This is a genomic window from Prevotella corporis DSM 18810 = JCM 8529, assembly GCF_000430525.1.
Classification (GTDB): Bacteria; Bacteroidota; Bacteroidia; order Bacteroidales; family Bacteroidaceae; genus Prevotella; species Prevotella corporis.
The window spans coordinates 1-42624 of the sequence record NZ_AUME01000026.1 but is presented as its reverse complement, the minus strand read 5'-3'; the positions used below and the strand labels follow the sequence as shown (position 1 = coordinate 42624).

Genomic DNA, 42624 nt, shown 5'->3' with positions numbered 1-42624 from the left:
GAACAATATCCGGACATCCAAAAGGCATACGGACTGTGCCACTCACTGCGCATAATCTTCGCCAAGAACACCATCAAGGATGCAGCCAGGCTCTCCATGGCACGGTGGTACAATAAAGTTGAAGAGGCAGACTTCCATTCATTCAATGTGATTGCTGCCACATTCTACGAGCATTATGATGAGATATTGAACTTCTATAACAACAGATCTTCGAATGCCATGGCAGAATCGTTCAATGCCAAAATTAAACTTTTCCGAGCCAATCTAAGAGGAGTGGCAGACAAGAAGTTCTTTTTATTCAGAATTGCAAAACTATATGCCTATCCCCATTGATTTTCTACTGAGCCATATTATCGGAATAGAATAGACGACTCGTTACAGCCTCACCATAACCGCCAAGCGTAAACTTGCCTTTTTTGCGAGAGGCACACTTATCGCATTTACCTCTGACTGCGCTTTTATCTAACTTCGAACTGGTGAGAGAATCGCTCTGCGCCTTCATCTTACAAGGACAATTCGTCAAGAGGAAAGCTCCGATCGACACAATGATTAATAGACGTTTCATTTTGTTTTTGTTCTTGGTTTAATTACTTCTGATTTTGTTACAAAATTAGAGTTTTTGCGTTACTAGAACAATACCTAAATGTAGGTAAATTTATCAAATATAAAGAAATAAAAACATATTTTCAAGAGTTTGTATCCCTATTTATTATTAGTGCCCTCTCTAATACCACGTTATTTTATAAAGACTACAGGCGACCATATGTGAACAAAAAAAAGGACTTTGTTGTCAAAATCCTCTTTTTCTTAGGTTGTGATTCCGTTGGGGTTCGAACCCAAGACCCACAGCTTAGAAGGCTATCCGAGTAAAATAATGCTATGCGCTGAAAGATAGTGAATTACGGTGATTGTATTTTTGCCTTTTTATTCGTTTTATTGCGAGTGAGTTAAAAAAGTGAGCTTGAATTTGTATACATATCATCCTGTTCTTTCTTATTCTTATCATTACTTTTCTTTATTGATAAACCGATTGAATTTAGGAGTTTTCCAATAAGATATTTACTAATGGCTGGCTTGTCGATTTGGTCTAATGCACCAACGATAAACCCATTCTTTAGTGACATCACCATGTTATTAGATTTATTTTCCAAATCTATATAATAGCCTTCGCCCTTGTCAAAGTTATATAAGAAACGAAGACATTTTTCCATTTGCTCTTTCGTATTAAATTCGAGGCTTACCCTTTCGGTATTTGTCTTGATAAGTTTTATCCCAACACTCTTAAGGTCACTTGTTGATAAATAAACCGTGTAGTAACTTGTGCCGTTTGTTCGTTCTGTTAATTCTATACTACTATCTGCAAACTTTCCTATTGTTGTTGTATGTGATATGATTTTTTGAGCTTGCGCATTGATGCTAACTAATAGTGCAATGATTGTGAGTAACTGTTTCATATTTTTTGTTGTTTAATTTGTTATTGTTAATGTATCTCTCTTTTCTTAATTTGGATATCAGATGAAATTTTATGATTGCTCACGAGAGATTGCGCCAAAGACTTTGTAAGCCTGTTGTATGTCTTTTTTCTTTACTTCTTGCTCTGGGTATGATGAGTTAAGGGGTACGAGCCTGTAATTATCTTCATTCGTGGCTGGAAGTATGGCACGGATAAATCGTTCTGACTTTGTGAAGACGAAGTAAATTTGTCCGAGTGTGATGCTGTCTGCTTGATGTAGGAAGATAGTATCACCTACGTTGTATTTAGGTGCTGCGTCATGCCCGAAGTAATAGATACCTATGCATCCAGAGAAGTAAGGCACGGAGACGTACTCGATGACTGGGTAATTATCTTCGTTGAGGGTGGCGGTAGAATTAGCAGAGATGTTCAATACTGGCTGCTGGTCGGACTTGATACCGAAGATGTCTTTTCCGAGTATCTGGGTTATTTCCATAAGATAGCCAGGCTTGAATATCTGTGCGTTGAGCCTTGACGATAAAGCCTGTGGTGTTATGTCTAACTGCCTTGCCAGCCATGCGAGGTTGATGTGGTTAGCTTGCAGAGCTTTTCTAACTTCGTTCCCTGTCATATTCTATTTAGTCTGTTTTAATTAGGCTTATTTTGTATTTAATTCAATGAGCGTTCCTTGCTCTATGTTCACGCAACCGAGTACGATGTCTATACGTCTTATAGAGCTTTTCGGTATTCGCATGGGGGCGTAGATGAGCGATCCGTCGGGATGTGTTGCTGTATTTGTGGAGTATGCCATAAGGTATTCGCCATCGTCACGTATGAGCTTCGTCACACGGTATTCTGTTGTTTCTATGACGTATGCCTTGCCGTTTACCAGTAGGTTGATGTCGTCCACCCTGCGGACTGCCAAGATAGAGCCTGCTGGATATTCTACCATGCTATCGCCGATGTGTCTTATGGCTGCCGTTGCGGACTTAAACCAATCCCCTGTGTTGACCATTTCCACGCTGTAACCGTTATTATCTACTGATGCTCGAAACTCATTGTCGCCACCTACTGAGTAAATGTCATCGAAGAAGGGTATCATGTTCGCTTCTTTGACGGATGATACTTCGGAGTTGGTGTTGTTTAGCATACTGCCCTCACCTGTTAAGAGCCAAGATATATTGATATTAGGGTAAACAATAGATATTTTATCTAAAGTACTACGTCTTGTATTATCCCCCATTTTAGAAACAGCCCCATTGCTCAATCCGACATTCAATTCAAACTGCTGTACTGTTATTCCAAGAGCTTCTATAATTTGCAATATTCTTTCTTTCATACGACCGAAATGTTAATTAGATATAAAATCGAACAAAAATTAGATATCAAATTTGTTGTGTTAGATTTATTATCTATCTTTGCAATAGATTTCTGAAACAAAGATATAAAGAAATTCTGAAACATACAATACCCTGAATGGGGTAAAACTTAAAAAAGGACTGAAAAAATGAAAACAAAGAAGACATTAGAAGAGAGAGTAATTGCTTACGCAACGAAGAGAAACATGACAGAGGAGTGGGTTATAAGAGCAATAAAGGAAAATGTAAAGTATTTCGAGGGTTACTCACCTGCAAAAGCATACGAAGCATGTATAACCGTAGCGTAATAGAAAGGAAGCCAAAGATGAAGACACTAAAATATAGCACGAGAGAGATTAACCGAGACTTTAAGATTAAAGCCTACGGTTACACGGAAGAAGGGAAAAAGGTTGATAGACTGGTAGGTGTTTCGGGGCTCGTACTTCTCATTGGAGTAGAGCATGCGAACAAGCAGTTGGAAAGAGCGTACAGGTCGGGCGATGATAAATGCGTATGTAAGCTGCGCAGAGGTTTGAAGGTTACTTATTATGCTCACTAAAAAATAGGGTGTTATCTGAAAGGCAGACGGTAGGGTTCGAGTCCCTGACACTCACAGCGCAGTCGGTACAGAATTTCATTCCACTTTGAGCCATCCGACAAAAATAAAAATGACTGAAACGATGGATGTTTAGAATTGCACAAAAGCAATCGGGCTGTAGTGAGCCTTAATCACTACGGGTAAAGAGTTAAAGGCTCTCAGGTGGTTCAAGTCCACCATTACCACGAAGGCTACACATACGTAGCGGTTCCCCTGCCTGATGGGGCTGTAAGTTGCAAGGGCGCAGGTATCCATCCCTAAAGCGAGCGATAAATAGCAACGATGCAGAGGCCAACCGTAGAAGCAAGCAGCCTATCCTTTTTGAGGGCAGGTCGAGGCAAGCAGCGGGGAAGAAAGTAACAAGGAGCTAAGAAAAAACAGGCTGGCATCGTTGAACTCGATAGCATAGTGCGAAGTACAGTAACACAAACAGACCGTTGTAGGTCAGCCAGCCACACAAAGTATTAACTATAAACATAAGAAAGCATATGGAAGAAAAAGAGAAAAAAGGCTTTGATATTCAAAGCTGTGATGCAGAAGAGTTACGGGGAAAGGTAAGAGAACTCCTCAAGGAAGTAGCGGATAAGGACCTTTTGGTAAGTGCTTATCGTAAAGAAGCCGAGCAATACAAGGGCTGGTGGCTTAATAAGACAGAGAAAATCAAGAAGATGAAAGAAGACATCGAAGATATTAAGAAGTTGACGAACAAAATAACGGAAAGATGGTAAAAAGAAAAAAAGCAGTTATGCCTACACTCAAGGCAATGGAAGTAGGCGATACGGAGAGATGGCCGATTGAGCGTTTAGAGGTGGTAAGAGTTACCACCGGACGCCTTTCTGCTATGAAGCGCCGTGATGGTTGGAAGTTTCAGATGAAGACAGCGGGGCTGGTGGTGGAAGTCACCAGAAAGGCCTAAGGCTGTACTATCTAAAGCGGAACATCGTCTGATGCTCGAGTATTGCAAGGGTTACTCTGATAAGGAGGTAGCTGATAAGCTGTGCAAGAGCTATTGGACGGTAAAGACGCAGAAAAAGACTATTTACAGAAAACTTGGTATATCGAAAGATACGGAGTTATTGTGGTGGATGGTGTGCGAGAGGTTAAAAATAGATTTTGACCTCGGAGAGATAAGAAAGCACGGTATCGAAATACTCTTTAGCATTCTCTTTATCGTTATGCAGGTAACGAATAACGGAGGGGATTTGCGGAGATGTAGGATAGCGAGACGTGCAAGAACTGAAGTAAGGTCAGGAAATGGAAAATCGAATTACGGATAGCGAAAAGCTCCTGACCATTATGCGAGTAATGAATAACAAAACATTTGGGCTACGGTTTAGCGAGAAGATAGTGGGCGGTCGCTCGCGTCTGGAAAGGCTTATCATTGCAGGGAAGATACGGGCGGAGAAAGGAAATGACGAAGCCCAGAACGGTAAATGGCTGGTTAACGCTGCCGATGTCCTACGATATGCAAGAGCAAGATGAAAACAAAAGTACAAAGACCTACTGCCTTTCAGGTATGGGTTGAAAAGAATAGAAACAAGGTTATTAGTTGGCTTGACGAGCAAAGCGACTTCTATACAAAAATCATGGAAGAGCCTGTAAAGAGACGAATGGTCCTATTGGTTAATCTTATTGCAGTCTGTCTGATGGTGGCTGCTATTGCTGCCGAGGGGTCTATGGTAGTGTCTTTAGTTGCTGCGATTTGTGCAGGCTATCTGGTAAAGAGGTTGAACGGCACGGATAACAAGGAATAACGACAACATGGCTTTCACATGTAGTGGAGGTCCTTTTTTAAGTTTTTTGTGGTTGTTCAGTCTGTGAAGATAGAACAACTTTTTTGGGTGGCTACGCTCTGAATGGTAGCGGAGCATTAAAACTTGGCCGGCGACGGGGTTCGATTCCCCTACCACCCACACGATTTAGTAACTATAAACAAATGATTATGGAAATGGAAAGTAAAAAATTGAATTTTCGGACGCTGAATGCTGACGAGATTGAGTGCAGAGTCGGATCTGTGTCAGAGGGTAAAGGATGTTCGCTTTTGATGTACAAAAACGCACGAGTTGATATGACGCTGCTCGACGAGGTAGTAGGACCGGAGAACTGGCAGAGAAGTCACGAGGTTATCAATGGAAACTTGTTTTGCAAGGTCTCTGTACGTTCAGAAAGTGGCGAGTGGATAAGCAAGCAGGATGTTGGCACGGAGAGCAACACGGAGAAAGAAAAGGGGCAAGCGTCTGATGCTTTCAAGCGTGCTTGTGTTAACTGGGGTATCGGTCGTGAACTTTACACGTGTCCGTTTGTCTGGGTTAATCTGAATGCGGACGAATGGCGAGCTGGCTATAATGGAAAGAAGCAGCCGAAGACAAGATTTGTCGTGTCGACTATAGAATATGATGACCAGCGTAGAGTATCTTTTATCGAAATCAAGGATGATAAAGGAGCAGTACGTTATACGTGGGGTAATTCGAGTGAGTTAGAAGATGTACGTGCAGAGGCTGTTGACAGAGTAAAGAGAGCTACTACACGGAAGGAGCTGGAAGACATTTACAATCTCTATCCGAGCTTAAAGAAAGACCCAGTATTTGTTGATGCGTGCACAAAGCAATCAAAGAAAATTGAAAAAGTGGCTTAACTATGAAAAAGAAGATAGAATTAAAGAAAAGCCCTGTCATCTTTGATGAAGGTAAGCATACGTACACTTTAGATGGTGTACGATTGAGTGGTGTAACAGCGATTGTCAAGTGGATGTTCCCAGATACCTATAAGGACATTCCGCAGTCTGTATTGGAGAAAGCAGCCGAGCATGGTTCACTAATTCATAAGAAGTGCGAGCAATACGATAATTGCGGCTTTGGTGATGATTTACCAGAGGTAAAGGAGTATTTAAAACTAAAGAAAGAAAACGGGCTTACAACGGCTGAAAACGAGTATCTCGTAGATGATGGAAAGAATATAGCTTCGAGTATTGATATTGTCTTCGATGAAGACGAGAAAGGCTGCTATCCGTTAGCAGATATTAAGACTACAAGCAAAATACACAAAAACAACGTATCGTTGCAGTTGTCTATTTACGCTTATCTGTTTGAGAAGTGTAATAAAGGCAAGAAGGCTGGACGATTGTTCGTTGTGTGGCTGCCAAAAGAACAGTACGGAAAGGCGGAACTGATGGAGCTTAACCGTATCAGTGCAACTGATTGCAAGAAGATTGTTAAGGCATATCTCGCAAAGGAAGATTCAGCACCATACAGGGAGAAGTATTTCGGAGCTAAAGAGACTTCTACAGAATTAGAGCCTATCGAGGAGGCTTTACCAGCCACGCTGAAGGATGCCGAGGATGAGATAATCAAAATCGAAACCCAGCTAAAGCAGATGGAAGAGAGAAAGAAAGAGCTGAAAGAAGGCTTATATAACCTCATGGTAGAGCACAACGTAAAGAAGTGGCAAAGCGAACGAATACAGATAGTTCGTAAGCTGGATAGCACACGAGAGAGTATAGATACGGCAAAAGTAAAAAAGAACTACCCAGAGATATATGAAGAGTGCAAGAAGATTTCGGCAATCAAAGGAAGTTTAACGATTAAAGTATTATAAAGATGAGAACGAAGAATGCTGTGAGCCTTATCGGTATGGTCGGTAAGGATGCGGAAGTGAAACAGACGAATGGTGTGTCGTATGCTCGGTTTTCACTTGCTACCTCGACAGGTGGTTATAAGAGGCAGAACGGCACGGAAGTACCCGAGAAAACGCAATGGCATAATATTGTGGCTTGGCGTAATCTGTCTGACTTTGCAGGAAAGTATATCAAGAAGGGCATGAAGGTAGCCGTAGATGGAATGATTACCTACGGAGAATATACTAACCAGCAAGGACAAAAGGTAAATACGGTTGAGATACTGGCTAACGATATCGTGTTGATGTCTATGCCACAGGCAACACCTGTACAGCCACAGGCAGCCCCTGTACAGCAGTCTTTTGCTACTGGTGGGTATCAACAAGCAGCGCAGCCTGTTCAGCAGCCACAGGCGCAGAATAACACCAAGCAGGGAGGATATCAAGAGCCGTTCCCTCCAACCGTGGGGTCTGACGGACTTCCGTTCTGATGAAACAGGTAACGATAAAGAAAGAAGATGGTCAGGTTCGTGTAGATACGAACTTGGACTATCTTTTTTCAACGTTGCGAAACGGTGTGTACACGCTGACTATAAAGAGGGCAAGCGAGAAAAGAACAGTCGCACAAAACGATTTAATGTGGATGTGGTTCGCTTGCATTGAAGGAGAAACAGGGACGGCAAAAGAAGATGTGTATAACCATTATTGCAAGAAGTTCTTATCGAAGCCAGACCCAATGGGTGAAGGCTTTATAAATGACACAAGTAGTAGATTAAACACAAAGCAAATGACTGACTTCATGATGAAGATACAAGCCGATGCAGCGAGTGAGTTGGGTATAACGCTACCAGTGCCGGATGATAGGTATTTCGAGGCTTTTTATCAGCAATATAATGTCTAATTAAAATTAAAGAAAATGGACTTTAAGAAAATTCAATTAACAAAGCAAAACACCCTGAATGTGGTGTATTCGAATTGTGATGGTGATACTATCACGATGGAAGGTGCTAACATTGTGCATCGTGACTTTAAGGAAGCGATTAAAAACCTTGTTCCTCATCTGGCTATGCTTACAGAGCAGAGAGAGGCATATAACAACACGTTGGAGGAACTGGAGGAGCAAAGAGACTGGGAGGAAAAGAGTATATTCACGAGAATGTCTGTTACATCTGTAACGTTCAATGCTGATGAGGTGGTCGTGTCCGGTACACGTGTGTTGGACCGAGGCGATGTTATCAACCTTAATGCGCCGAAAGTTTCCACGGTAGATGATGAGAACTACGAATATCTATCGGAGTTATCTCTGGCTGTTGACAACTTGAAGTATGAGGCAGAGCAGTATGTAACCGAGCGCAAATGGGGCTTGAAGCAAGGAGAGCTGAATTTCGATGAGGCTGGCGATCCGTTTGCAGGTGTTGAGGCTGGTGCTATTCCTTCTGTGTCCGTGGAAATGGAGACTAAGGAGGTAGCAAGCAGTGGGAAAAAGAAAGGTCGTAAGAAGAAAGTAGAAGCTGCGTAAAGAGTTATGATACGTCCAAATGTAATGACGTTTACCTTAACTCCTAACTGCTACAAGGTGGAATTTAATTACCACCCCCTACTTGTAGCCTGTGTGAAGAGAATACCATCAGCTCGTTATAGGGCTGATGGTAAATTTTGGGAGGTCTCGCCTTACGATGAGAACTACCTAAAGTTAATGGCTGATTGGGCGGTACAGAGGCATCTGTGTGGTTCTGTGCGGTGGCTATCTGATGAAGAGCCAGTAGAGAGCTACGAAGTGCTGGAAATGCCAAAACTGGAAGTGCCTCATAATATGATACTGGAGCCGTACGAGTACCAGAAGGATGGCATCGCCTACGCACTGGAGAAGAAGCGGTGTATAATGGGAGACGAGCCTGGACTGGGAAAGACGGCACAGGCTATTGGAACGATGACAGCCTCCGGGGCATGGCCAGCTTTGGTTATCTGCCCAGCGTCACTGAAAGTAAACTGGCAGCGAGAGTTTAAGAAGTTTGGAGGTGTTCAGGCTATTATACTAAGTGATGCCAACAGGAATACATGGCAACAGTTCTGGAAGGTGACAAACCAAAAAGGCGAGCCATTGGCAAAGGTATTCATAACGAATTATGAGAGCTTAAAGAAGTATTTTGTCAAGAGGATTAAAAGCCAGCAACGATTTACGCTGAAGAGTGTAGAATTTGACGAGCGTATCAATCTCTTTAGGTCTGTGATTATTGATGAGAGCCACAAATGCAAGTCGAGTAAGACACAGCAAAGCAAATTCGTGCAGGGTATTGCTAAAGGCAAAGAGTTCGTACTGGAGTTGACAGGTACACCTGTAGTGAACAACAATACCGATCTTATCCAGCAACTTAATATTATGGAGCGTTTGGAGGACTTCGGAGGATATACGAAGTATAAGGAAAGATATTGCGCTGGTGAAAATCAATCGAGCCACCTAAAGGAACTTAACTACTACTTAAATAAGTTCTGTTTCTTTAGGCGACAAAAGAAGGACGTTTTGAAGTGGCTACCCGATAAGACGCGTTCGTATCTGGTCGTTGATATAGAGAATAGGAAGGAATACAACGAGGCAAAAAGGGATGTTATCCAGTATCTGCGAGAGTTCAAGAAAGCTGATGATGATAAGATACAGAGAGCTATCCGAGGGGCTGTCATGGTGAAGATGGGTATATTAAAGCAAATATCTGCAAAGGGAAAGATTAAGGCTGCTATAGATATCATTCACAACACTATTGATGGAGGCGAGAAACTGATAGTATTTTGTTTTCTGAAGCAGGTCGTTGCAGAGCTCAAAGAAGAGTTCCCGAAGGCTGTAACAGTTACCGGCGATGATGATGATAGAGCTAAGCAGCGTAGTGTGGATGCCTTTCAACAAGCCCCAGCTACGAAACTAATTATCCTAAACTATAGGAGCGGTGGAACTGGTCTAACGCTTACGGCAGCCTCTAACGTGTTGTTTATCGAGTTTCCTTGGACTTATTCAGATTGTTGCCAAGCGGAGGACAGAGCGCACAGAAACGGGCAAAAGAACGCTGTAACGTGTACTTATCTGCTGGGCAAGGAAACGATAGATGAGTATATGTACCAGTTAATACAGACGAAGAAAGATATTGCTAACGGAGTGACTGGTACGATTGATAATGTCGAAGAAAAGAAGGTAAACACACAGCAAATGCTGCTGGATGCAGCCTTCGAGATGTTCAAAGGAGAATACTAATTATGAGATATATAGATGAAGAAGAGAAACTGGCTACCATTATAGTAGGTTTGGGCTGTGCTGTAATGTTAGGCATTATAACTGGTGTATTAATGTGTTTAATATGTGGTGTATTATGAAGCCATTAACGGAGAGCCAAATCCAAAAGCAGTGTGTAGAGTGGTTCAGAAAGACTTATCCGAGCATCGAACCACTATTCTTTGCCGTGCCGAATGGTGGAGCTCGTAACGCTTGGACTGCGAAGATAATGCGTGATGAGGGTGTGCGAGCTGGTGTGGCCGACCTCATCTTGCAAGTCCCGATAGGTGGTTATGCATCGCTTGCTATCGAAATGAAAACCCCAGTCGGTAAGCAGTCGCAAAGCCAGAAGGCTTATGAGAAGTTGGCAAAGATGATGAAAAACAAATATGTGGTTTGTCGTTCGCTGGAGGAGTTTAAGAAAGCAGTACGAGATTACATTAACAAGTAGTAAAGATGAATTATATTAGTTTGATAAATAATTTTTGGCTTCTTAGTGAAGAGCATGATTTCCGCCCCATAGACATTGCGCTCTACTTTTATTTGTTGAAAGTGGCGAACGGTCTATTGTGGAAGCCATCCTTCCGTAGAAACAACCGAGAAATTATGGAGAAATTTAATATTAGCAGCCGTCATACTTTTAATGATGCCAGAAATAGATTGAAAAATGCAGGTCTGATTGATTATAAAACCTACAATGGGAAGAGGTATTCGACCTACAAAATCATTAACACCTGTGCAAAAAATGCACAGGTTACTGCACAGGTTACTGCACAGGTTACTGCACAGGTTGATGCACAGGTTACTGCACAGCCTTATAATAATAAAACTAAAACAAAAACTAAAACAAAAGAATATATAAGAAACCCCCACCCCACGAAAACGGAATTGCCCCTAAAAGTGGAAACGCAAAAAAAGCAGAAGGCAGAGGTTTCATCTCCGAGCATGGAGGAAGTTATAGCAATTTGTGCTGGCAAGGGTATGAGTGTAGAAGATGCAAAAAACTTTTTCTACTACTACGACGCTCAAGGGTGGGTAACTACTGGAGGACAAAAGATACGGCGCATCGATAGCATGGTTAATCGGTGGCAGACAAATGGAAAGGGAAAAGAATATGATAGAGTCAATAACACAAATAGTTCAAAGAGAGAGGCACGAAATAGGGAGGTCATCGAGGATGTCATGTCTCGCTATAAGTAAGAGCAAAGAAGAGGCAAGGGAGCTGCTGGAAAGGTTTAACCCCTCTGTACAGCATAAGTGTTATGCGCACCCTGAAAGGTGCGTAAGTGGAAGCGCACCCACTCTGGCTGTTGTAGGCAGAGACTATGGCGAGCAGGTCGCTGTGGACTGGCTTACCATCGAACTGAACGACTATCAGAACTTTATCGGGGTGAAGGAAGAGAACAAGGCTACGCTGGATGTGGTCTGTGAGTTGTCAAGGATGATATTAGGTCGCTACTACTACTTGAAGTTGTCCGAGTTGATGTTATTCTTTCAGAAAATGAAATACGGTGACTACGGGGAAATGTACGGGTGTGTTGATGCTGTGCGCATACTAAGGGCACTACGTTCCTTCGTGTCAGATAGAAATGTTATCATTGATAGGCTGGAACAGGCAGAGCGTGAGAAGAAACTGGAAGAGGAAAGAAAGAACGCTATAAGCTATGAAGAATATATCAAGAGGAAGAAACGTAAAATATCTGGTCTATGATATACTTTGTTGTGGTCTATTACAAGATAAATGACCTTTCGATTATCAGGAAGATACAAGAGCGCTTTGGGTTTCCTAAGTGTATGACCGTAAACGGCGAGTGGCAGGTGATAGTTGAAGGTAAAGACTGGCCACTCCTTCAGGAGACCGAGGAACGAGGTTTTATAGAAATTCGTAACAAATCAATAAGAAGTATGAAAGCAACAGAATTATTTATTAAGCGCATCGAGGACTATCTGAAAAAGGAAGCCGATGCAGATCAGGAATTTGCCAAGAAGATGCAGGAGCAGCCAGAGAAAACGCCAGAGGCTGTTTGTAATTATATCCTTTCAGAGGTGAGCAAGGCAAAGCAAAGTGGCTGGGCTGATGAAGAGATTTACGGAATGGCAAAGCATTTCATAGATGAGGCAGAGCTGAAAGACCCGGGAAGCGGGGCAAATAGTGTCTCTCGTGTAGTTGTAGATACTCATGTGGACTTGACCGAAGAACAGAAGCAGGAAGCTATGGCGAAGGCACAGAAGAGCTTTGAGCGGAAACTGGAAGATGAACACAAGAGAAAGCAAGAGGAGCAGAGAGAACGAGACAGAAAGGCTAAAGAGAAGAGGCTGCAAGCTGCTAAAGAGAAGCACGAGAAGGAAGCATCTTTGATGGGAGATTTATTCGGAGGGCAATACTGATGGAAGATAAATACTGGGGGCTGTGTGAGAGCTGCAAGAACTCTGTAGATACCGGTCCGACAATCGAGTGTGGTCTTAATCTATTGTATTGTAATAATCATTACGAGCCTATGGAGGAGCTGGACGATGAAAGCAAGAACAAAGGAACAGAAGAAGATATTATCCCTTTCTAAGAAATTGAAGCCTATTAGTGAGAGTGCCAAGGAGTATGCATATAAGCACTGTTTTCCTAATGTAGGCTTGTACTGGAAGCGTGGTGAGGTATGGTGTCAATGCTGTGGGCATCGCTCGCACCTCAATGCGTCGGAGCTGGGCGTGGTTGTTGGTGTTTATGATAACTATGTATGCCCGGAGTGCGGAGGGAAGTTGAAATTAGAATACTACAGGGGCAAGCAGACAAATGTCTCTCGATACTTCACTCTATTTCAAACCTATAAGGAGTACCAAGTTATCCGCACCTTTGAGATAAACCGAGATAATGGAGGCTGTAAGCATACCCATTACGGATGTGTTGAGCTATGGCAAAACTGGATAAGTGAAGTAGGAAAGGAAACCATAATCGGCAGGGATTATATGAGAAGTATGTATCATTTCAGATGGGTTTATAATAGTGAAATGAACATCAAACAACATAACGGAGGTTGTTCTGGATATATCTCTTATGAAGATATTTTCGATATTACAGGTAATATGTTCTATTGTCGTGGTGGAGTAACCAAGCTATTAAAGAGAAATGGCTGGTCGATGGATATTCTGAAAGAGAAGGAAATAGAGGTTATTCCATTGATGAAGTCATTAATCAAGATGGACGATCCATTTGTAGAAGAGCTGGTAAAGCATAAGCAATATGGTATATTAGGCTTTTGGCAGCACGCTGGTGGTCCATTGAAAGACCGCACAAGGTGGCAGCACGCAGTCCGTATCTGTGAGAGAAATAAGTATATCGTAAATGATGGTAGCCTTTATATGGATTATCTGGAACTGCTACAGTATTTCCACCTTGACACACACAATGCAAAGTACGTATGTCCTGGCAATCTAAGGAAAGAACACGACAGGCTGTTGAATAGAAAGAATAAGATAGAAGCAAAAAAGAAGCTGGAGGAGGACATGAAAAAAGCAAGAGAGTTTGAAGAGCAGTATCGAGAACGCATGCAAGCCTTCTTTGGGTTGTCGTTTGGTTCTGAAGATATTCGGATCTCACCACTGAAGAGTGTTGAAGAGTTTGCCGAGGAGGGGCTGGCTATGCATCACTGTGTATATGCTATGGGCTACTATGATGGTGAGAGGCATCCAGATAGTCTGATTATGTCCGCAAGGGATAAGGAAGGTAATAGATTGGAGACGATAGAGGTAAACACAAAATCATGGAAGATAATACAGTCAAGAGGTGTGTGTAACCAGAATTCGCCCCGCCACGAGGACATCGTAAGGTTGATAACTTACTATATGCCTTTACTAAGGAAAACGGCTTATACGGCAAAATAAAAGAAAATAAGATGTAAGATGCCATTATTATTTTAACTTATAAAATATTGGCCAGAGGCTGTTTGTAATGATATCCTTTTGGAGGTTAGTAAGTCAAATCGTAGTGGCTGGGCTGACGAAGAGATTTACGGAATGGCAAAGCACTTGGCGATGCGGCGGTATATGGCAATGAGGAGGATTTGAGAACGAATAGTACCCGTTACCCCACAAGTGCAACTATTTTTCTGATTTTTTCAACTCCACAACTATTTTTTCCAGTTCATCCAACGAAGTAACCTCTCTCAACTCACCGTAGCATCTGACGATGGCGAGGAAGTCATTACGATTTACCATATCCTCCGAGGGAGGGAAAAAGAAATCATTAACCTTACATCCAACAGAATCTGCAATTTTGAGTAACGTCTTCATTGATATGCTTTCTGGTGAATTGATTTGCCTATAAAATGAAGGTAAAGATTTATATCCAATTCTTTCTGCAACTTGTTGTAATTGCAAGCCTTTAGCCTTTATGACCTCTTTAATATATATATCCATATTCTAATATGTTAGATTTATTGCAAAGATAACAAAGGTTTTATAATATATCATATATAAGATATATTTATTAACAACATTTAATTTAACTATCAAAAATTTGTCATATTCTTAAAATATCTAAATATTGATATGTTTTTGCGGTATTTACTTGTTTGTATCAAATTTATGATATATATTTGCATTGTGATTTAGAAACAAAGTTGAACAATTAAAAACATTGCAATCATGAAAGTTATAGATTTCAAAAACAGAAAATTAGACCTTGACGGTGCATTATTCATTCATGGTGAAAAAGACTATTCAGCATGCACAGCAACAGTAAGCAGCAGAAAATTTAAGACACTCAAAGGCACGATACAGTGGCTAAACAAGAGGGGTTATACAGAAGCATAAGTAAAACAATTAAACACATAAAATTATGAAAGCATTTAGGTTATTCGCAGAGGTTACGAGAAACGGTCTTGACAACACCATGATGACAGAGTACAGGCACAGCAGCGAGAGAACACTGCAAGACTACTTTGGCAAAGAATATTCAGTTACAGGCAAGTGCCTTGAAGACGGCGAAGAGTTGCTTGCTATATGGTCTGACAAAGACGGTAACGCACTTATCAAAGGCATAGCAGACGTGATTCTTAGTAATGGCAAAGACAAAATCTATCTGTACTGCATAGAGTAGTTGAATAATAGAAGTTGAACCTTAAAATTATACGATTATGACAACGACAGGAAAAAACACATTGAGAGACGTAATGAACCTTGCGTGGCACTTTGGTGTCTTAATAACGGTGAAGAGTTGCTCGCCGTATGGTCTGACGAAGACGGAATAACGAGGAGGGCAAATACAAAGTTGGGAACGCTGACATTTACAAACAATCAAAACTTCATGAACACAATAGATTTTACAGAGAAAGAAGAGAAGCAGCGCAGCAACATCGCCATGAGCGGCATCTGTCTGCTGCGGAGCATCCGACACATGGCACTGGCGATAGCCGACCTTGCCGTATGGTGTCACGAGAGAGTTATCAAACGTTATCCGCTGATTGTGGTAACGGTGGTAATCATTGCGTCCATACTCGTGAGCATGGTGCAGATTGGCAAGGCACGTGCCGAGAGAGACAGTCTGGCGGAGAAACTGTATGCCGCCAATCAGAGAATAGAGAAGATAGGGAGGTAATGACTATGGAAAAGAAAAAAATCAAGAACGAGACCGAATTGTTAGAAATGTTTACGGATGGTGACGGGGTTAGAGCATTTACGTATGTTCCATTCCTCCATCCAACCTACAATGAGGTTTGGGCAACAGAAGGCCATGTGATAATCAGAATCAGCCCCGACAGGCTTAACGGACACTACGAGTCTGTCAAGGGATGTGAAGAACTAAAACTACCCAAAGCATTAAAACCATGCCATTTATCTTGTACATATAAGGCTATCAGACAGGCGTTAGATGAGTGTCCGTTAGTAGATGAAGTAGTAACGGAAGAACACGAAGAAGAATGCAAGGAATGCGGTGGTTTTGGCGAGGTAGAATGGGAATATACAGATGATAACTTACATACGCATTACCACGATTTCGATTGCCCGAAGTGTGGTGGCGATGGCGTGACAATGAGTAAGAAAGAGATACACACTGGCAAGAAAGTTCACGACAAAAATGCTATCGTAAAAATTGGGAATTCATTTTTTAGATGGTATTATCTTGACATTGTGGCAAATGCTTTGGCGCATATCGGAGCTGACGTGATAAGCGTTACGGCTAACGACCCTATGGGTATGACAGAGTTTGAATTTGAAGGCATCAAGATTGGGCTGATGAGCTATTATTGTAAGGAGGGTGAAGGATACAACGCAGAAGTTGAATTAAAGGGAAATTGAGATAAAGTATGAACAATCAACTTAAACATATAACAAAAATGGGAAAGAAATACATTCAATTTGGACGATGCTCCATCCCATGGCACGAGGGCTTCACGCAAGCGGAAATGTTTAACTTAATAGATATAAATAAATGAAAATATTAGTACAATTCAGTGGTGGAAAGGATAGTCAGGCGTGTTTGATTAAAGCTGTCAAGGATTATGGAAAAGATAAAGTAACTGCTGTATTCTGTGACACTGGATGGGAAAATGCAGACACTTACAATCATATTAATGATGTTGTGATAAAACTCGGTGTTCCACTTGTTACATTAAAAAGCAAGAAATACAATAATTTCGTTGATATGAGTGTCAAAAGAGGGCGTTTCCCCTCAACAATGGCTCGGTTTTGCACTTCCGAACTGAAAGTTATACCAATGATAGATTATATACTTTCACAGGATGAAAGTTTCATCATCATTCAAGGTATTAGAGCAAAAGAGAGCAAGGCGCGTTCACGGTATAATGTTGAATGCTCATATTTTAAGGAATATTTTAATGATGAGGTAAAAGGTCTATACCATAAGAAAGCTGTTCTTGAGTGGTGCAAGAAACATGATGCGAGCGTATTGCGCCCTATATTTAGATGGTCGGCACAAGATGTTATAGACTACATACTTTCCAATGGTCAGCGTCCAAATCCTTTATACGAACGTGGGTTTTCGAGAGTAGGCTGTTTTCCGTGTATTATGTGCAGAAAGCGTGAAGTACAGCTCATATCCAAAGACGAGTGGGCAAGCAAACGCCTAATTGATGCGGAAGGTAGGATGAAAACCGAGACTACCAGAGGGTCTTCTTTCTTTTCGCCAGGCTATATCCCAAAGCGTTTTTGTGCCAACGGAAGTTACCCAACAGTAGAAGAAGTATTTAGATATGTGAATAGAAACGATGCACAGCTGGATTTATTTGAGCAAGAAGAAGAAGGATATTCGTGCATGAGTATTTATCACGGATTATGTGAATAATAATAATTAATTGACAGAATAATATAACAACAATGGAAAAGAAATACAGACTATTGGAGAATGACACTATCACGGTAGGTAATAGAACTTTGCACGGAATAGAAGCGTTGCGAGACTTCGCAGACGTGAGGAAAGGCGACAGGGGCGGTTATATAGAGAGAGAGGATAACCTATCTCATGACGGTAATTGTTGGGTATCTGGCAATGCTTGTGTATCTGGCAATGCTTGTGTATCTGGCAAAGCTCGTGTATTTGACAATGCTCGTGTATTTGACAATGCTCGTGTATTTGACAATGCTCGTGTATATGACGATGCTTGGGTAGCTGACAATGCTCGTGTATCTGGCAAAGCTCGTGTATATGGCTACGCAGAGGTGTATGGCGATGCAGAGGTACGCTCCACAAGAGATTACGCGGTTTTAAAAAATATATGGTCGAGCGGTCGTTACTTCACATACACACGCTCAAACAGAATGTGGAAGGTAGGCTGCCTCTACGGAACGGGCGAGGAACTGATTAAGAAAGCATATCAAGACAGCGAGGTGAGCGGAAGAGAGTACAAGCGAGTGGTGGAATATGTGGAAGCCATGTACGCTGACTTGGAGAAGGACAAGGAATAAGGACAAAAAAGCAAATATAATGAAAAAACGAGAGATACTGTTCCGTGGGTGGAACAAGAAGAACAAAAAGTGGCTGTACGGCTACTACTTAGTGAATCGTGGCGAGCATTTCATTGCGCCCGATGAGTTTGTGAACCCTTTGGCATCATACGAGGACTATGTGGTAGAAGCTGACAGCGTGGGTCAGTACACTGGGCTGAAAGATGCGAACGGGGTGAAGATATTTGAGGGGGACATCATAAAAAGCGATGCCTACCAACATGTTATACAATACAATGATAAGGAAACACGATTTGAAGCTGTAATGAAAGATATTCACTGCAGCGTATGGCAACAATGGATAGATGCGTTTGAAAAGGTTGTAGTAGGTAACGTGTTTAATTATCAATGACAATGACAAAAGAACAATACAACATCCTCGCAGCAGAACTGGAAAAGCGAGGCTACAAGAAGTACATTCAATCATCCTACCTTGGTGAGGATTGGGGATTTTTTAAGTCTCCCCAAAAAGACAAATCGGACAATTCTTTTTTTCAGATTGAGTTCGCAGTGCATGATTATGAGGACTTCGAGAAAATATTTTCCGATGGTGATGCCTTTTCCGTTAATGTCTATATTATAACCTCTCCTATTTCTGATGGAAAGAGAGATTTAATTTTGGGATATGATGGTCAGCCCATCGACGATATAGAGAGGATAGCGGCATCATTCTACGAGTGGTGCGAGAATAATTTTAAAAAATAATACTATGAAATTAAAAGATACTAAAGCATTTGTTGATTATATAGATAATCTTCCAAATTTGGAATGGTCAGAAAAGGACCGTTATATTGAAGATTTTGGAGAATTTGAACATATTTTTTGTGAAGAATCTTTCTCCAAAACATCATTTGGTGATTATTCTATTAGATATTTCTATTATGATAAATCTTATTCTCTTTGTTTTAATGACGAAAAGTTGTCCGATAATTTCAAAACAATAGATGAAGCTAAGAAAGAAGCCAACGATGATTATAAGAATAGAATTAAAATGGCATTAAAATTATGAAAGCAAAAATTAAAAGCACAGGGGAAATTATAACAATCGTTGCCATATCAACTGAAAATAAGAACATGCAATGTTATGGTAATGACGGAATTATGCGAACTGAACCTTTTTGTGTAGATGATTTGTTGATAATTCCAGAATATACCATTGACTGGGAGCAACGCAGATACGAGATTGCAAAAGGTATAATATCAAAAGCATTTAACCAATATGTAAAAAGTATGAGTGCTGAAGATTTCACAGACATTTGTTTACAGTGGGCAGACGCACTTATCGAAGAATTAAAAAAGACAGACAAATGAAGAAGATAATGTTTAACGACAAGTTCCTGCTCACCAAAGCGGTGCTAAATGGAACGAAGACAATGACAAGACGGTTACTGAAAGTGCCTAAAACTTGTAATGGTAAAGAAGTGTATAGTTTCAATATACTTACTAACAATGCAGGTACACAATGTGTGGATTTGGTTGATGAAGATGGAGGTGTATTAGGCAGCTGGAAACCACATTATGAAGTTGGTGAAGTTGTAGCAATCGCGCAAAGCTACAAAGAAGTTTACCCTAATGCTGACTTTGAAATGGTTGGTGATGGTTTTATGAAAGAAAGCTCAGGCTGGACGAATAAAATGTTCGTGAAAGCAGACTTAATGCCCCACCATATCATAATTACAGATGTAAAGGTCGAGCGCTTGCAGGACATAACAAAAGAAGACTGCTTGAAAGAGGGCGTGTGGCAATTTTGTTACGATACAGATTTGTTTTATGTTTCCAAGGACATAGGATATGCCGGCACCGTGGCCTTTCCAAGCTCACACGAAGCCTTTTGGTATCTTATCAACAAAATCTGCGGCAAAGACACTTGGGAGCGCAACCCATGGGTGGAGGCGTACACCTTTACAACGGTCGATTAAGTAGAAGAATTAAAAAAGACGAGTGACGAAAACTGCGTATTAAATAGACGTTCTTAACCGTAGAGATAACTTACGTTTCCTTGTTGCTTTCTTGTGGGGGTGTTATCGTGATGATAGCACCCCCATTTTTCTGTTGTCAAATCGTGAGAGTTATAAATAAATTCATTATCTTTGTAGCGTTAATACTTTGTTTTTATAAAGATTTTGTTTATATGGCTGAAAAGATAACGGAAACCAATATCGACTCCTTACAACAAGACGATAAGAATTTTAACAAGGGAACGAAGAAGGGTCGTAAGCTAATTGATAAATCGATTAGGAAATTTGGCGCAGGGCGTTCTATTTTGTTGGATAAGAATAATCGTATCATTGCTGGTAACAAGACGCAGGAGCTGGCACGAGAGGCGGGAATAAAGAAAGTTATCGTCATTGATGCCAAGCCCGACGAGCTGGTGGCTGTGCGCAGGGGCGATGTTGACTTGGACAGCGAGAAAGGTCGAGAAATGGCTTTGGCTGACAATGCCACGGGGGCGGCAAACTTAGACTGGGATGATGAGGCTTTGGCGAGGGCGCAAGAAGAGATAGGGCAATCCGTAGAGGAATGGGGAGTTGAGCTGCCTTTTTTTGGTGACGAAACAAAAGTAAGTCCTGATGATTATGGCGATAGTTTTTCGTTGCCAGATGGCGGAAAGGGAAATGTTGAAACAATGTCATTCACACTATCAAGCGAACAGGCGAAATTTATCAAGGAGCAAATAAAAGTTTCACAATATGACGATGCCGACACTTTTGGGAATACCAACAAGAACGGCAACGCCTTATATGCAATAGTAAAGCAATGGGCAGATGTAAGGAAATAATTATCAAGGTCATTCCTCCGAAGATAGCAAACGAGTTTGTAAGGAAGCATCATTATTCGGGCAAGGTCGTTCATAACTCGCAACTGCATTTCGGTGCTTTTCTTGATGGCAGACTTCACGGAGTACTTCAATATGGCCCATCAATGGACAAACGCAAGGTCATGGGGCTTGTTGAGGGTACGGAGTGGAATGGTTTTATCGAATTGAACCGAATGGCGTTTGATGATTACTTGCCACGAAATAGTGAAAGCTATTGCATTGGCAAGACTTTGCGAATGATGCGCAAACAAACACCGCAAATCAAGTGGGTTATTTCATTTGCGGACGGTTGTCAGTGTGGCGATGGTACTATTTACCGTGCAAGTAATTTCGTGCTTACAGGAATAACGAAAAATAAAACGATACTTGAGTTTCCGTCTGGCGATAGGATTGCCGCTCTGACTTTTGAAAACAACCCAAACTGCGACCAGATACGAAAGCAATGTGAATACCTGCACATTCCAGTTCAGTACCGCACACGTAACGAATGGATAAAACTCGGTGCAAAGTACGTTGAAGGCTATCAACTTCGGTACATCTACTTCTTAGACCCGAAATATAGGCAACGCCTTACCGTCTCAGAAATTCCGTTTAGCGAAATAGACGCCATCGGAGCTGGAATGTATAAGGGAAAGAACGTACTGCGGTCAGATCGCCATCAAATCAAGAATGAAGCACAGAAAGAGCGTGAAAGCAGCTCGGCACCGAAGATATTACAGGAGAAATGGAAGAAGAGATGAACAAGGAGTTTGAAAAACGCATGGGCCGCCTAACCACGGAGGAAGCACGTGAGATAGGAAAGAAAGGAGGAAAGGCATCAGTAAAGGCACGGAGAGAGAAAAAGAAGCTGCGAGAACTGGTGGAGACGTTCGGGGAATTGCCAGCACCAGAGAAGGTAAGAAGGGTTATGAAGGAGCTTGGTGTATCGGAAAATGATATGCGGACGAATAATATGGCTGTTGTTGTAGGATTGTTTCAAAAGGCAATCAAGGGCGATGTATTTGCCTTCAATGCTATTAGAGATATTAGGGGCGAGAAGCCTATAGATGAAACAAAACTAACTGGGAGTATGGACAACCGTATAGAGATAGGCTTTGTTGAAACAGACGCAGAGCCAGTGAGTGAAGAAAGCGAGGTCGATGTATGATAATGCCATTTAAGGTCATTGGTCCGTTATTCAGGGCTAATGTGGATAAGGCTGCAAGGGTGTATATAAATCAGGGGGGCACATCCTCTGGAAAAACATACACGATAATGCAGGTACTTATCTATGTGGCTCTTCAGGAGGCTGGGAGCATAACCACGGTAGTAGGTCAAGACTTGCCGAACTTGAAGGTAGGTGCGCTTCGTGATGCTAAGACGATATTAGCTGGTTCGGACTGGCTGGCTGGTTACTTTGATATGCACGAGAGCGAGCACTACCTTCGATGTAAGAATGGCTCTATTATAGAATTTAAGAGTTATAAGGATGAGCAGGACGCGAAAAACGGTAAGCGTGATTATTTATTTGTGAACGAAGCAAACGGAATACCATACGAGATATACTGGCAGCTGGCTATTCGTACTCGTAGGAAGATATGGATAGACTACAATCCTTCGGAGCGGTTCTGGGTGCACAATGAAGTAAAGGGGCGTAAAGGTGTGAAGCTGATTATATCAGACCACAGAGGCAATCCCTTCCTATCTAAGGAGGAACATGAACGCATCGAGGGTATAGAGGACGTGGAACTCTGGAAGGTGTACGCACGTGGTTTGACGGGTAAGCTATCTGGTGTTATCTTTCCCAACTTTCGTATTGTGGATAGTCTGCCAGAGCGTGCAAGCTGGAAGATACAAGGGTATGGGCTGGACTTCGGGTTTACGAACGACCCGACGGCTTTGGTACACTGTATTATTGCTCATGGGGAGTTGTGGACCGACCTCGCAATATATGAGACTGGGCTAACAAACCCAATGATAGCAGAGAATGCAAAAGAAGCTGGATTGACGAAGGCAGATCAGATAATAGCTGACAGTGCAGAGCCTAAGAGTATAGCGGAGCTTCGTAATGCTGGATTGTGGGTAATACCAACGGTCAAGGGAGGAGATAGCATCACGGTGGGTATTGACATACTGCATCGCTATAAATGGAACGTCACACGGCGTTCAATAGGCATGATTGAGGAATTACAAAGCTACAAGTGGAAAAAGGACAGAGACGGGAAGAAAACGAACACACCCGTTGATAAGTTCAATCACGCTATAGATGCCACGAGGTACTTTGCCCTGATGAGGCTTAACGTTAAAAGGGTTGGAGGACCAAAGGCACACGTTATAAATCTTGATTAGATATGGGAGAGGAAGAGACATTCAAACATTGGATAGTGGTAGCCACATTTAGTAAGGATATTGAAAGGCTGGAGCTGGAGAAATGCACCCGGCCTTTGAAGGTTGGAAAGATACACACCCCTTCCAATCTCGATGATATGACTATAGGGCAAATGGTGCAGATGAGCGACTGCAAGACTGGTGCGCAGCTCTTCTATGGCGTGTGCAAGGTGCTGTTGGAAATGGAAGCAAAGGAGGTTGACAAATGTTCCGCTGCGGAGGTAGTTCGCTTTGTTGGGTGGGTACTTGGCAAGGTTAAGATTATTAACGAGCTGTTCGATAAAGCAAAGAACAAACCGAGCGATGAAGAGATAAGGGCTGGTATCAATCAATTAAAGTTTGGCATCTTTGGTCTGATTGACTGGTATGCACTACGAATGGGTATTACAGACCACGAAGAGGTAACCAATGTGCCATGGGGTCGTGTATATAAGTGTCTGGATATGGACACGAGGACAAACGAATATAAAAAGAAACTTCAAAAGGTATATGAAGATGAGCATAGAAAGTAAGATACGAGAGATAGCGAAAGAGAAGTTCCCATCGTTTAGTTATGTGTTTGAGGACTGGAACGGAGCAGCGGAGCAGATAGATAGGGTTTCCCTTCCTGCTATTATGTGCATCCTTCCTGTAGGTGGTTACTTGAAGTTTAGCCGAGGGATGGTAAAGGACTGCGAGGACTGCATGCTCGCCTTTGTTGATAAGGTTTCCCGTGATGCTAACGGGGAGGATAACGAGCGGGTGTATAGCTCTATGAAGGAGACGGCAGCCAGCTTCATTAAGGCTTTGAATGAAAGCCACTATTTCGAGCCTATAGATGGGAATGTGAAGTACACTACGATACTGGAGAGCGCAAGCGCATATTTTACGGGTGTGTTTGTAGAGCTTACACTGAAAGAGTTGCAGGGGGCTTGCTTATGATGAAGGGTGCAGTAAGTGTTATCCTGACCGAGGAACTGGAGGCGCTGAAAAAGAAAATCATAACACAACACTTTGGTGCTGGACAAAAAGCCAGTGGAAGGACAGCTGCAAGTCTAAGGGTAGAAGCTACAGAGGACGAGGGGACGTTATATGGTCGTAGTCCATTTGGCACTCTGGAGACTGGTAGAAAGCCGGGGAAAACACCGCAAGGCTTTCAGAAGATTATTCGAAAGTGGATGGCTGATAAGGGTATCGAGGCAGCGCCTATCCCCTACAAGACTGATAGACAACATAAATACACGCCACAAGAGAGGGGCAATTTATCTCTTTCTTTTCTGATAGCAAGGAAGATTAAACGAGAAGGTACGAGTCTATTTCGTAAGGGTGGCAGGGCTGATATATACTCGAATGTAATACCAGCAGCTACAGAGAGGATAAAGAGCCGTGTCGTAGAACTCCTTAAACTGGATGTAGAGAATATCAAACTTAATAATGTCGAAGTATGAGAGAAGTAACGAAAAATGGGGTTACGCTGGTGTACCCTGATGAAATAGGTTTTGCCTTCAATCCATGTTTGCTGATTGCATCCGGTGATAAGCTGGCGAAGATGTCAATAGTCATAAGCTCTGGAAAGAGAAAGGAAACGATATGGCTGGAGGCTATGGCTGGCAGGTGCTATGCTGATGTAAGGGAGTATATACAGACTTTCTTTGACATAATGGTATTTAGCGTAGTGGACTACGAGCGAGAAGGTAAAACAGAAATGGGCAAAAGAGTATCGTTTACTATTATTGGGACAAAGGAAGATGATGCTAACACGGTGGTTTCGTTTTCATTTGAAGTGTTCTATATCTGGGGAGCGTTGAAGGTAGGAGGACAGGAAGTCTATAATAGTTATCGTACCCTTACTTGGTTTCGTGGATTCCCGTTTACAGTAGGTGTGTATGCTGCTGGGGGTGGTTCTATTATGTTCAGCAAGGATGGTGTGGCTGATAGGTTCGTTAATTTACCTGAGCAGGGGGTGTGGAATATCCCGATGAAGAGCACGGACGATGCAAAGAGATATTACTTGTTGAGCGATTGTACAGGTGCATTTGTCGAGGTTACATTTGATAGTACCTTCGATATGACCTTCCGGTATAGTAATGTAGGTTCTAAGACGGAAAAGATACGCATTAACATTGTGGACGATTACGATGAAGGGTACTATCTTCGTTGGATAAATCGGCATGGGTTCTACTGCTACTATCTTTTTAAGTCTGGTGATGAGGCTCGGAAGGTGACGAGTGATGGCGCATTTATGCGCAACAATCTTTTATCTTATGATATGAATTACGGATATCAAGGCTATACGGGTAGGCAGCAGAGAATGAACAGAGAAGACACGATACCAGTATGTGCACCATTGGTTGATAGTGATACGTGGGATATGCTCTTCGATATAGCTACCAGTCCTTGCGTAGATTTGTTTGCAGGCTATCAAGAAGGCGCAGCGAAGTGGTTGCCTGTTACTATCGTTTCAGGCTCTTACACAAAAGCAAAAGAGGTACTACAAGACTTTGTTTGCAGCATTGTGATGCCTGATGTACCCATACAAAAGTTATAGGATATGAATGACGAAAGGTTATATATAGATGGCGAGTTAGTGGATATTGACGATAAAACAAAAATCACGATGGATATTAAGAGTAATCTTTTTCGTGATGTGTCGCAAATAGCCTCTAATAGTACCTATACGGTGAAGCTGCCGAAGACGGTAAGAAACCAAATGATATTGAAGCATACGGACATGGTTCAGGCAAGGGATAATTACCCCTACTTGATGCACACGGCACGTTATTTTCGTAATGGTGTAGAGATAATCAAGAATGGAAGGTTAACGATACTACAGGTTACCGATACGGCTATAGAAGTGTGTATCGTCTGGGGGTTATTCTCACAATTTAGCAGCCTAATAAGTAAAGGGACGGCACTCAACGAATTGAAGAGTAATGATAAGATACTCTACAATCTTGCTAATGAGGTTAATCGGTTCGAGGATGTAAAAGAAAAGCCATACTTCTATGCAGGTTATAATGTATGGAGATATGAGAACGAGGAAGATTTAACGTGGCGGACTGGTTTATCTATGGTTTCGCCAGGAGGAAGACGAGACGGAGATAAAAAGACATGGTTTGAATACAGGATGTCATTTGGTGGTCAAAGAGACCCTAATAGGAAAGGTTTGCCACTCCTTCACCCTGTTGTACGTGTTCCTTTTGTGCTTTCACTCATCAAGTCACAGATGGGTGTAGATTTTCGTTTCCACGAAGAGGCGCAGGAATATATTAATACCCTTGTGTTACCTCTAATCAATCGTAAGGCAAACGAGTTAACATCTGAAGGGGCTTTTAATGGTACTTTTGACCCTATGAGCAGGCAGCAGGGGCGGATGACACTGAATGTAACAGGAACGAGTAGTGTAATTGGAGAGCAAAGTGGAAGCAGGGTAACTGCTATTACCGTAACTACTGATGCTACGTTGATATTCGATATATCTGCTGAATGGTCTTTCGAGCTTGGAGGAAGTATAAAGCCTGTCGGTACTGCTAACCACTGTGGAGGCGGAGAGAATGATAGGTACAATTTCAGAAGCGGATGTGTGTTAAGAATGACAATAACGAAAGGAGAGCAGCAGGAGGTTTACGATATGGGAGAGAAGCGAGATGTCTTTTCTGTTGTAGTTCCAAAGGGTTATAGGGGTGAATGTCGATTTAACAATACTGGTTATGGAAAGATAGAAGTAGTAAAAGGAAGTACCATTACATTTGACTGGGTGGATGCTACAAACTTTCCTAACATGAAAGTATTAGAAGGAACTATTAAGGCTACGATATCTAAGGGAGAGAACGTTCCAGACGGTGGTTTCTTTCCTATTGCTTATAACCTACCAAAGATAAAGGTTATCGACTTTGTGAAGTTTCTAACAGCTATTACAGGCTCTTTCCCATTACAGATAACAGAAGATGGTATCGTTAGGCTTGCACCGCTATCTAAGATATGGAAGCGTAGAGATGAGGCAGTAGATTGGACGAATAAGATTATTGCACCTACAAGCGAGAATAAGCCTTCTGAACTCAATTATAAGGTTGAGAACTATGGGCAGCATAACCGCTATAAGTGGAAAGCTGATGACACGGTAAAAGGTCATTATGATGGCGATCTGAAAATAAACAACGAAACCCTTGATGTCGAGAAAGTAATGTACGAATTCCCGTTTGCTGCTACTGATGGAAATTCAGTGCCTATGTACAAGGTAGAATTCGATATAAGCACAAAGGATGGTTCTGCGTTTGGAGATAAGAGAGGAGATGGAAAAAAAGACGAGATAGAAAAAACAAAAGAGCCTTCTTATACGGCATGTAAGGACAGAATATTAAGGCTGCGTGCGGATGGAGAAGGGTTAGCGGTAGCTTACTTCGATATCAACATGCAGGATATTCTGGATGATAAGTATAAGGATGTAGCACGTACCCTACAGCAACCAAAGGTAATTAAGGAGAAGGTATTAATGCGAGATATAGAGCTGCTTAATTTCGACGAAACAATACCTGTGTATCTTGCGCAGTACGGGGCTTACTTTGCGGTGACAGAAATAAGGTCTTCAAGTAATGGTATTGCAGAGGTAACGATGTTACAATTAGTGTTTGAGTAAATGATAAAGCTATGAGTACAGAAGAAGAGAAGATATTAAATATCAAAGTGAAGTATGAGGACGCTATATATGGTATTCTCAGATACAAAGAGAAGCTACAGGAGTTATCGGAGACGGAGAATAAGTTAAAAGATGACTTCAAGAATGGCAAGATTACCTATGATGAGTATGCTACAACCATTACTGCTATTGGTGAGCAGGTAAAGGACTATAAGGGTACCGTCAGGGAACTATCAAAGGAAGTACAGAATAATATCAAGACGGAGAAGGAGCAGGAAGGCTCTTTGAGGTCTTTGAGAGCGCAGCTAAGCAACGCTACAAAGGCGTATGACAGCCTTTCGGAAGCTGAACGTAAGGGAGCAAAGGGACAGGAGCTAAAGAGGCATATAAACGAAATTACGGATAAATTAAGGGGCGCAGAGGAAGAGACGCAGAGGTTTTATCGTAGTGTAGGTAGCTACGAGGAAAGCATCAAGTCTGCCCTTGGTGTAAACAACAACTTTGCCAATTCTATTATGCAGATGGCTTCAAATGGAAAGGGGTTATCTGGTGTATTCGATGGAGCGATAACAAGTGCAAAGGCTTTTGGTTCTACGCTTATGGGCTTTATGACGAATCCTGTGTTTCTGTCTCTGGCTGGCATTGCAGGGGCTGGTGTGGCTTTCAAATGGTTCTTTGACTATAACAAGGGAATAGAAGAAAGCACGAGGCTTACAAAGGAGTTTCTTGGGCTTACTGGTGAAAATCTAAAGGCTGTAAGAAGTGAGATACAGGCAACGGCTGACACATACGGTAAGGACTACAAGGAGACACTGGAGGCTGTCGATGTCCTGACTTCGCAATATGGATATGACACGCAGGAGGCTATCAAGATTATAAATGATGGTTTCCAAAGCGGTGCGGATCTTAACGGTGATATGATAGCTAAGATTAAGCAGTACGCCCCTGCTTTCCACGATGCTAATATATCAGGCAAGGAGTTGGTAGCTACTATCCAGCAGACACGAAGCGGTATCTTTAGCGATAGTGGCATGGCACTTATCCAGATGGGTAGCAAGAAGATTAGGGAAATGAGTACAGCCACGGCAGGGGCTTTGGATGCTATCGGTATAAGCTCTAAGAAGGTACAGGCCGACTTGGAGAGTGGAAGCAAATCAACCTATGATGTTATAAAGATGATTAGCACGCGGTTGAAGGAGTTGCCCCAGAACTCACAGGCTGTGGGTGCTGTCTTGAAAGATGTCTTTGGCAGACAGGGGGCTAATGCCGGCTTGAAGATGATTGAGCAGCTTGATACGATGAACACAGACCTCGAAAAGCTGAAGGACACCACAGGAGAGTATGGAGAGAAGATGAACGAGCAGAGAGAGGCCAATGAGGAACTTAATAGGGTTCTGGCTGCTATGTTCGATATGAGCGATAAGGGCTTTGGAGAAATGCTTATCTCGGTTAAGACTTTGACGATACAGGGTATTACTAAGCTACTGAAGGGGGTTATAAATGTTATCAACTACTTTATTGACTTATACAATGAGAGTAAGGTCGTAAGGGCTGGAGTGCAGGCTATTGTAGTGAACTTCAAACACCTATGGAGTACGGTTAAGTTGGTGTTTAATCTGATTATCGATGCTGTTAAGGGTGTCGGTAGGCAGTTAAAGGGATTGGCTGATATTGTAGAGGGTATCGTTACTTTCTCCTTTGATAAGATAAAGAGTGGTTTCAACCAGATAACGAGTAGCTATGCAAAGACAGTCAAGGAAGGCTGGAAGGATATTAAGAGCTTTGCAAAGGAGGGGGCTGCAAATACGATGGATGCTATTAACAGTGTTATCAAGAACAAGAAGATAGCGCATATCGAGATACCTATTGCGGTAGCCGGAGAAGCTGATAAGAGCGGCGAGAGCGTTCCAAATGGCAAAGGTGGGATAACTACAAAGAAGGGAAAGAAGAAAGGCAAGAACGGTAAAACTGGGAAAAATAACACTATCTCTGCCAAGGAAATGGCCAAGAAGGAGGAAGCGGAGATAAGGAAAGCCGAGGACTTGTTGGCTCAACTGGTGGAGCAGACTGCAGAGCAGAGAAGGAAGCAGATCGAGGTGCAGTATGATAGGCAGATAGAGGATTTACGGAAGAGGCTGGCGACCGAGAAAGGGCTATCTGTGAATGCAAAGAAGGCTATCACTGCACAAATGGTTGCTTTGGAGCAGATAAAGGAGAAGAAACTAACGGAGTTTGATTTGACCGTTAAGGATGAGGCTATCAAACGGGAACAGGTCTATATTCAGAATATGCTTGCATCTGTCGAGAAAGGCTCAAAAGAAGAATATCAGCTAAAGATTAAGAATATCAAAGCAGCTTATCAGTTGGAACTTGATGAGGCTACTAAGCAAGTGATGAGTGAGAAGGAGAAGAATGACCTACTCGCATCTATCAATGCCAAATACTATGAGCAGGAGCAGCAGGCGTATAGGGACTACCATAACAAGCTACAGGAAGAGCAGACGAAGGCTATAGAGAACCGTTTCAAGGCTAAGATTTTAGAGACACAAATCAACTCTAACGGTACGGATGAGCTGGGTGTGTTGCGGTTACAGATGGAAGAGAAGCAAGCCCTACTGGAAGCAGCACAGCAGAAAGAAGGAGAGACGATAGAAGCCTTTAATCTTCGTAAGTTGCAATTAGCAGAGGACTATCGGCAGGCGAAGAAAGCTGTTAACGATAAAGAGGTTGAAATAGAGAGAGGAAAATATGAAGCTATTGCGGGAATGATAGGAGCTACTCAACAGGTAGCAGAGGCTTTCGGCGAGCAGAGTAAGGGAATGGCCAAGGCTTCAAAGGTTCTTGCTTTGGCTGAAATAGCAATAAATACTGGTGTTGCTCTGGCGCAAGGCATAAAGCAAGCCCAAAGCGTACCTTTCCCTGCGAATATAGCAGCTATTGCAACGACAGTGACTACTATCCTTGCAAATGTGGTTTCGGCTATCAAGACTGTTAAATCAGCCAAATTTGCCTCTGGTGGTCTGGTTACTGGTCCGGGAAGTGAGACGAGCGATAGCATACCAGCGCATCTCTCTAATGGAGAGAGTGTACTAACAGCACCAGCGACACGAATGTTTGCCCCTGCCCTATCAGCGTTTAATCAGATAGGTGGTGGCGTGCCTATCATAGGACAAGGCGGAAACTCACAGCAGATTGGCGAGGAGTTCTTAGCACGAGCTGTAGCAAGGGGTATGGCGATGATGCCGAGGCCAGTGGTTAGTGTAGAGGAGATAAACAGCACTGCTGGAAGAGTGGAGACGATAGAAAGGGTTGCAACGATTAAATAATAAAATTATGACACAATATGATTTGTTGAGGACAGCGGAAAGCCTGCTAACAATCCTTACTGCAAATGATATAGATGCAAGGGATGTGAAGTATTTAGATTTATATAAAGACTTCGTTCGATTGAAGGAAGAAGGGCACAAGGTAGGCTATGTGGTCTATTATTTGAGCCAACAATACGAATGTAGCGAGGCTACCGTTTACAGAGTGGTTAAGAGAATGACGCAAGATATTCGATAGTTTTCATACGATTTGTTTTAGTTACGAGGTGTTCTGTCTGTGAAGATAGGACACTTTTTTATTTTTCGCAGGGAATGAGAGTAAAGAATAAGAAAAGTAAAGACTCTTTTTATAAATATAAAGTAAATTTGTGGATAAAATATATACTATGGCAGTACTAAAGATTTATAATGACATTCAAACCGAGAATGAAAAGAACATTTGCAAGTTCTGGGGTGATGTCGAGGGTGTGTGCTTTAAAGATGTTGATGAGTTCTGCGAGAGCATCCCCGATGATGATAATGCTATAGATGTACGATTACATTGCGATGGTGGCTCTGTCGTTGAGGGATGGGGTATTTATGACCGATTGCGTGCTACTGGCAAGGTGATAACTTGCACGGTGGAAGGTAATGCAGCATCTATGGCTACGGTAATTTTGATGTCAGCCCCTAAAGAGAGGAGAAGGGCATATAAGAGTGCGCTAATATGTGTGCATAACCCGTGGGTGCCAGCTTATGCCCTGGGTGATACTCTTACAGCAGCAGAGCTGGAGAAGGCTGCATCGGATCTGAAAGAGACACAAAATAAAATGCTCGACTTGTATGTGGAGCGTTGCGAGTGTAACAGAGAAGAGATGCAAGCTCTGATGGATGAAGATAAGTATATCGGAGTTGATAGGGCTATGGAACTCGGCTTGATAGGAGAAATAATTGCCCCAGCTTCAGCCAAGAAGCAAGGGTTAGTGTTTAATAACAAAAATAATAAGAAAATGGCAAAAGAAAAAGATGAGAAGGTAGAGGTGAAAGCCTCTTTACTGGACCGTGCGCTGGCGAAGCTGGGTTTGAAAAACATTGACGAGCTGGCAAAGGGTATGGATTTATCCACGAGTGATGGTCAGACACTGACCGTAGAGAGAGAAGAAGGCGAGCCGCAGGTTGGAGATAAGGCAAGCCCTGATGGAACGTTCGTTATGCCTGACGGTAAGACTATCGTCGTGAAAGGTGGTGCTATTACTGACATTCAGACCTCTTCCAATGGAGGTGATGAAGGAGGTGAAGGCTCGGAGCTGGAACAACGTGTTGCGGAGCTGGAAAGCGAAGTGAAGGAGTTACAGAAGAAGCTGGAGACCTCGGAGAATGCTCGTAAGCAGGCAGAAGCTATGGCTAAGACGCAGGAAGAATTACGCATCCTCAATGCTGTAAAGATTGCAGGGGGCGAGAAAGCGTTGGCGAATATCTCTTCAAGCTACAAGCCTGCACCACGTAAACCAGAGGGAACGAACGCCTCTAAGAAAGCAGAGGAACAGGAGGTTGAGTCGCCTATGCGAAAAGAGATTGAAGCCCGTAGGAATGGGACTTACAAGAAAAAGAAGTAAACTAAGAAGGAGAAAAGAAAATGACAAAGTTTTTTGAAAACATTTCGGTAAACCCGAAGGATGTTACGGACCTTAAAGAGGTTATCCCTTTGAGTATTGACCAAGATGAGGAATTTCAGCGTTTCACTCACCTGATGAAGGTGAAGAATGGAGACCCAGTAGCCTTCCTCGGAGATATGGATGATGTGGGCATCAAAGGAAGCGGTTGCGACCCGACATATCAGGAGGTGGGTATCGCCAACTCACAGAAGCGCTGGACGCTGGGTGATTGGCAAATCCCAATCAAGATTTGCTACGAGAGTTTAAAGGGCACGATAGCCGAGTACACATTGAAGACTGGTACACCAGTCGGAGATTTGACGAGTACAGAGTTCATGACTTATATCATCCGCCCAGCTCTGGAGCGTCAGATGAAGAGAATGATTTGGCGTTTTGGTTGGTTTGGAGACACTGGGGCAAAGGATGTTGCAGGCGGTGGTACTCTTACCACTGGTACAAAGACAGAGCTTTTCACAACGTGTGATGGTCTGTTTAAGCGCATCTTCACTCAGTGTGCAAGCAAGTCAAACCAGCTTACTGCTATTGAAGCAAACAGCAAGACCACATTTGCAGAGCAGAAGAAGGCTATCCTCGGTAAGGGTGTAGCTACTGGCATTCTTGATAATCTGCTGATGGATGCAGACAGCCGTGTATCTGCTGATAGTGGTGCGGTGGTACTGCTTACAAAGGGTTTGGCTGATGCTCTGACCTACGACATCAAGAAGTGCTATACACAGATTATGCCGTGGGAGACTATTTTCGATGGTCTTGATGTGGCTACCTACAACGGTGTAACGTTGGCACGTGTGTCTATCTGGGACCGTATGATTATGGCATACGAGAACACCGGTACAATGCTCAACAAGCCATATCGTGCAGTGTATGCAAATATCAACCAGTTGCAGGTTGGTACTGATGCAGACGGTCTGATTTCAGACCTCGATATTTGGTTCGATAAGAAGGAGCGTAGAAACTATATCTACTCTACTGGTCGTATCGGTACACAGATTTTGGAGGATGATATGTTCCAAGCAGCTTACTAAGGAGGATTAAATTATGGCAGGAATATGTGATAGTATTATCAATAAGGGCATTGAGCAGAATTGTGAAAGTCCTATCGTAAAGGGTCTGGAGGCCGATGCGATTATCTGCAATCGTGCAGATGTAGATTTCTCCCAGTGTGTGTTTGATGAGACCTTCAAGAATATGTTGAAAACGTTAATCTTGAAGAGTGGAAAGAAGGGCTATCCTGTGGTACAACAGGGTAGCAAGCCTTTCACCGGCACAAAGATTTCATTAGCTACTGGAACGTATCGGAATACGTTCACTAACGAGATTGCTATTGCCGTGCTTGATAATGGTCCAGATGTGGCACAAAACATCATTGACGGACTTGCAAACGGCTCTTTCGTGCTCATTACTAAGAATGTGCATAAGGGAGAAGGTGGAAAGGCAGAGTATCAGGTCTATGGTTATTATCAGGGCTTGCGTGCTACGGCTATCGAGAGTGATAAGTATAGCGAAGATACGGACGGAGGTTGGCTTGTAACCTTACAGGAGACGAGCGCACCAAAGTCTGCTTTGTTCTACTACAACAAAGACTCTAAGACTACGGAAACGCAGTTTAAGAGCTTGCTAACAGAAGCCGGATAAATGGAACTGGCCGAAGTAAAAAAGACTATCGAGGATTTGAAAGGGCGCTTTGATGCCCCTTTCGGATCTTCTGATAAGACTACGATAGAAAACCTTTATTATGAGGTTATCGGTAAGACTTTCGTACCCACTTCGTGCCAACAGTGTTACCATGATGGGCTTATAGAGATTTATCATTACATAAAAAATAACGGTAAAATGGCAGAAAAACTTAATTATAGATTGAAGGCTGGAGCTATTATCAACTGCCCGGCGTTTATGAGTGGTAAGGTGTTCTCGAATGACAATCTTACTGATGATGTCGCAGAGAAGTTTCTGAAGCAGTTCCCTGACAATGTAGAGTTATTCCAGAAAGTGCCCAAGGCTAGCGGCGCAGGAAAAGGAAAAGTACCCAAGAAGGATGCCACCGGCGCAGGAACTGGTGAGGATAAGTAAAGATTAGAAAGAAGGGCGAAAGATGAATGTAAAGACTGCAAAAAAACCACAGAAGCGTGTAGATGTAAACTACGAACAGCGTTTTAAGATGCAACGCTATGGTAGCGATAACCTCTATCCACAAAATATCGTGGATATTACCAATGCGTCAGGCACAGCTAAGTTATGCCTATCCCGTTACGAGAAATTTGTAGAAGGCTACGGCTTCAATAACGAAGCTTTCTCAGAATGGAAAGTAAACAGAGACGGGGTAACGATGGATGACCTTCTGAAAAGCGTAGCAGGAGACCTCACCCGCTTTGGTGGTTTCGCTCTTCAAATTAATTACAATGTTCTGGGGCAGGTAACGGAGGTTAATTACCAGCCTTTTGAACAATGTAGGTTGGAAGAGACGGACGATGCTGGGGTGGTGTCTCATATCCTGACACATATCGATTGGAAAGGCGAAAAGACAAAGAACGGTCAACGGCAGATGGTGGAAGATAAGAATATCACCAGATTTCCTGTATTCGATCCAAATCCAATGGTCGTAATGAGACAGATAGAAAACTGCGGAGGTATTGATAATTATAAAGGGCAGATATTGTGGCTATCTATGGATGGTAAGTATCAATATCCAACACCTATTTATGACGCTGTCATAACGGAAATTTCGACCGATGAAGGGTTGGGAAATATTAAGTATCGGAATGTTCGTAACAACTTCCTTGTAGCCTGTATGCTGGTCACCAAGAAGGGGCTGCCTCGTGTAGATGAGAACGGTAAGGAGGTCGAGCAAAAGATGATTTCCGATGAAGATATGAAGCAGTTTCAAGGAGATACACGAGGTTCAAAAATAATGATGGTTGAGCTGGAGAATGACGAGGACGAGCCGAAGGTGGTTCAGTTCCCGGCACGAAACTTTGATAAGGAGTTTACGGTAACTGATGAAAGTGTGGTCGAGCGTATTTATTCACAGTTCCATCAGGAATTATTCTACTCTATCCGTATCGGTAAGCTGGGGTTCTCTGGTAATGTTATGCGTGATGCCTACGAGTATTATGCTGGTGAGGTTACTAATGAGCAAAGATTTATCGAGAGAGCATTTACGATGCTGTTTGCTAATTGGTGTGATAAGATGATACCGCAAGATTTCTCTATCAAGCCATTAAAATATATCTCTGCTGATAAAAATGATAAATATAATGGCGAATGAGCATTTAATAACGGTAGAGAGGTTCAAGGAACTTGCTCGGCCTACATCAAAGCATATTGACGATGGAGAAGTACAGACATTTATTCGTGAGTGTGAAGATATATATATTATTCCGGCTATTGGTTTGGCGCGTTTCAAGGCTTTACAAGAAGATGAGCAAGAGCCTAAAAATATAACGTTGCTTGACGGTGGAGAGTTCACGGATAAGGGGGGAGGGTTAAAGAAGTGTTCAGGCTTACGGTTAGCCCTTTCTTATTTCGTGTATGCTAAGATGGTAATGTCAGATGGAGGATTGCTCACCCGTACTGGTTTAATGCAGCATAACGATAGCTATGCGTCCAGAGAGGACGATAAAAACAGGGTGAGGATGTATAACGATGCTATGGAAGTAGCAGAGACCTATCTGGGCTCGTGCCTGGCATACTTGAAAAGTGTAAAAGGCTCGAGTGTAAAGCCAGTAAGAGGAACGAGATTAAGAATTCATGCTATAGGAGATTAAAAGATGACAAAAGTAGAAGACTTGCGCATACTTGCACAAACAATCAAGAATGAAACTAAAGTAGGTGGTAACACCGCTGAACGTGTAGGCAATGCCTTTGAAGGCATTGCAGATGCTCTGGAGGGCAATGAACAAAAAATTAATGATATTTCAAAAAATACCATTAACAAAAAATCTATAGAACAAACCGCAGGTGACAGCGAGACGAGTGTGATGTCACAGAAGGCAGTGACAGAGGCACTGAAAAAGGTGAATATAAAGACAAAAGACGGCAAGACGCTGCAGGATGTGTATGATAATATAATACATATCAAATCTGAAAAGAAGGAAGAAGCCCCATTAGTCTATGAGCTGATAAAAGATGTTATTTGGGATTATCAGTACAATCAGAGTTCTTTAAAGGGCTATACATCTGCTGTAATTGATATTCCTAATGATGCAGAAGTTATTTTATTAATGGCTGATTCTTATAACTGTTATACTGCATTTACTGATGACAACAGAAATGTTATAGGAAATAACATAAGAATATCTGCAACAGACGGATTAGTAAGATATGAAGTTCCCAAAGGAGCGACAAAGCTATATGTATCAAACATCATATATGCATCATATATCAAGAAGGTAGGTATTGCATTTACAGATGAAAAGTCTACATCAGACGGAAGCATGATTCCTACCAGTATAGTAACATCTGAAATTTCCAATATGCACAAAGGCTACCCGTTTGAATGGGCAGACATGGATAATTATTCTAATATCGGTTATTATACAGGGACAAATATATGGCACGAATCTACGCACGGTCATGCTATTAAAGTAATTTCTGGAGCCTATTATGAATTAAAGGCAAAGAAAGAATACGATTTTAAATTCATGGTTACGAGAAATCTTGCCAAAGGTGAATATGTACAGATGTGCAAAGGGCTGACCTTGCAAACCGTCCCCAAAGGAACAACCATAACAATTCATATTCCATCTGACGGAAAGTATTTATTTGTTGATAATGGAGCGTCCTATACCGATAGAAAAACAGAGAATCTTCCATCTATAAGATTGGTTGAATATACATCTTGTGAAGAATATAATATTCTTGACGTAACTGATAAAATGCCTGTTATTAAGTCCCAAAGTATTATAATCAATAATAATAATTGGGTGTGGAATTATGGAGGGGTTGCCATCAAGGTAAAGTCAGGGCGCAAGTATTTGATAAGGACAGATAGAACTTGTAGTTACAAATATGTGAAAAGCATTTTTGTAACTCAGTTTGAAAATAAAATACTATATGCAGATGTGGTAATCGCTTCTCCTAAATACGATGGCTCATTTGAGAAGAACGCTCCTCAGTATATAACAGTTCCTGAAAATGCAGAATACATCGTTTTTGATAACCCGAAAATAGAAAATATAAAGATTAGGCTTACAAGTTATGTGGATTATTTGGATTTTATGAAAGATATTGGCAGAGACTATTCTTCAGATAAGAAAATTCAATTACCATTCCCGTCTGTAATGCCGAAGGTGAACATAAATATTCAAGACACATCGAAAGAAAAAACAAAAAAAATAAACACTACAATAGAGTATCTCGATGCCAATGGAAACTATTTCATCAAGCCATGTACGGTCAAACTTCAAGGTAATACAACAGCTGCCTATGTGAAAAAAAGCCAAGCCGTAGAAATCACGGACGGGAGTAAGATCAGATTTGGTAATTGGATATTCCTTGATGAATTTCATTTGAAAGCATATTATAATGATGCACTCAAATGTTATAACAATGTAGGTTATGACATTGCAGAAGATGTGATAAGATATGTAGATTCAAGACCATGTCGGCTCAAAATGAAGAATACTACTATTAATAGTGGTGAGGCCGATGTGTCACTTGGATATAATAATGCCTTGTGTCACCCATCGTGTTTTCCCGTTATGTTGTACTTAGGTCAGGAATTTTATGGCATCTATTCTATTGCTATCAAGAAAGACAGAAATAACTACCTGATGAAGAAGAATAATAATCGTGAAATTCATTTAGATGGTACTGTGTTGTTTGGGGATACTCCTAATTGGACAAGCTTTGAAATAAGGAATCCAAAAAGCAGAAAGGGTGGTAAGGGATTATATCTTACTGATGGTACAACTCTTTATAACGGTGATGCTCCACAGGAAATAATTAGCAGTGATTCTGACGCATATGATGCGGTTAATGAAGACCATATATATACTGATAATGTAAAAAAGGCTATTGTCGATTTTATTCAATCTCCTTTAACATTGCAGAAAGTCGTATCAAAAAATACAGATATAGCTGCCATTAAAAAAGAGATAGAAAAACATTATGATGTAAATGCAATCATCACCCACCTTGTCACAAGTGACTTTATAGACAATTACGACGGTTATACAAAGAACGCAGAATGGCTTACGTACGATTCAAAGATATGGTCTCCATCATTCTACGACATGGATTCCCTGTTTGGCAGACACTATACAGGTTGGCAAGTGTTTCATAACCCTGATTATCATGCTTTCACATACGGTTCTGCCGTTACATGGAAGAAAGGAGATTTCAGAACACCGTATGGTATAGTGATGAAGTATTTTTTTGAAGAAATCAAAAGCACTTATAGAAGGCTCCGTAATGCCGGTATTCTTTCTGTAGATAATGTCATGAATAAAATCTATTATTATGTTGGAATGATAGGTGAAGAAGGGTATAAGGAAGAGTTAAAAAGATGGGCATTGTGCCCTGCATTCAGACCTGACAAGAATACCGCTGTAGAGGGAGATAAGTTCCCTGATGGCACAGTGTATCCTGATAAGACCACTTATCAAGATGGTACAATGACTAACAAGGGTATGTATGACACACCAGAGCGTATAAGGCTTTGGATGCAGGACCATGTTAGCTGGCTTGATATAGAATATCAATATACAGAGTAACTATAAAAAAAATGACAAATGGATAAAGGAATACGAAACACGCTTTTGGGTGTTTTGGGTACGGTTATAATTGCATTCGTTGGAGCGTGGGTGCAGTTAAACTCTCGTATCTCCATTTTGGAGGTGCAAGTGAATAACGACCACCTGCTCTATAATGAGAACAACAGAAAGGCTCAAGAAAATATGAAAGAGATTAAGGATAAGCTCGATGAGATAAACGTTAAGGTAACGCACCTTAACGATGTCAAAATGGACCGTCCAGATATACCGAAAGGAGGTGGTATTTGAAACGTTTAAAGACTTTATCAGGGAGGTGGAGGGCTACTACACCCCACTTCTTTAAGCGAATAATTTATATAGGTTCCATAGTTAGTGGTGTCGCCCTTGCTATACATGTAGCTCTGGTTGCTGGTGGTGCTGTCGAGCCTCAATGGTGGCAGGATGTATATCCTTATTTAATTGGAGTTCCAGCAGGTATGGCTGCGGTGGCGAAACTGACTAAGGAGGATAACGAACAAAAATAATAGAGTATGGCAAAATTAGATGTTTTAGCACCTTTCATATTTAGCTTTGAAGGTGTTTACGGTAATGACCCCATAGACCGAGGAGGGGCAACGAAGTATGGTGTAACGATAGCCACTTGGAAGAGGCAGGGCTATGACAAAGACCGAGACGGAGATATAGATGTCGAGGACTTGAAGCTCATAACCCTTGACGATGCCAAGATGATTATGCGCAAAAACTTCTGGAACAAGTGGCAGGCTGATGCTATTAAAGACCAGTCTATCGCTAATTGTTTGGTCGATTGGGTTTGGGCTTCAGGTGTGTATGGAATTAAGATACCACAGGCAAGGTTGGGTGTACTTGCTGATGGCATGGTAGGACCGAAGACTATTGCAGCCTTGAACAAGCAAGACCCGAAAGAGTTCTTTGCGTGGCTGAAAGAGAGGAGAAAGGTCTATTTAATGAAATTTGTGCAAAACCAACCAGCACAAAGAAAATTCCTGAAGGGATGGCTCAGGCGACTGGATGGCATTAAGTATGGTTTACTTGTTTATAACAATGGAAAGGAGGTGCGTTTCTGATGAAGAAGTTATTAGGAGTATTCTGTGTGACGCTGGCTGTGTGCCTATTGGCTGGCTGTAGGTCTACAAAAGTTGCACAGACGCAAATCGTACATGACAGCGTTTTTCAGACGCGAGATAGTATAGTTGTTAGGCTCATAAAGGATAGCGTCTCTGAACGAGAAAAAACGACTATACAGACGAAGCACGACACTATCAATGGGACAGACACTGTTTTCGTTATTCGCGAGAGAGTCATAGACCGATGGAGAGTGCGGGCAGACACTGTGCAAAAGGTGGTCTATATTAAGGCAGCACGAGATAGCATATATATCAAGCAGCCTGTGCAGAAGACAAAAGAGGAGAAGGAAAAATCACTATCAAAAAAAATCTTTATTGCCTCGTTAATAATCTGGATAATAGGTTTCGTGTACTTACGATTGAGAAAATAATATAGATGGTGTGGTACTGGCAAGGTATCGCACCATCTTATTTTAATCAGTTTTGGAGAATACGGCGTTCAATTCTTTTCTGTAGTAACTTGTATGCCTACGAGATTATCGAGTATTTGACGGAAAGCAACGTCGGCATGCTTTCTCATAATTTTTAAGTAGTTAAAAATCGGTCGGTTGTTCTTTACAGATTGACCGATACAATACTCTAATACTTCGAGGCTAATACCGAGGTCGAAACCATGCTGAACAAATGATTTTCGTGCTGTATAATAGCATACCTTTCGGTAATCTTGTATATCGATATCCTTTGCTAGGCTCTTTATTGAGCGAGTGACATAGGCGAGAAAATTCTTATAAGAGAATTTATAACCGAAATCAAGCCTGCCAGTATTACGATTCATCCATTTGCTTATTAGTTCCTTTGCCTCTGGCTGGAGAGTGAAAGAGATGCGTTTATCGGATAGTTTCATGTTACGGGACTTATGTCGAGTATATTCAAGAACAGATACACCCCGAAAATCTATCTCGAGAAGGTCTATAAGGTTGATGCCTCCGAGATAATAGGAGAGCATAAAGATGTCACGAGCGATCCTCTGTTTCTTTAATCGTGGTTGTGCGTCTCTGATAGCTCGCACATCTTCTACTGATATATCAAGCTCACGTTCTGGGTCTGCTGGTCGTTTCCAATACGTAAAGGGGTGTACGCTATAGGTAACGAGTTGCATTCTTATGGCACGATTAATGATTGTACGGGTCATTGAAAGGGTCATACTGATGTATGTTTGTGATACCCCTTTTCGTTTTAGCCAACGTTCGAACTCTGATATAGTAATAGTACTTATTTCGGAGAGAAATACATCACCGCCCGTAAATTCAAAGAAGAGTCTCAACGAGTTTTTAAGCATGCCAGCATAAGAGCCACGTCCATCCTCGATGAGTTCCTTCTGATATTGCTCTGATACCTGCTTAAATGTAACCGTTGAGGAATGAGTACGCATCGACTTGAGGAGGTCTCGAAGTTCCTTGCAGGTATAATCTTGGCTCAGTAGAAAATCAATGGGGATAGGCATATAGTTTTGCAATTCTGAATAAAAAGAACTTCTTGTCTGCCACTCCTCTTAGATTGGCTCGGGAAAGTTTAATTTTTGCATTGAACGATTCTGCCATGGCATTCGAAGATCTGTTGTTATAGAAGTTCAATATCTCATCATAATGCTCGTAGAATGTGGCAGCAATCACATTGAATGAATGGAAGTCTGCCTCTTCAACTTTATTGTACCACCGTGCCATGGAGAGCCTGGCTGCATCCTTGATGGTGTTCTTGGCGAAGATTATGCGCAGTGAGTGGCACAGTCCGTATGCCTTTTGGATGTCCGGA

Annotated in this window: 58 protein-coding genes and 1 pseudogene; 52 read left to right on the top strand and 7 right to left on the bottom strand. The window is 42.0% G+C overall.

Annotated features, from left to right (window positions below; translation table 11 throughout):
• Nucleotides 1-333 (top strand): transposase (locus tag H515_RS0106015; RefSeq protein ID WP_028901710.1); only part of this gene is annotated, 333 nt, incomplete at its 5' end.
• 4 nt (nucleotides 334-337) lie between these two features.
• Here H515_RS0106015 and H515_RS14510 read toward each other — a convergent pair.
• The 4 genes from H515_RS14510 to H515_RS13105 all read right to left on the bottom strand — a co-directional run bounded on the left by H515_RS14510 (nucleotide 338) and on the right by H515_RS13105 (nucleotide 2792).
• Nucleotides 338-565 (bottom strand): hypothetical protein, encoded by a 228-nt coding sequence (locus H515_RS14510; RefSeq protein ID WP_154653661.1) that lies wholly within the window; start codon nucleotides 563-565, stop codon nucleotides 338-340.
• A 382-nt stretch (nucleotides 566-947) separates the two neighbouring features.
• Entirely contained in the window at nucleotides 948-1454 is a 507-nt protein-coding gene (locus tag H515_RS0106005; RefSeq protein ID WP_025876366.1) for a hypothetical protein, read from the bottom strand.
• Nucleotides 1455-1523: 69 nt separating this feature from the next.
• The gene (locus H515_RS0106000) at nucleotides 1524-2084 is read right to left on the bottom strand and encodes a S24 family peptidase (RefSeq protein WP_025876368.1); all 561 of its coding nucleotides are present in this window, start codon (nucleotides 2082-2084) and stop codon (nucleotides 1524-1526) included.
• Between the two features lie 27 nt (nucleotides 2085-2111).
• A complete protein-coding gene (locus H515_RS13105) occupies nucleotides 2112-2792 on the bottom strand; it encodes a hypothetical protein (RefSeq protein WP_051274690.1) in 681 nt (226 codons plus the stop codon).
• A gap of 168 nt (nucleotides 2793-2960) precedes the next feature.
• Here H515_RS13105 and H515_RS14505 point away from each other — a divergent pair, with 168 nt between their 5' ends.
• The 19 genes and pseudogenes from H515_RS14505 (at nucleotide 2961) to H515_RS0105905 (ending at nucleotide 14156) form a co-directional block, all read left to right on the top strand.
• Entirely contained in the window at nucleotides 2961-3119 is a 159-nt protein-coding gene (locus H515_RS14505; RefSeq protein WP_154653660.1) for a hypothetical protein, read from the top strand.
• Between the two features lie 17 nt (nucleotides 3120-3136).
• Entirely contained in the window at nucleotides 3137-3370 is a 234-nt protein-coding gene (locus H515_RS0105985; RefSeq protein WP_025876370.1) for a hypothetical protein, read from the top strand.
• A gap of 527 nt (nucleotides 3371-3897) precedes the next feature.
• Nucleotides 3898-4137, top strand: coding sequence for a hypothetical protein (locus tag H515_RS0105980; protein ID WP_025876372.1), 240 nt, complete (start codon nucleotides 3898-3900; stop codon nucleotides 4135-4137).
• 17 nt (nucleotides 4138-4154) lie between these two features.
• Nucleotides 4155-4325 carry a hypothetical protein gene (locus H515_RS0105975; RefSeq protein WP_154653659.1) on the top strand — a complete coding sequence of 57 codons (171 nt, stop codon included), beginning with the start codon at nucleotides 4155-4157 and terminating at the stop codon, nucleotides 4323-4325.
• A 16-nt stretch (nucleotides 4326-4341) separates the two neighbouring features.
• Nucleotides 4342-4686 (top strand): annotated as a pseudogene (locus tag H515_RS0105970) (helix-turn-helix transcriptional regulator); the annotation flags it as partial.
• On the top strand, nucleotides 4664-4891 hold the full coding sequence (locus tag H515_RS0105965; RefSeq protein WP_025876378.1) for a hypothetical protein: 228 nt from the start codon (nucleotides 4664-4666) through the stop codon (nucleotides 4889-4891). The pseudogene H515_RS0105970 and the gene H515_RS0105965, both read left to right, overlap by 23 nt.
• A complete protein-coding gene (locus H515_RS0105960; RefSeq protein ID WP_036890766.1) occupies nucleotides 4888-5163 on the top strand; it encodes a hypothetical protein in 276 nt (91 codons plus the stop codon). Before H515_RS0105965 ends, H515_RS0105960 begins: the two co-directional genes overlap by 4 nt.
• Nucleotides 5164-5357: 194 nt before the next feature.
• On the top strand, nucleotides 5358-6044 hold the full coding sequence (locus tag H515_RS13100; RefSeq protein WP_154653658.1) for a Rad52/Rad22 family DNA repair protein: 687 nt from the start codon (nucleotides 5358-5360) through the stop codon (nucleotides 6042-6044).
• 2 nt (nucleotides 6045-6046) lie between these two features.
• Nucleotides 6047-7003 carry a hypothetical protein gene (locus H515_RS0105950; RefSeq protein WP_025876382.1) on the top strand — a complete coding sequence of 319 codons (957 nt, stop codon included), beginning with the start codon at nucleotides 6047-6049 and terminating at the stop codon, nucleotides 7001-7003.
• Nucleotides 7004-7005: 2 nt separating this feature from the next.
• The gene (locus H515_RS13095; RefSeq protein ID WP_025876384.1) at nucleotides 7006-7512 is read left to right on the top strand and encodes a single-stranded DNA-binding protein; all 507 of its coding nucleotides are present in this window, start codon (nucleotides 7006-7008) and stop codon (nucleotides 7510-7512) included.
• Complete coding sequence (locus tag H515_RS0105940; protein ID WP_025876386.1) at nucleotides 7512-7922, top strand: NinB/YbcN family protein; 411 nt, start codon at nucleotides 7512-7514, stop codon at nucleotides 7920-7922. The genes H515_RS13095 and H515_RS0105940 overlap by 1 nt, the downstream gene beginning before the upstream one ends.
• Nucleotides 7923-7937: 15 nt before the next feature.
• Nucleotides 7938-8540: a hypothetical protein gene (locus tag H515_RS0105935; protein WP_025876388.1), complete on the top strand. Its 603-nt coding sequence runs from the start codon at nucleotides 7938-7940 to the stop codon at nucleotides 8538-8540.
• 6 nt (nucleotides 8541-8546) lie between these two features.
• Nucleotides 8547-10262: a DEAD/DEAH box helicase gene (locus tag H515_RS0105930; protein ID WP_244870064.1), complete on the top strand. Its 1716-nt coding sequence runs from the start codon at nucleotides 8547-8549 to the stop codon at nucleotides 10260-10262.
• Nucleotides 10263-10377: 115 nt separating this feature from the next.
• Complete coding sequence (locus tag H515_RS0105925; RefSeq protein ID WP_025876390.1) at nucleotides 10378-10731, top strand: VRR-NUC domain-containing protein; 354 nt, start codon at nucleotides 10378-10380, stop codon at nucleotides 10729-10731.
• A 155-nt stretch (nucleotides 10732-10886) separates the two neighbouring features.
• Nucleotides 10887-11480: a hypothetical protein gene (locus H515_RS13755; RefSeq protein ID WP_154653657.1), complete on the top strand. Its 594-nt coding sequence runs from the start codon at nucleotides 10887-10889 to the stop codon at nucleotides 11478-11480.
• A complete protein-coding gene (locus tag H515_RS13085; RefSeq protein ID WP_051274689.1) occupies nucleotides 11458-11991 on the top strand; it encodes a DUF6633 family protein in 534 nt (177 codons plus the stop codon). Before H515_RS13755 ends, H515_RS13085 begins: the two co-directional genes overlap by 23 nt.
• Nucleotides 11988-12668, top strand: a complete 681-nt coding sequence (locus tag H515_RS13750; RefSeq protein ID WP_025876396.1) for a Cas9 inhibitor AcrIIA9 family protein — start codon at nucleotides 11988-11990, stop codon at nucleotides 12666-12668. Before H515_RS13085 ends, H515_RS13750 begins: the two co-directional genes overlap by 4 nt.
• On the top strand, nucleotides 12668-12841 hold the full coding sequence (locus H515_RS14500) for a hypothetical protein (protein ID WP_154653656.1): 174 nt from the start codon (nucleotides 12668-12670) through the stop codon (nucleotides 12839-12841). Before H515_RS13750 ends, H515_RS14500 begins: the two co-directional genes overlap by 1 nt.
• The gene (locus H515_RS0105905; RefSeq protein ID WP_025876397.1) at nucleotides 12795-14156 is read left to right on the top strand and encodes a PcfJ domain-containing protein; all 1362 of its coding nucleotides are present in this window, start codon (nucleotides 12795-12797) and stop codon (nucleotides 14154-14156) included. The genes H515_RS14500 and H515_RS0105905 overlap by 47 nt, the downstream gene beginning before the upstream one ends.
• Nucleotides 14157-14372: 216 nt before the next feature.
• Here H515_RS0105905 and H515_RS13075 read toward each other — a convergent pair whose 3' ends face one another.
• A complete protein-coding gene (locus tag H515_RS13075; protein ID WP_025876399.1) occupies nucleotides 14373-14690 on the bottom strand; it encodes a helix-turn-helix domain-containing protein in 318 nt (105 codons plus the stop codon).
• Between the two features lie 228 nt (nucleotides 14691-14918).
• On the opposite strand from H515_RS13075, the gene H515_RS14820 reads away from it, so the two are divergent.
• From H515_RS14820 to H515_RS0105725, 32 genes are all read left to right on the top strand, one after another.
• A complete protein-coding gene (locus H515_RS14820; RefSeq protein ID WP_169719587.1) occupies nucleotides 14919-15086 on the top strand; it encodes a hypothetical protein in 168 nt (55 codons plus the stop codon).
• 25 nt (nucleotides 15087-15111) lie between these two features.
• Nucleotides 15112-15372 carry a hypothetical protein gene (locus tag H515_RS0105890; protein WP_025876401.1) on the top strand — a complete coding sequence of 87 codons (261 nt, stop codon included), beginning with the start codon at nucleotides 15112-15114 and terminating at the stop codon, nucleotides 15370-15372.
• A gap of 84 nt (nucleotides 15373-15456) precedes the next feature.
• A complete protein-coding gene (locus H515_RS0105885; protein ID WP_036890767.1) occupies nucleotides 15457-15870 on the top strand; it encodes a hypothetical protein in 414 nt (137 codons plus the stop codon).
• A gap of 5 nt (nucleotides 15871-15875) precedes the next feature.
• A complete protein-coding gene (locus tag H515_RS0105880; RefSeq protein ID WP_028901704.1) occupies nucleotides 15876-16571 on the top strand; it encodes a hypothetical protein in 696 nt (231 codons plus the stop codon).
• Nucleotides 16572-16704: 133 nt separating this feature from the next.
• A complete protein-coding gene (locus tag H515_RS0105870) occupies nucleotides 16705-17577 on the top strand; it encodes a phosphoadenosine phosphosulfate reductase family protein (protein ID WP_025876407.1) in 873 nt (290 codons plus the stop codon).
• 32 nt (nucleotides 17578-17609) lie between these two features.
• Nucleotides 17610-18197, top strand: a complete 588-nt coding sequence (locus tag H515_RS15045) for a hypothetical protein (RefSeq protein ID WP_025876409.1) — start codon at nucleotides 17610-17612, stop codon at nucleotides 18195-18197.
• 19 nt (nucleotides 18198-18216) lie between these two features.
• A complete protein-coding gene (locus tag H515_RS0105860) occupies nucleotides 18217-18588 on the top strand; it encodes a YopX family protein (RefSeq protein ID WP_028901703.1) in 372 nt (123 codons plus the stop codon).
• Nucleotides 18589-18590: 2 nt separating this feature from the next.
• Entirely contained in the window at nucleotides 18591-18941 is a 351-nt protein-coding gene (locus H515_RS0105855; RefSeq protein WP_154653655.1) for a hypothetical protein, read from the top strand.
• A 4-nt stretch (nucleotides 18942-18945) separates the two neighbouring features.
• A complete protein-coding gene (locus H515_RS0105850; protein WP_025876413.1) occupies nucleotides 18946-19245 on the top strand; it encodes a hypothetical protein in 300 nt (99 codons plus the stop codon).
• A complete protein-coding gene (locus H515_RS13070; RefSeq protein WP_025876415.1) occupies nucleotides 19242-19547 on the top strand; it encodes a hypothetical protein in 306 nt (101 codons plus the stop codon). Before H515_RS0105850 ends, H515_RS13070 begins: the two co-directional genes overlap by 4 nt.
• Nucleotides 19544-20155, top strand: coding sequence for a hypothetical protein (locus H515_RS0105835; protein ID WP_025876417.1), 612 nt, complete (start codon nucleotides 19544-19546; stop codon nucleotides 20153-20155). The genes H515_RS13070 and H515_RS0105835 overlap by 4 nt, the downstream gene beginning before the upstream one ends.
• A 212-nt stretch (nucleotides 20156-20367) precedes the next feature.
• Complete coding sequence (locus H515_RS14940; protein ID WP_025876419.1) at nucleotides 20368-21015, top strand: ParB N-terminal domain-containing protein; 648 nt, start codon at nucleotides 20368-20370, stop codon at nucleotides 21013-21015.
• Complete coding sequence (locus H515_RS13060) at nucleotides 20994-21794, top strand: Mom family adenine methylcarbamoylation protein (RefSeq protein ID WP_025876422.1); 801 nt, start codon at nucleotides 20994-20996, stop codon at nucleotides 21792-21794. Before H515_RS14940 ends, H515_RS13060 begins: the two co-directional genes overlap by 22 nt.
• Nucleotides 21779-22201: a KGG domain-containing protein gene (locus tag H515_RS13740; protein WP_025876424.1), complete on the top strand. Its 423-nt coding sequence runs from the start codon at nucleotides 21779-21781 to the stop codon at nucleotides 22199-22201. Before H515_RS13060 ends, H515_RS13740 begins: the two co-directional genes overlap by 16 nt.
• Nucleotides 22198-23382: a PBSX family phage terminase large subunit gene (locus H515_RS0105815; RefSeq protein ID WP_025876426.1), complete on the top strand. Its 1185-nt coding sequence runs from the start codon at nucleotides 22198-22200 to the stop codon at nucleotides 23380-23382. The genes H515_RS13740 and H515_RS0105815 overlap by 4 nt, the downstream gene beginning before the upstream one ends.
• 2 nt (nucleotides 23383-23384) lie before the next feature.
• Entirely contained in the window at nucleotides 23385-23933 is a 549-nt protein-coding gene (locus tag H515_RS0105810) for a hypothetical protein (RefSeq protein WP_028901702.1), read from the top strand.
• Entirely contained in the window at nucleotides 23917-24342 is a 426-nt protein-coding gene (locus tag H515_RS0105805) for a hypothetical protein (RefSeq protein ID WP_028901701.1), read from the top strand. Before H515_RS0105810 ends, H515_RS0105805 begins: the two co-directional genes overlap by 17 nt.
• Nucleotides 24339-24848, top strand: coding sequence for a hypothetical protein (locus H515_RS0105800; RefSeq protein ID WP_025876431.1), 510 nt, complete (start codon nucleotides 24339-24341; stop codon nucleotides 24846-24848). The genes H515_RS0105805 and H515_RS0105800 overlap by 4 nt, the downstream gene beginning before the upstream one ends.
• Nucleotides 24845-25948, top strand: coding sequence for a hypothetical protein (locus H515_RS0105795; protein ID WP_028901699.1), 1104 nt, complete (start codon nucleotides 24845-24847; stop codon nucleotides 25946-25948). The genes H515_RS0105800 and H515_RS0105795 overlap by 4 nt, the downstream gene beginning before the upstream one ends.
• Nucleotides 25949-25951: 3 nt before the next feature.
• Nucleotides 25952-28036, top strand: coding sequence for a hypothetical protein (locus H515_RS0105790; protein ID WP_025876438.1), 2085 nt, complete (start codon nucleotides 25952-25954; stop codon nucleotides 28034-28036).
• A gap of 11 nt (nucleotides 28037-28047) precedes the next feature.
• Nucleotides 28048-31362, top strand: a complete 3315-nt coding sequence (locus H515_RS13735; RefSeq protein ID WP_051274685.1) for a phage tail tape measure protein — start codon at nucleotides 28048-28050, stop codon at nucleotides 31360-31362.
• Between the two features lie 7 nt (nucleotides 31363-31369).
• Entirely contained in the window at nucleotides 31370-31600 is a 231-nt protein-coding gene (locus H515_RS0105780; RefSeq protein WP_025876445.1) for a hypothetical protein, read from the top strand.
• A 148-nt stretch (nucleotides 31601-31748) separates the two neighbouring features.
• Nucleotides 31749-32957, top strand: coding sequence for a Clp protease ClpP (locus tag H515_RS0105775; RefSeq protein ID WP_028901698.1), 1209 nt, complete (start codon nucleotides 31749-31751; stop codon nucleotides 32955-32957).
• Nucleotides 32958-32977: 20 nt separating this feature from the next.
• Nucleotides 32978-34039: a hypothetical protein gene (locus H515_RS0105770; protein ID WP_025876454.1), complete on the top strand. Its 1062-nt coding sequence runs from the start codon at nucleotides 32978-32980 to the stop codon at nucleotides 34037-34039.
• 13 nt (nucleotides 34040-34052) lie between these two features.
• Nucleotides 34053-34649: a hypothetical protein gene (locus H515_RS0105765; RefSeq protein WP_025876456.1), complete on the top strand. Its 597-nt coding sequence runs from the start codon at nucleotides 34053-34055 to the stop codon at nucleotides 34647-34649.
• On the top strand, nucleotides 34650-35084 hold the full coding sequence (locus H515_RS0105760; RefSeq protein WP_025876458.1) for a hypothetical protein: 435 nt from the start codon (nucleotides 34650-34652) through the stop codon (nucleotides 35082-35084).
• 22 nt (nucleotides 35085-35106) lie between these two features.
• Nucleotides 35107-36279, top strand: a complete 1173-nt coding sequence (locus tag H515_RS0105755) for a hypothetical protein (RefSeq protein WP_028901696.1) — start codon at nucleotides 35107-35109, stop codon at nucleotides 36277-36279.
• Entirely contained in the window at nucleotides 36257-36778 is a 522-nt protein-coding gene (locus H515_RS0105750; protein WP_025876464.1) for a DUF6712 family protein, read from the top strand. Before H515_RS0105755 ends, H515_RS0105750 begins: the two co-directional genes overlap by 23 nt.
• Before the next feature lie 3 nt (nucleotides 36779-36781).
• A complete protein-coding gene (locus tag H515_RS0105745) occupies nucleotides 36782-39727 on the top strand; it encodes a CotH kinase family protein (protein WP_025876466.1) in 2946 nt (981 codons plus the stop codon).
• A gap of 18 nt (nucleotides 39728-39745) precedes the next feature.
• Nucleotides 39746-40015: a hypothetical protein gene (locus H515_RS0105740; protein WP_025876468.1), complete on the top strand. Its 270-nt coding sequence runs from the start codon at nucleotides 39746-39748 to the stop codon at nucleotides 40013-40015.
• 242 nt (nucleotides 40016-40257) lie between these two features.
• The gene (locus tag H515_RS0105730) at nucleotides 40258-40812 is read left to right on the top strand and encodes a glycoside hydrolase family 108 protein (protein WP_025876471.1); all 555 of its coding nucleotides are present in this window, start codon (nucleotides 40258-40260) and stop codon (nucleotides 40810-40812) included.
• Nucleotides 40812-41243, top strand: a complete 432-nt coding sequence (locus H515_RS0105725) for a hypothetical protein (protein ID WP_025876473.1) — start codon at nucleotides 40812-40814, stop codon at nucleotides 41241-41243. Before H515_RS0105730 ends, H515_RS0105725 begins: the two co-directional genes overlap by 1 nt.
• A 68-nt stretch (nucleotides 41244-41311) precedes the next feature.
• Here H515_RS0105725 and H515_RS13045 read toward each other — a convergent pair whose 3' ends face one another.
• A complete protein-coding gene (locus H515_RS13045) occupies nucleotides 41312-42316 on the bottom strand; it encodes a site-specific integrase (RefSeq protein WP_244870063.1) in 1005 nt (334 codons plus the stop codon).
• On the bottom strand, nucleotides 42300-42624 hold a 325-nt coding region (locus H515_RS0105715), incomplete at its 5' end, for a transposase (RefSeq protein WP_028901695.1). The genes H515_RS13045 and H515_RS0105715, both read right to left, overlap by 17 nt.

Excerpts from the sequence above, each read along its gene's own strand:
- H515_RS0105730 (WP_025876471.1), top strand. The coding sequence starts at position 40,258 with ATGGCAAAATTAGATGTTTTAGCACCTTTCATATTTAGCTTTGAAGGT.
- H515_RS0105810 (WP_028901702.1), top strand. The coding sequence starts at position 23,385 with ATGGGAGAGGAAGAGACATTCAAACATTGGATAGTGGTAGCCACATTT.
- H515_RS0105950 (WP_025876382.1), top strand. The coding sequence starts at position 6,047 with ATGAAAAAGAAGATAGAATTAAAGAAAAGCCCTGTCATCTTTGATGAA.
- H515_RS0105835 (WP_025876417.1), top strand. The coding sequence starts at position 19,544 with ATGAAGAAGATAATGTTTAACGACAAGTTCCTGCTCACCAAAGCGGTG.
- H515_RS0105745 (WP_025876466.1), top strand. The coding sequence starts at position 36,782 with ATGACAAAAGTAGAAGACTTGCGCATACTTGCACAAACAATCAAGAAT.
- H515_RS0105905 (WP_025876397.1), top strand. The coding sequence starts at position 12,795 with ATGAAAGCAAGAACAAAGGAACAGAAGAAGATATTATCCCTTTCTAAG.
- H515_RS0105750 (WP_025876464.1), top strand. The coding sequence starts at position 36,257 with ATGATAAATATAATGGCGAATGAGCATTTAATAACGGTAGAGAGGTTC.
- H515_RS13045 (WP_244870063.1), bottom strand. The coding sequence starts at position 42,316 with ATGCCTATCCCCATTGATTTTCTACTGAGCCAAGATTATACCTGCAAG.
- H515_RS0105880 (WP_028901704.1), top strand. The coding sequence starts at position 15,876 with ATGGAAAAGAAAAAAATCAAGAACGAGACCGAATTGTTAGAAATGTTT.
- H515_RS13060 (WP_025876422.1), top strand. The coding sequence starts at position 20,994 with ATGGGCAGATGTAAGGAAATAATTATCAAGGTCATTCCTCCGAAGATA.
- H515_RS0105765 (WP_025876456.1), top strand. The coding sequence starts at position 34,053 with ATGGCAGGAATATGTGATAGTATTATCAATAAGGGCATTGAGCAGAAT.
- H515_RS0105795 (WP_028901699.1), top strand. The coding sequence starts at position 24,845 with ATGAGAGAAGTAACGAAAAATGGGGTTACGCTGGTGTACCCTGATGAA.
- H515_RS0105930 (WP_244870064.1), top strand. The coding sequence starts at position 8,547 with ATGATACGTCCAAATGTAATGACGTTTACCTTAACTCCTAACTGCTAC.
- H515_RS14505 (WP_154653660.1), top strand. The coding sequence starts at position 2,961 with ATGAAAACAAAGAAGACATTAGAAGAGAGAGTAATTGCTTACGCAACG.
- H515_RS0105800 (WP_025876431.1), top strand. The coding sequence starts at position 24,339 with ATGATGAAGGGTGCAGTAAGTGTTATCCTGACCGAGGAACTGGAGGCG.
- H515_RS14940 (WP_025876419.1), top strand. The coding sequence starts at position 20,368 with ATGGCTGAAAAGATAACGGAAACCAATATCGACTCCTTACAACAAGAC.
- H515_RS0105935 (WP_025876388.1), top strand. The coding sequence starts at position 7,938 with ATGGACTTTAAGAAAATTCAATTAACAAAGCAAAACACCCTGAATGTG.
- H515_RS0105890 (WP_025876401.1), top strand. The coding sequence starts at position 15,112 with ATGAAAGCATTTAGGTTATTCGCAGAGGTTACGAGAAACGGTCTTGAC.
- H515_RS0105985 (WP_025876370.1), top strand. The coding sequence starts at position 3,137 with ATGAAGACACTAAAATATAGCACGAGAGAGATTAACCGAGACTTTAAG.
- H515_RS13735 (WP_051274685.1), top strand. The coding sequence starts at position 28,048 with ATGAGTACAGAAGAAGAGAAGATATTAAATATCAAAGTGAAGTATGAG.
- H515_RS0105965 (WP_025876378.1), top strand. The coding sequence starts at position 4,664 with ATGGAAAATCGAATTACGGATAGCGAAAAGCTCCTGACCATTATGCGA.
- H515_RS0105925 (WP_025876390.1), top strand. The coding sequence starts at position 10,378 with ATGAAGCCATTAACGGAGAGCCAAATCCAAAAGCAGTGTGTAGAGTGG.
- H515_RS13085 (WP_051274689.1), top strand. The coding sequence starts at position 11,458 with ATGTCATGTCTCGCTATAAGTAAGAGCAAAGAAGAGGCAAGGGAGCTG.
- H515_RS0105860 (WP_028901703.1), top strand. The coding sequence starts at position 18,217 with ATGAAAAAACGAGAGATACTGTTCCGTGGGTGGAACAAGAAGAACAAA.
- H515_RS0105850 (WP_025876413.1), top strand. The coding sequence starts at position 18,946 with ATGAAATTAAAAGATACTAAAGCATTTGTTGATTATATAGATAATCTT.
- H515_RS0105855 (WP_154653655.1), top strand. The coding sequence starts at position 18,591 with ATGACAAAAGAACAATACAACATCCTCGCAGCAGAACTGGAAAAGCGA.
- H515_RS0105790 (WP_025876438.1), top strand. The coding sequence starts at position 25,952 with ATGAATGACGAAAGGTTATATATAGATGGCGAGTTAGTGGATATTGAC.
- H515_RS0105755 (WP_028901696.1), top strand. The coding sequence starts at position 35,107 with ATGAATGTAAAGACTGCAAAAAAACCACAGAAGCGTGTAGATGTAAAC.
- H515_RS0105725 (WP_025876473.1), top strand. The coding sequence starts at position 40,812 with ATGAAGAAGTTATTAGGAGTATTCTGTGTGACGCTGGCTGTGTGCCTA.
- H515_RS0105960 (WP_036890766.1), top strand. The coding sequence starts at position 4,888 with ATGAAAACAAAAGTACAAAGACCTACTGCCTTTCAGGTATGGGTTGAA.
- H515_RS0105975 (WP_154653659.1), top strand. The coding sequence starts at position 4,155 with ATGCCTACACTCAAGGCAATGGAAGTAGGCGATACGGAGAGATGGCCG.
- H515_RS14820 (WP_169719587.1), top strand. The coding sequence starts at position 14,919 with ATGAAAGTTATAGATTTCAAAAACAGAAAATTAGACCTTGACGGTGCA.
- H515_RS14510 (WP_154653661.1), bottom strand. The coding sequence starts at position 565 with ATGAAACGTCTATTAATCATTGTGTCGATCGGAGCTTTCCTCTTGACG.
- H515_RS0106005 (WP_025876366.1), bottom strand. The coding sequence starts at position 1,454 with ATGAAACAGTTACTCACAATCATTGCACTATTAGTTAGCATCAATGCG.
- H515_RS13105 (WP_051274690.1), bottom strand. The coding sequence starts at position 2,792 with ATGAAAGAAAGAATATTGCAAATTATAGAAGCTCTTGGAATAACAGTA.
- H515_RS13740 (WP_025876424.1), top strand. The coding sequence starts at position 21,779 with ATGGAAGAAGAGATGAACAAGGAGTTTGAAAAACGCATGGGCCGCCTA.
- H515_RS0105815 (WP_025876426.1), top strand. The coding sequence starts at position 22,198 with ATGATAATGCCATTTAAGGTCATTGGTCCGTTATTCAGGGCTAATGTG.
- H515_RS0106000 (WP_025876368.1), bottom strand. The coding sequence starts at position 2,084 with ATGACAGGGAACGAAGTTAGAAAAGCTCTGCAAGCTAACCACATCAAC.
- H515_RS13070 (WP_025876415.1), top strand. The coding sequence starts at position 19,242 with ATGAAAGCAAAAATTAAAAGCACAGGGGAAATTATAACAATCGTTGCC.
- H515_RS13100 (WP_154653658.1), top strand. The coding sequence starts at position 5,358 with ATGGAAAGTAAAAAATTGAATTTTCGGACGCTGAATGCTGACGAGATT.
- H515_RS0105770 (WP_025876454.1), top strand. The coding sequence starts at position 32,978 with ATGACAAAGTTTTTTGAAAACATTTCGGTAAACCCGAAGGATGTTACG.
- H515_RS13755 (WP_154653657.1), top strand. The coding sequence starts at position 10,887 with ATGGAGAAATTTAATATTAGCAGCCGTCATACTTTTAATGATGCCAGA.
- H515_RS0105870 (WP_025876407.1), top strand. The coding sequence starts at position 16,705 with ATGAAAATATTAGTACAATTCAGTGGTGGAAAGGATAGTCAGGCGTGT.
- H515_RS15045 (WP_025876409.1), top strand. The coding sequence starts at position 17,610 with ATGGAAAAGAAATACAGACTATTGGAGAATGACACTATCACGGTAGGT.
- H515_RS0105805 (WP_028901701.1), top strand. The coding sequence starts at position 23,917 with ATGAGCATAGAAAGTAAGATACGAGAGATAGCGAAAGAGAAGTTCCCA.
- H515_RS14500 (WP_154653656.1), top strand. The coding sequence starts at position 12,668 with ATGGAAGATAAATACTGGGGGCTGTGTGAGAGCTGCAAGAACTCTGTA.
- H515_RS13750 (WP_025876396.1), top strand. The coding sequence starts at position 11,988 with ATGATATACTTTGTTGTGGTCTATTACAAGATAAATGACCTTTCGATT.
- H515_RS0105740 (WP_025876468.1), top strand. The coding sequence starts at position 39,746 with ATGGATAAAGGAATACGAAACACGCTTTTGGGTGTTTTGGGTACGGTT.
- H515_RS0105780 (WP_025876445.1), top strand. The coding sequence starts at position 31,370 with ATGACACAATATGATTTGTTGAGGACAGCGGAAAGCCTGCTAACAATC.
- H515_RS0105775 (WP_028901698.1), top strand. The coding sequence starts at position 31,749 with ATGGCAGTACTAAAGATTTATAATGACATTCAAACCGAGAATGAAAAG.
- H515_RS13095 (WP_025876384.1), top strand. The coding sequence starts at position 7,006 with ATGAGAACGAAGAATGCTGTGAGCCTTATCGGTATGGTCGGTAAGGAT.
- H515_RS0105940 (WP_025876386.1), top strand. The coding sequence starts at position 7,512 with ATGAAACAGGTAACGATAAAGAAAGAAGATGGTCAGGTTCGTGTAGAT.
- H515_RS0105760 (WP_025876458.1), top strand. The coding sequence starts at position 34,650 with ATGGAACTGGCCGAAGTAAAAAAGACTATCGAGGATTTGAAAGGGCGC.
- H515_RS13075 (WP_025876399.1), bottom strand. The coding sequence starts at position 14,690 with ATGGATATATATATTAAAGAGGTCATAAAGGCTAAAGGCTTGCAATTA.
- H515_RS0105980 (WP_025876372.1), top strand. The coding sequence starts at position 3,898 with ATGGAAGAAAAAGAGAAAAAAGGCTTTGATATTCAAAGCTGTGATGCA.